General features: G+C 37.1%; 65 protein-coding genes and 2 pseudogenes (2 of these 67 running past the window's edge). 19 read left to right on the plus strand and 48 right to left on the minus strand.

All coding sequences use genetic code 11. The features are described 5' to 3' along the window. The 3 genes and pseudogenes from V7S50_RS08015 to acsA all read right to left on the minus strand — a co-directional run. Window positions 1-239, minus strand: the 5' portion of a protein-coding gene (locus tag V7S50_RS08015; protein WP_000066442.1) for a hypothetical protein. Its footprint begins 217 nt before the window's first position; the window shows 239 of its 456 coding nt (coding positions 1-239); its start codon is at window positions 237-239; its stop codon lies beyond the left edge, outside the window. Between the two features lie 66 nt (window positions 240-305). Further along, window positions 306-581, minus strand: a pseudogene (locus tag V7S50_RS08020) (maltose acetyltransferase domain-containing protein). 85 nt (window positions 582-666) lie between these two features. Beyond that, window positions 667-2,385 carry an acetate--CoA ligase gene (gene acsA, locus V7S50_RS08025; protein WP_063222475.1) on the minus strand — a complete coding sequence of 573 codons (1,719 nt, stop codon included), beginning with the start codon at window positions 2,383-2,385 and terminating at the stop codon, window positions 667-669. A gap of 176 nt (window positions 2,386-2,561) precedes the next feature. On the opposite strand from acsA, the gene acuA reads away from it, so the two are divergent. From acuA to V7S50_RS08045, 4 genes are all read left to right on the plus strand, one after another. Next, window positions 2,562-3,194: an acetoin utilization protein acetyltransferase AcuA gene (gene acuA, locus V7S50_RS08030; protein ID WP_063222474.1), complete on the plus strand. Its 633-nt coding sequence runs from the start codon at window positions 2,562-2,564 to the stop codon at window positions 3,192-3,194. Between the two features lie 18 nt (window positions 3,195-3,212). Further along, on the plus strand, window positions 3,213-3,857 hold the full coding sequence (locus V7S50_RS08035) for an acetoin utilization AcuB family protein (protein WP_000634565.1): 645 nt from the start codon (window positions 3,213-3,215) through the stop codon (window positions 3,855-3,857). Beyond that, a complete protein-coding gene (gene acuC / locus V7S50_RS08040) occupies window positions 3,854-5,020 on the plus strand; it encodes an acetoin utilization protein AcuC (protein ID WP_242252474.1) in 1,167 nt (388 codons plus the stop codon). Before V7S50_RS08035 ends, acuC begins: the two co-directional genes overlap by 4 nt. Before the next feature lie 202 nt (window positions 5,021-5,222). After that, window positions 5,223-6,098, plus strand: a complete 876-nt coding sequence (locus V7S50_RS08045) for an alpha/beta fold hydrolase (RefSeq protein WP_242252472.1) — start codon at window positions 5,223-5,225, stop codon at window positions 6,096-6,098. 57 nt (window positions 6,099-6,155) lie between these two features. On the opposite strand, the gene V7S50_RS08050 is transcribed toward V7S50_RS08045, so the two are convergent. The 3 genes from V7S50_RS08050 to V7S50_RS08060 form a co-directional block, all read right to left on the minus strand. Beyond that, on the minus strand, window positions 6,156-6,443 hold the full coding sequence (locus tag V7S50_RS08050; RefSeq protein WP_242252470.1) for a hypothetical protein: 288 nt from the start codon (window positions 6,441-6,443) through the stop codon (window positions 6,156-6,158). 125 nt (window positions 6,444-6,568) lie between these two features. After that, entirely contained in the window at window positions 6,569-7,258 is a 690-nt protein-coding gene (locus tag V7S50_RS08055) for a response regulator transcription factor (protein ID WP_063222470.1), read from the minus strand. Between the two features lies 1 nt (window position 7,259). After that, window positions 7,260-8,714 (minus strand): sensor histidine kinase, encoded by a 1,455-nt coding sequence (locus V7S50_RS08060; RefSeq protein WP_336375984.1) that lies wholly within the window; start codon window positions 8,712-8,714, stop codon window positions 7,260-7,262. Between the two features lie 149 nt (window positions 8,715-8,863). Between V7S50_RS08060 and V7S50_RS08065 the strand changes: the two genes are divergently transcribed. The 3 genes from V7S50_RS08065 (at window position 8,864) to mscL (ending at window position 11,076) form a co-directional block, all read left to right on the plus strand. After that, entirely contained in the window at window positions 8,864-9,544 is a 681-nt protein-coding gene (locus V7S50_RS08065; protein ID WP_242252468.1) for an ankyrin repeat domain-containing protein, read from the plus strand. 78 nt (window positions 9,545-9,622) lie between these two features. After that, entirely contained in the window at window positions 9,623-10,549 is a 927-nt protein-coding gene (locus V7S50_RS08070) for a Gfo/Idh/MocA family protein (protein WP_242252466.1), read from the plus strand. 128 nt (window positions 10,550-10,677) lie between these two features. Continuing rightward, on the plus strand, window positions 10,678-11,076 hold the full coding sequence (gene mscL / locus V7S50_RS08075) for a large-conductance mechanosensitive channel protein MscL (protein WP_000267001.1): 399 nt from the start codon (window positions 10,678-10,680) through the stop codon (window positions 11,074-11,076). Between the two features lie 49 nt (window positions 11,077-11,125). Here the strand turns inward: mscL and V7S50_RS08080 are convergent, their stop codons facing one another. Next, a complete protein-coding gene (locus V7S50_RS08080) occupies window positions 11,126-11,398 on the minus strand; it encodes a DUF3917 domain-containing protein (protein WP_000636592.1) in 273 nt (90 codons plus the stop codon). A 152-nt stretch (window positions 11,399-11,550) separates the two neighbouring features. On the opposite strand from V7S50_RS08080, the gene dhp61 reads away from it, so the two are divergent. From dhp61 to V7S50_RS08095, 3 genes are all read left to right on the plus strand, one after another. Next, on the plus strand, window positions 11,551-11,847 hold the full coding sequence (dhp61, locus tag V7S50_RS08085) for a protein Dhp61 (RefSeq protein ID WP_242252465.1): 297 nt from the start codon (window positions 11,551-11,553) through the stop codon (window positions 11,845-11,847). 81 nt (window positions 11,848-11,928) lie between these two features. Continuing rightward, entirely contained in the window at window positions 11,929-12,162 is a 234-nt protein-coding gene (locus V7S50_RS08090; RefSeq protein WP_242252464.1) for a DUF3949 domain-containing protein, read from the plus strand. A gap of 13 nt (window positions 12,163-12,175) precedes the next feature. Continuing rightward, window positions 12,176-12,538: a DUF4288 domain-containing protein gene (locus tag V7S50_RS08095; protein ID WP_242252463.1), complete on the plus strand. Its 363-nt coding sequence runs from the start codon at window positions 12,176-12,178 to the stop codon at window positions 12,536-12,538. A 34-nt stretch (window positions 12,539-12,572) separates the two neighbouring features. Here the strand turns inward: V7S50_RS08095 and ccpA are convergent, their stop codons facing one another. From ccpA to V7S50_RS08115, 5 genes and pseudogenes are all read right to left on the minus strand, one after another. Then, window positions 12,573-13,571 (minus strand): catabolite control protein A, encoded by a 999-nt coding sequence (gene ccpA, locus V7S50_RS08100; RefSeq protein WP_242252462.1) that lies wholly within the window; start codon window positions 13,569-13,571, stop codon window positions 12,573-12,575. Between the two features lie 417 nt (window positions 13,572-13,988). Further along, window positions 13,989-14,122: pseudogene (locus V7S50_RS34035) on the minus strand (bifunctional 3-deoxy-7-phosphoheptulonate synthase/chorismate mutase); the annotation flags it as partial. Between the two features lie 112 nt (window positions 14,123-14,234). Further along, on the minus strand, window positions 14,235-15,251 hold the full coding sequence (locus V7S50_RS08105; protein WP_242252461.1) for a CamS family sex pheromone protein: 1,017 nt from the start codon (window positions 15,249-15,251) through the stop codon (window positions 14,235-14,237). Between the two features lie 117 nt (window positions 15,252-15,368). Then, the gene (ytxJ, locus tag V7S50_RS08110; RefSeq protein ID WP_001057490.1) at window positions 15,369-15,695 is read right to left on the minus strand and encodes a bacillithiol system redox-active protein YtxJ; all 327 of its coding nucleotides are present in this window, start codon (window positions 15,693-15,695) and stop codon (window positions 15,369-15,371) included. Further along, the gene (locus tag V7S50_RS08115; RefSeq protein WP_080468442.1) at window positions 15,695-16,207 is read right to left on the minus strand and encodes a DUF948 domain-containing protein; all 513 of its coding nucleotides are present in this window, start codon (window positions 16,205-16,207) and stop codon (window positions 15,695-15,697) included. The genes ytxJ and V7S50_RS08115 overlap by 1 nt, the downstream gene beginning before the upstream one ends. 187 nt (window positions 16,208-16,394) lie before the next feature. Here V7S50_RS08115 and V7S50_RS08120 point away from each other — a divergent pair, with 187 nt between their 5' ends. Further along, entirely contained in the window at window positions 16,395-17,510 is a 1,116-nt protein-coding gene (locus V7S50_RS08120) for an aminopeptidase (protein WP_242252460.1), read from the plus strand. Window positions 17,511-17,547: 37 nt separating this feature from the next. Here V7S50_RS08120 and V7S50_RS08125 read toward each other — a convergent pair whose 3' ends face one another. From V7S50_RS08125 to V7S50_RS08190, 14 genes are all read right to left on the minus strand, one after another. Further along, a complete protein-coding gene (locus V7S50_RS08125) occupies window positions 17,548-17,982 on the minus strand; it encodes a hypothetical protein (RefSeq protein WP_242252459.1) in 435 nt (144 codons plus the stop codon). Window positions 17,983-17,997: 15 nt separating this feature from the next. Further along, a complete protein-coding gene (locus V7S50_RS08130) occupies window positions 17,998-18,180 on the minus strand; it encodes a hypothetical protein (protein ID WP_242252458.1) in 183 nt (60 codons plus the stop codon). Continuing rightward, window positions 18,177-18,581: a PH domain-containing protein gene (locus V7S50_RS08135; RefSeq protein WP_242252457.1), complete on the minus strand. Its 405-nt coding sequence runs from the start codon at window positions 18,579-18,581 to the stop codon at window positions 18,177-18,179. The genes V7S50_RS08130 and V7S50_RS08135 overlap by 4 nt, the downstream gene beginning before the upstream one ends. 102 nt (window positions 18,582-18,683) lie before the next feature. Next, a complete protein-coding gene (locus V7S50_RS08140) occupies window positions 18,684-19,238 on the minus strand; it encodes a GNAT family N-acetyltransferase (protein ID WP_242252456.1) in 555 nt (184 codons plus the stop codon). Window positions 19,239-19,402: 164 nt separating this feature from the next. Beyond that, complete coding sequence (gene murC / locus V7S50_RS08145; protein WP_060632578.1) at window positions 19,403-20,713, minus strand: UDP-N-acetylmuramate--L-alanine ligase; 1,311 nt, start codon at window positions 20,711-20,713, stop codon at window positions 19,403-19,405. A gap of 252 nt (window positions 20,714-20,965) precedes the next feature. Next, on the minus strand, window positions 20,966-22,084 hold the full coding sequence (locus V7S50_RS08150; protein WP_063222453.1) for a nicotinate phosphoribosyltransferase: 1,119 nt from the start codon (window positions 22,082-22,084) through the stop codon (window positions 20,966-20,968). A 61-nt stretch (window positions 22,085-22,145) separates the two neighbouring features. Then, window positions 22,146-26,042, minus strand: a complete 3,897-nt coding sequence (locus V7S50_RS08155; protein WP_242252455.1) for a DNA translocase FtsK — start codon at window positions 26,040-26,042, stop codon at window positions 22,146-22,148. 155 nt (window positions 26,043-26,197) lie between these two features. After that, window positions 26,198-27,154 carry an N-acetylmuramoyl-L-alanine amidase gene (locus V7S50_RS08160; protein ID WP_242252453.1) on the minus strand — a complete coding sequence of 319 codons (957 nt, stop codon included), beginning with the start codon at window positions 27,152-27,154 and terminating at the stop codon, window positions 26,198-26,200. Window positions 27,155-27,194: 40 nt separating this feature from the next. Then, complete coding sequence (locus V7S50_RS08165) at window positions 27,195-27,539, minus strand: thiamine transporter (RefSeq protein ID WP_242252451.1); 345 nt, start codon at window positions 27,537-27,539, stop codon at window positions 27,195-27,197. Window positions 27,540-27,764: 225 nt separating this feature from the next. Continuing rightward, window positions 27,765-28,379, minus strand: a complete 615-nt coding sequence (gene ytpR / locus V7S50_RS08170) for a YtpR family tRNA-binding protein (protein ID WP_242252450.1) — start codon at window positions 28,377-28,379, stop codon at window positions 27,765-27,767. Next, complete coding sequence (locus V7S50_RS08175; protein WP_000784600.1) at window positions 28,376-29,188, minus strand: DUF1444 domain-containing protein; 813 nt, start codon at window positions 29,186-29,188, stop codon at window positions 28,376-28,378. Before V7S50_RS08175 ends, ytpR begins: the two co-directional genes overlap by 4 nt. Before the next feature lie 78 nt (window positions 29,189-29,266). After that, window positions 29,267-29,581 carry a thioredoxin family protein gene (locus tag V7S50_RS08180; RefSeq protein WP_000838193.1) on the minus strand — a complete coding sequence of 105 codons (315 nt, stop codon included), beginning with the start codon at window positions 29,579-29,581 and terminating at the stop codon, window positions 29,267-29,269. 83 nt (window positions 29,582-29,664) lie between these two features. Further along, entirely contained in the window at window positions 29,665-30,174 is a 510-nt protein-coding gene (locus V7S50_RS08185) for a DUF84 family protein (RefSeq protein WP_242252636.1), read from the minus strand. Between the two features lie 286 nt (window positions 30,175-30,460). Next, window positions 30,461-31,534, minus strand: coding sequence for a M42 family metallopeptidase (locus V7S50_RS08190; RefSeq protein ID WP_242252448.1), 1,074 nt, complete (start codon window positions 31,532-31,534; stop codon window positions 30,461-30,463). A gap of 148 nt (window positions 31,535-31,682) precedes the next feature. Here V7S50_RS08190 and V7S50_RS08195 point away from each other — a divergent pair, with 148 nt between their 5' ends. Continuing rightward, window positions 31,683-31,994, plus strand: coding sequence for a PepSY domain-containing protein (locus tag V7S50_RS08195; RefSeq protein WP_000118537.1), 312 nt, complete (start codon window positions 31,683-31,685; stop codon window positions 31,992-31,994). 173 nt (window positions 31,995-32,167) lie between these two features. Here the strand turns inward: V7S50_RS08195 and V7S50_RS08200 are convergent, their stop codons facing one another. Both V7S50_RS08200 and trmB read right to left on the minus strand, forming a co-directional pair. Further along, on the minus strand, window positions 32,168-33,022 hold the full coding sequence (locus V7S50_RS08200) for a YtnP family quorum-quenching lactonase (RefSeq protein WP_242252446.1): 855 nt from the start codon (window positions 33,020-33,022) through the stop codon (window positions 32,168-32,170). A gap of 70 nt (window positions 33,023-33,092) precedes the next feature. Then, window positions 33,093-33,746 carry a tRNA (guanosine(46)-N7)-methyltransferase TrmB gene (gene trmB, locus V7S50_RS08205; RefSeq protein ID WP_060632584.1) on the minus strand — a complete coding sequence of 218 codons (654 nt, stop codon included), beginning with the start codon at window positions 33,744-33,746 and terminating at the stop codon, window positions 33,093-33,095. A 231-nt stretch (window positions 33,747-33,977) separates the two neighbouring features. Here trmB and V7S50_RS08210 point away from each other — a divergent pair, with 231 nt between their 5' ends. Next, complete coding sequence (locus V7S50_RS08210; RefSeq protein WP_001122235.1) at window positions 33,978-34,256, plus strand: YtzH-like family protein; 279 nt, start codon at window positions 33,978-33,980, stop codon at window positions 34,254-34,256. Between the two features lie 3 nt (window positions 34,257-34,259). Here V7S50_RS08210 and V7S50_RS08215 read toward each other — a convergent pair whose 3' ends face one another. From V7S50_RS08215 to pepV, 4 genes are all read right to left on the minus strand, one after another. Next, window positions 34,260-35,057, minus strand: a complete 798-nt coding sequence (locus tag V7S50_RS08215; protein ID WP_242252445.1) for a phosphotransferase family protein — start codon at window positions 35,055-35,057, stop codon at window positions 34,260-34,262. 227 nt (window positions 35,058-35,284) lie between these two features. Further along, complete coding sequence (pulA, locus tag V7S50_RS08220) at window positions 35,285-37,426, minus strand: type I pullulanase (protein WP_242252444.1); 2,142 nt, start codon at window positions 37,424-37,426, stop codon at window positions 35,285-35,287. A gap of 138 nt (window positions 37,427-37,564) precedes the next feature. After that, complete coding sequence (gene thpR / locus V7S50_RS08225) at window positions 37,565-38,110, minus strand: RNA 2',3'-cyclic phosphodiesterase (RefSeq protein WP_242252442.1); 546 nt, start codon at window positions 38,108-38,110, stop codon at window positions 37,565-37,567. 103 nt (window positions 38,111-38,213) lie between these two features. Continuing rightward, entirely contained in the window at window positions 38,214-39,620 is a 1,407-nt protein-coding gene (pepV, locus tag V7S50_RS08230) for a dipeptidase PepV (protein ID WP_242252440.1), read from the minus strand. Between the two features lie 357 nt (window positions 39,621-39,977). On the opposite strand from pepV, the gene V7S50_RS08235 reads away from it, so the two are divergent. Then, window positions 39,978-40,199: a DeoR family transcriptional regulator gene (locus V7S50_RS08235; RefSeq protein ID WP_000805512.1), complete on the plus strand. Its 222-nt coding sequence runs from the start codon at window positions 39,978-39,980 to the stop codon at window positions 40,197-40,199. A gap of 81 nt (window positions 40,200-40,280) precedes the next feature. Here the strand turns inward: V7S50_RS08235 and V7S50_RS08240 are convergent, their stop codons facing one another. Beyond that, complete coding sequence (locus V7S50_RS08240; protein ID WP_060632590.1) at window positions 40,281-41,009, minus strand: pseudouridine synthase; 729 nt, start codon at window positions 41,007-41,009, stop codon at window positions 40,281-40,283. Between the two features lie 41 nt (window positions 41,010-41,050). Then, complete coding sequence (locus V7S50_RS08245; RefSeq protein WP_063222441.1) at window positions 41,051-42,703, minus strand: putative polysaccharide biosynthesis protein; 1,653 nt, start codon at window positions 42,701-42,703, stop codon at window positions 41,051-41,053. Between the two features lie 254 nt (window positions 42,704-42,957). Between V7S50_RS08245 and V7S50_RS08250 the strand changes: the two genes are divergently transcribed. Together V7S50_RS08250 and V7S50_RS08255 are read left to right on the plus strand one after the other, a co-directional pair. Next, entirely contained in the window at window positions 42,958-44,229 is a 1,272-nt protein-coding gene (locus V7S50_RS08250) for an NAD(P)/FAD-dependent oxidoreductase (protein WP_242252438.1), read from the plus strand. Window positions 44,230-44,415: 186 nt separating this feature from the next. Continuing rightward, window positions 44,416-45,852 carry an MDR family MFS transporter gene (locus V7S50_RS08255; protein WP_242252437.1) on the plus strand — a complete coding sequence of 479 codons (1,437 nt, stop codon included), beginning with the start codon at window positions 44,416-44,418 and terminating at the stop codon, window positions 45,850-45,852. 31 nt (window positions 45,853-45,883) lie between these two features. Here the strand turns inward: V7S50_RS08255 and V7S50_RS08260 are convergent, their stop codons facing one another. Together V7S50_RS08260 and V7S50_RS08265 are read right to left on the minus strand one after the other, a co-directional pair. After that, the gene (locus V7S50_RS08260; protein WP_000098837.1) at window positions 45,884-46,207 is read right to left on the minus strand and encodes an ArsR/SmtB family transcription factor; all 324 of its coding nucleotides are present in this window, start codon (window positions 46,205-46,207) and stop codon (window positions 45,884-45,886) included. After that, on the minus strand, window positions 46,208-46,639 hold the full coding sequence (locus V7S50_RS08265; protein WP_242252435.1) for an SRPBCC family protein: 432 nt from the start codon (window positions 46,637-46,639) through the stop codon (window positions 46,208-46,210). 424 nt (window positions 46,640-47,063) lie between these two features. On the opposite strand from V7S50_RS08265, the gene V7S50_RS08270 reads away from it, so the two are divergent. Further along, window positions 47,064-47,291 (plus strand): DUF3973 domain-containing protein, encoded by a 228-nt coding sequence (locus V7S50_RS08270; protein ID WP_063222437.1) that lies wholly within the window; start codon window positions 47,064-47,066, stop codon window positions 47,289-47,291. Between the two features lie 34 nt (window positions 47,292-47,325). On the opposite strand, the gene V7S50_RS08275 is transcribed toward V7S50_RS08270, so the two are convergent. Both V7S50_RS08275 and V7S50_RS08280 read right to left on the minus strand, forming a co-directional pair. Further along, window positions 47,326-47,508, minus strand: a complete 183-nt coding sequence (locus V7S50_RS08275) for a sporulation protein Cse60 (protein WP_000621751.1) — start codon at window positions 47,506-47,508, stop codon at window positions 47,326-47,328. A gap of 1 nt (window position 47,509) precedes the next feature. Continuing rightward, the gene (locus tag V7S50_RS08280) at window positions 47,510-47,746 is read right to left on the minus strand and encodes a DUF2553 family protein (protein WP_098760220.1); all 237 of its coding nucleotides are present in this window, start codon (window positions 47,744-47,746) and stop codon (window positions 47,510-47,512) included. A gap of 253 nt (window positions 47,747-47,999) precedes the next feature. On the opposite strand from V7S50_RS08280, the gene V7S50_RS08285 reads away from it, so the two are divergent. Further along, window positions 48,000-48,494, plus strand: a complete 495-nt coding sequence (locus V7S50_RS08285) for a CarD family transcriptional regulator (RefSeq protein ID WP_080468432.1) — start codon at window positions 48,000-48,002, stop codon at window positions 48,492-48,494. Window positions 48,495-48,568: 74 nt separating this feature from the next. On the opposite strand, the gene V7S50_RS08290 is transcribed toward V7S50_RS08285, so the two are convergent. From V7S50_RS08290 to moeA, 7 genes are all read right to left on the minus strand, one after another. Next, window positions 48,569-49,354 carry a glucose 1-dehydrogenase gene (locus V7S50_RS08290; RefSeq protein ID WP_063222434.1) on the minus strand — a complete coding sequence of 262 codons (786 nt, stop codon included), beginning with the start codon at window positions 49,352-49,354 and terminating at the stop codon, window positions 48,569-48,571. A 13-nt stretch (window positions 49,355-49,367) separates the two neighbouring features. Next, window positions 49,368-50,225, minus strand: a complete 858-nt coding sequence (gene glcU / locus V7S50_RS08295) for a glucose uptake protein GlcU (RefSeq protein WP_242252434.1) — start codon at window positions 50,223-50,225, stop codon at window positions 49,368-49,370. Window positions 50,226-50,258: 33 nt separating this feature from the next. Beyond that, a complete protein-coding gene (locus V7S50_RS08300) occupies window positions 50,259-50,681 on the minus strand; it encodes a DUF3888 domain-containing protein (RefSeq protein WP_242252432.1) in 423 nt (140 codons plus the stop codon). A gap of 93 nt (window positions 50,682-50,774) precedes the next feature. Continuing rightward, window positions 50,775-51,008, minus strand: a complete 234-nt coding sequence (gene moaD, locus V7S50_RS08305; RefSeq protein ID WP_063222431.1) for a molybdopterin converting factor subunit 1 — start codon at window positions 51,006-51,008, stop codon at window positions 50,775-50,777. A gap of 2 nt (window positions 51,009-51,010) precedes the next feature. Then, window positions 51,011-51,475 (minus strand): molybdopterin synthase catalytic subunit MoaE, encoded by a 465-nt coding sequence (gene moaE, locus V7S50_RS08310; protein ID WP_242252431.1) that lies wholly within the window; start codon window positions 51,473-51,475, stop codon window positions 51,011-51,013. Continuing rightward, window positions 51,472-51,987, minus strand: coding sequence for a molybdopterin-guanine dinucleotide biosynthesis protein B (mobB, locus tag V7S50_RS08315; RefSeq protein ID WP_242252430.1), 516 nt, complete (start codon window positions 51,985-51,987; stop codon window positions 51,472-51,474). Before mobB ends, moaE begins: the two co-directional genes overlap by 4 nt. Then, complete coding sequence (gene moeA, locus V7S50_RS08320; protein WP_242252429.1) at window positions 51,957-53,246, minus strand: molybdopterin molybdotransferase MoeA; 1,290 nt, start codon at window positions 53,244-53,246, stop codon at window positions 51,957-51,959. Before moeA ends, mobB begins: the two co-directional genes overlap by 31 nt. Window positions 53,247-53,329: 83 nt before the next feature. Between moeA and moaC the strand changes: the two genes are divergently transcribed. Continuing rightward, a complete protein-coding gene (moaC, locus tag V7S50_RS08325) occupies window positions 53,330-53,815 on the plus strand; it encodes a cyclic pyranopterin monophosphate synthase MoaC (protein WP_063222427.1) in 486 nt (161 codons plus the stop codon). A 38-nt stretch (window positions 53,816-53,853) separates the two neighbouring features. Here the strand turns inward: moaC and V7S50_RS08330 are convergent, their stop codons facing one another. The 3 genes from V7S50_RS08330 to V7S50_RS08340 all read right to left on the minus strand — a co-directional run. After that, the gene (locus V7S50_RS08330) at window positions 53,854-54,867 is read right to left on the minus strand and encodes a molybdopterin-synthase adenylyltransferase MoeB (RefSeq protein WP_199677844.1); all 1,014 of its coding nucleotides are present in this window, start codon (window positions 54,865-54,867) and stop codon (window positions 53,854-53,856) included. A gap of 16 nt (window positions 54,868-54,883) precedes the next feature. Continuing rightward, window positions 54,884-55,897 (minus strand): GTP 3',8-cyclase MoaA, encoded by a 1,014-nt coding sequence (gene moaA / locus V7S50_RS08335; RefSeq protein WP_242252427.1) that lies wholly within the window; start codon window positions 55,895-55,897, stop codon window positions 54,884-54,886. A gap of 173 nt (window positions 55,898-56,070) precedes the next feature. Next, window positions 56,071-56,408: the final stretch of a BclA-related collagen-like exosporium protein gene (locus tag V7S50_RS08340; protein WP_336375985.1), read on the minus strand. It continues 2,500 nt past the right edge of the window; the window shows 338 of its 2,838 coding nt (coding positions 2,501-2,838); its start codon lies beyond the right edge, outside the window; the stop codon is at window positions 56,071-56,073.

The following is a 56,408-nucleotide window of genomic DNA, read 5'->3' on the forward strand; positions in this document are numbered from 1 at the left end:
GTATCAAATACATTCCAACGAAAATACACTTTTGTTTTTGTAAAATCAATTTTATATCCTTTTTTCCGTACTATATATTTTCTATCAAACGGAATAATGATGGAAAACATCACAATCATCATGACTCCAGCTGTGATCATTGAAACTTTAAATCCAATCGGCATCGGTAATAACAGACCACAAGAAAATACGGCTATAATTCCAATTAAAGCAAAAGTAAGAAGTAATTTATTAGACATATAAAAGCCTCCCTCATCTATTCTTTCATAAATGTATACAGACGAGGAAGGTGCTTCGTTCAAATATTATTTTATTTTTTTAATAACCTTTGCAGGATTTCCGCCAACTACTACATGATCTGGCACATCTTTCGTTACAACGGCGCCAGATGCGATAACCGTATTGTCTCCAGTTGTCCCAAATAGTTCTTTTACGATTCCACTACGTTATTCTAATTTTACTTCTAATGTTTCATTTAACTTTCTTGTTAATATACGAGAACGCTCCCTCTCTTGTACTAAAACTGGATCAGTCGGTATATATATTTCTCCTAGTATCATTTTTTCTTTTTCTGTTTTCATTTTATTTCCTCTTTAACTTCTATGTAGGTTAAAGAGGGAATAAAAAAGAAAGGTCTGAACGTTGTTTCGTTCAGACCTTTCTCTCTTAATCTTCCATCGTTGATAAGTCACCTGTTGGTAAGTTTAACTCCCACGCTTTTAATACGCGGCGCATAATTTTACCACTTCTCGTTTTCGGTAATTTATCTCTAAATTCAATTTGTCTTGGTGCCGCATGAGCTGCTAAGCCTTTCTTTACAAATTGACGAATTTCTTCTTTTAACTCTTCAGATGGCTCGTATCCCACGCGAAGCGCGATAAATGCTTTAATGATTTCTCCGCGAACTGGATCAGGAATACCAATTACACCAGCTTCTGCAACAGCAGCATGCTCAATTAATTTGCTTTCTACTTCAAATGGTCCAACACGCTCACCTGACGTCATAATTACATCATCAATACGTCCTTGGAACCAGAAGTATCCATCTTCATCCATGTATGCAGAATCACCTGATACGTACCAGTCTCCTGGCATGAAGTAAGACTCATACTTTTGCTGATTATTCCAGATTCCGCGCATCATAGCTGGCCAACCTTTACCAATTGCTAAGTTACCCATTGTGTATGGAGGCACTTCATTTCCTTCATTATCAACAATCGCTGCTTTCACACCCGGAATTGGTTTACCCATTGAACCTGGACGGATTTCCATACAAGGGTAGTTACAAATAACTTGTCCACCTGTTTCTGTCATCCACCACGTATCATGAATACGAAGTCCAAATGCGCTCATACCCCAGCGAATTACTTCTGGATTTAATGGTTCACCAACACTTAATACGTGTCGCACTTGTGATAAATCATATTTTTTAATTGCATCTTGTCCAGCTCCCATTAACATACGGAAAGCTGTTGGTGCGCTATACCAAACTGTTACACCGTAATCTTGCAGTGCTTCATACCACGCTTCTGGACTAAAGCGTCCGCCTAAAACAACATTTGATGCTCCGACTAACCACGGTGCGAAAATACCATAAGCAGTTCCCGTTACCCAGCCTGGATCAGCTGTGCACCAATATACATCGTCTTCTTTTAAATCTAATACCCATTTCGCCGTTTGGTAATGCTGAACCATTGCGTTTTGTGCATGAAGCACACCTTTTGGCTTACCAGTAGAACCAGACGTGTAATGAAGGATTAAACCGTCTTCACGACCTAACCATTCGATATGTAATTCTTTTGAAGCTTGTTCAAATAAAGGATTAAACGCTACAGTTTTACCGCCTTCTTCTACATTGTCTCCAACAAGGAAGACTGTTTTTAAAGCTGGTAAATCATTTAATGGTACACGCTCTAGCAATTCAGGCGTTGTAATTAACACCTTTGCTTCGCTATCTTCTAAACGGTCGCGAACTGCACCTTCCATAAATGCCTCAAATAGCGGTCCAACGATTGCCCCTAATTTCACTGCACCAAGAAGTGCGAAATATAACTCTGGGGAACGCGGCATAAAAATAAAAACGCGATCGCCTTTTTCTACATCGCCATAATTTTTCAGGACGTTTCCTGCTTTATTAGAAAAATCCTTCATTTCCTTAAATGTATATTTCTCTTTTCGCGATCCATCTTGATAATAAAGAGCTACTTTATTCTTTCGATCGGATTTTGCATGCTTATCAATTGCCTCATACGCCATATTTACTCGGCCTGTCTCATTCCAAGTAAAGTTTTTATTAACCTCTTCCCAGTTAAAATTCGCGTATGCCTCATCATAATTCGGCAAATTATTTTCTCCTTTAATGACAGGAAGCGTTTCTACTTTCATACTTTACATCCCCCTCCTATGTATTCTATTATCTATTATAATGACATTATTTAAAATTTTCAGTATATTTGTTGATTTTTAGACAAATTTTTAATGACAAAATTCGATTCACATCGCATATATTATAAAGTACGATATTAATAGATTCACAAACCCTCAAGGTGGTGAGCAATACATTGATTCATAAAAAAATATATAATGCTAGAAACTTAAAAACAGCGAAAGGCACTTTAATTATTGAAGGTCCTGTCTCTACACATAACTTAGAAATGTATGAATTTCATCCAGATTTAGTTGCGTTTCGTCCTGCCGAGCAGCAGTACAAAGCAATTGTCGAAATTTCTAAATTACCAGAAGCTCGTCTCATTATTGCTAGACATGACCAAACAATCGTTGGATATGTTACATATTTATATCCTGATCCGCTCGAACGATGGTCAGAAGGAAAAATCGAAAACTTAATTGAACTCGGGGCAATTGAAGTAGTCCCAGCCTTCCGCGGATGCGCTGTCGGAAAGAACTTGTTAGAGGTTTCAATGATGGACGATTATATGGAAGATTACATTATATTGACGACTGAATATTATTGGCACTGGGATTTAAAACAAACAGGCTTAAACGTTTGGGAATATCGAAAAGTAATGGAAAAGATGATGAATGCTGGTGGCTTACAATGGATGGCTACAGATGATCCTGAAATTTGCTCGCATCCCGCTAACTGTTTAATGGTCCGCATCGGTAAACGCGTTGATACGGATTCTATTCAAGCATTTGATCGTCTACGTTTTCACAATCGTTTTATGTACTAAATAAAGGGGGCAACTGGAATGATTGTAGAAGAAATTATGAATCAAGATGTGGTGACACTACACCCAAACGATACAATCGAAACAGCAATCCGAACGATACGCACGAAAGGCATTCGGCACATTCCAATTGTCGATCAAAATAATCATGTCGTAGGCATTATTTCTGATCGGGATGTAAGAGATGCAAGTCCATCAATTCTTGATGAACAAGTTCCACTCGCTATGCTGAAACAACCGCTCGACCTTATTATGAAACAACCTGTTATGACTTGCCATCCTCTTGATTTCGTTGAGGAAATTGCTACCTTATTTTTTGAAAATAAAATAGGGTGCCTTCCTGTAACAAAGGCTGGAAAGTTAGTTGGAATCATTTCTGAATCCACTGTACTGCACACGTTAGTGAAATTAACAGGAGCACATCAACCAAGTTCACAAATTGAAATTCAAGTAAAAAATGAACCTGGTATTCTTGGAAAAGTCGTTGCTATTTTTAGTGATTTGCAAATAAATATCGTGAGCGTTCTCGTCTACCCAGCAAAAGATGAGAATGATAAAGTACTCGTTTTCCGCATTCAAACGATGAATCCTCTAAAGGTGATTGATGCACTTGAAGCGGAAGGCTACCGCGTATTATGGCCAAACATCATGGGGATGCAAGCATGAGTAGCGCGTTTATTTATTCGGATGACTTTCGGGGCTATTCGTTTAGCCCTGATCATCCTTTTAACCAACTGCGCGTCACACTTACGTATGATTTATTACAAAAGAGCGGTTTTATCTCACCCTCTCAAGTCATCCCGCCACGGATGGCTACGGATGAAGAGATTGCCTACGTTCATACAGAGGAGTACATAAATGCGGTAAAACGTGCTGGAGAAGGTAAGTTAGAAAAATCGATTGCGATGACATATGGACTCGGAACAGAAGATACACCGATGTTTCCAAATATGCACGAAGCAAGTGCGTTACTTGTTGGCGGTACGTTAACTGCTGTCGATGCTGTTCTTTCAGGGAAAGTAAAACACGCGCTTAATTTAGGCGGTGGCTTACATCACGGTTTCCGCGGCAAGGCATCTGGCTTTTGCATCTATAACGATAGTTCCATCGCAATGAAATATATACAGAAAAAATACGGTTTACGTGTTTTATATATTGATACAGATGCTCATCACGGTGATGGGGTACAATGGTCTTTTTACGACGATCCTAACGTATGTACCATTTCCTTACATGAAACGGGGCGTTATTTATTCCCCGGAACTGGCGCTGTAAATGAGCGCGGACAAGGTAATGGCTATAGTTATTCTTTTAACGTTCCACTCGATGCTTTTACAGAAGACGAATCGTTTCTAGAATCCTATCGAACAGTTGTAAAAGAAGTTGCCGCATACTTTAAACCGGATATTATTTTAACGCAAAATGGAGCCGATGCACATTATTACGATCCACTTACACACCTTTGCGCAACGATGAAAATTTATCGTGAAATACCGAAGCTTGCTCGCGAAATCGCTAACGAATATTGCGAAGGTCGTTGGATCGCTGTCGGCGGTGGTGGTTATGACCACTGGCGCGTCGTCCCAAGAGCTTGGGCACTCATTTGGCTCGAAATGAACAACATCCAAAACATCTCAGGTTATCTCCCTCCAGAATGGATTGACGCTTGGAAAGGACAAGCAGAAACAGAACTTCCCCTCACATGGGAAGATCCAGACAACATGTATAAACCTATCCCCCGTAAACCAGAAATTGAAGAAAAGAATGCATTAACTGTAGCGAAATCCCTTGAAATTATTCGGAATAATATGACAAAATCTTTGTACTAAACGAAAAGGAGGCTCGTTTTTGAATAGCCTCCTTTTATTTATTGTCGGTTTCTATCGGTAAGTCGATATATTTTAATAATCGCTGATATATTTCAGGTTACGCCGATATATTCTGATAATCGCTGATATATTTTGAGTTGCGCCGATATATTCCAATAATCGCTGATATATTTTCATTTAGTCACAGTCTGGCCCAATTTTCATGAGGAAAGGTCGTGATATTATGTGGAAACAACAAATGATCCACACGAAACGTGGCACATTCGAGCTTTTTACTAAAGGCAGTGGCGAACCACTTTGCATTACACATCACTATTCACAATTTAATGAAACTGGTGATTACTTTGCAGATGTTTTCACTTCTACGCATCGTGTATTCCTCATTAATTTACGAGACGCTGGTAACTCAGCAAAAGCCAATTCTGAAAAAGAATTAAGTATGATTGAAACGATTCACGACTTAGAAGCAATTAAAGAAGCTTTGCAATTTTCCACATGGCATTTCGCTGGCCATTCAACTGGCGGTATGCTTGGAATTTTATATGCAATCACATATCCAAAATCCTTACAATCATTAGTCGTGGCCGGAGCCGCAGCAAGTAACTATACCGAAACACCATTTTGTATTTATCATCCGGAACATCCTCAGTTTCATTATATGCAACAACTCATTGAAAACTTAAAAAGCCCTCACCTTACAAATGAAGAACGGAAAGAACTATCTACGAAGAGAACAAAATTATCATTGTATAAACCAGAAAACTACAATTCTTATTTTGATAAACCAATCACAAAAATAATGTCTGCTAGCCGGATGAACGCTTTCAATAAAGAATATCCTTTATTTGATTTAAGAGAGTATTTACCTTCTATCAATACAAAGACCCTTATTATGTGCGGACGACACGATGTGCAATGCCCGATTCAGTACTCTATCGAGTTGCATGAGGGTATACGTAATTCTATATTCGTTCCATTTGAGGACAGCAACCATTATCCTTTTTTGGAAGAAGCTGCTCAGTTTACTTCTACTACTCAAGTATTTTATAAATTATTACGTCAGTACTGTTATTATTAAGGAAGTCTAAACAATGACAAAAAGCTCAAAGTCTCTATATGACTATGAGCTTAATTTTTAGAAGAAATATTTCATACTAAAAACAACTAAAAGAACACAAGAAATAACAACTACACCCACATTGAGTAATACTGCCTTTTTATCTCCTTCTTTTAAACTTACCATAAAACTAGAAATTATTTTAATTCCAAAAAAGACCATCATAAATAACCCACCGAAATGATCATTCGTATAATCTTCATCAAAAAACATTTGTATTGCACCAATAATTAATAAGATAAGTATGATATTAGTTCCAATTTTTAAAACCTTGCTTGATTTATTATCTTTTAATGTCTCCCCCAAAATGTAGCACTCCCTCTCATGCTCTCCTATTTTTTATTCCTCTTTATATTTTAACATGAATTTCCTATTTTTCTTTTTTGTTCGAATAACATACAAAAAAACCTGCCAATTACTCGGCAGGTTCCCTACACATTAAAACGATAACCAGCTCCCCACACTGTTTCAATATATTGTGGGTGAGCGGGATCTCTTTCAATTTTTTCACGTAATTTTCTAATGTGAACGACAACAGTGGCTAAATCACCAGCAGAGTCTAATCCCCAAATGCGTTCAAATAACTGTTCTTTATTTAATACTTGGTTTGGATGCGTTACAAAGAATGTTAATAAATCAAATTCCTTCGTTGTAAACGCAATTTCTTCATTGTTTATAAAAACTTTTCTCGCCCTTTGATCAATAGAAATTCCGTGAATATATAACGTATCGCGTTGCTTACTTACATTTCCTGACAATCTTTCATAACGAGAAATATGGGCTTTTACCCTTGCGACTAATTCACTTGGGCTAAACGGTTTCGTTATATAATCATCCGCTCCTAAACCGAGCCCGCGAATTTTATCTATATCTTCTTTTTTTGCTGAAACAAGTAAAATCGGAATATCTTTTATAGCTCGAATTTGCTTACAAATTTCAAATCCATTCATCTTTGGAAGCATAATATCTAAAATAATTAAATCGTAGTCTTCTTGCAGGGCCATTTGTAAACCTGTTTCTCCAGAGTGTTCTACATCAACTTGAAAATCACTAATTTCTAAATAATCTCGCTGTAATTCTGCAATGCTTACTTCGTCTTCTATTAGTAAAATTCTTTTCAAATTACTCACCACATTTCTCTACTTTTTCCAATGAGAAGAAAATACTTGTGCCTTTCCCAAGCTCGCTTTCCGCCCAAATATTCCCGCCATGTTCTTCAACAATTTGCTTCGCTATCGCTAAGCCAAGTCCACTTCCACCTGTACTAGAATTTCGCGATTGCTCTGCACGATAAAACCGTTCAAAAATATAAGGAAGTGTATCAGATTCGATACCTGATCCATTGTCCATTACTTTCACAATAACTTTATTGTTATCACTCCATACTGTTACAGTAATTTTCTTTTCTTCTTTATCCATGTATTTCACACTATTATGAATTAAATTTGATATCACTCTATTTATCTTTTCGCAATCAGCCGTTACATATAGTGGTGATGCATGTAATTGTAAGTTAACTTCTATACCTTCTTTACTTAAATCCATCTGCATCTCTTCTATTAATTCTTGCATAAACATATTTAATTCAACCGTTTCAAACTGAAATGGAACTCGATTCAAATCGAGCTTTGAAAATAAAAATAATTCATCAATGAGTGTATCCATATGCCTTGCTTTCGTATGGATAGTCGTTAAGTACTTATCCATTTTTTCTGGTGTATTTGCTACCCCGTCTTTTATTCCTTCTACATATCCGATAATTGAGGTAATCGGTGTTTTTAAATCATGAGAGATGTTTGAAATGAGCTCTTTTCGATTTTCTTCATACTGTGTTTGTATCTCTATCGACTCTTTTAATTTCTTTCTCATTTCTTCAAATCCTTGATTCAATTGCCCTATCTCATCGTGGGATGTAACTGGTATTTGAAAATCTAAATTTCCGTCTTTAATTTTCTCAGTCGCATCTTTCAATACAAAGATTGGTTTTATCACACTTCTTGAGACGAGATAACTTAATAATCCAATAAGCAACACGGCTAACAGTAAAAGTGATACAAACAAAATCGGAAATAATTTTTGTGTAAGATCTACAAATGAACTTTGCTTTTTTAATACAAATATACTCCCCTCTTCTTCCTGAGGAAAATAAAAATCAAACTTTACATATCGATAAAATGTATCACCTAGTTCCGTTGTACCACGACTATTAATATTTGCTGATTCAAATTTTGGAAGAGCTTCTTTTAAAGATACACTTTCAAATACTTTTGTAGTATAAGAAATGGTCTCTCCCTTTCTTACAACTATTTTCACCCCTTCTTTTTCAAGTGATGAAACGAACGATTCATCTAATAGTTGAGATTGATGTTTCTTTGCTGCCGACTTCAACTCAATATACGCATTCTCTTCTTCTGGTGTAAGTGGCTTTTGAATGTAAGAACTTTTATAGAAATTTTTCACTGACTCCAAATCACCTGTTATCGAAAAAACGATTAAAAATCCTGCAACTAATATGAGCGTAATAGAAACGAAAATGACAGCGATATAAGAAAATAAAAACCTTGTTTTAATAGACATATGTTACATCCTCACTTTATCAAACCTTATTACTAATAAGCATAAAAATATATGTTCAAATACTCAAGCGATTTTATAGTAATTTTAGCGTCAGTTTATAAAAATTTAATGTTCTTATTTTACAGTTGAAATTAGGAGGTTGAGATTCCATGTTCAAAAAAACATTAAGCATGATATGTTGTGTAATTTTTTTGCAAGGATGCTCGCAAGAACAAGAAGTTAAAAAGGAGATGACAAACATGGAGACCGCGCTACTAACAGCTACTGAGAAACAAGAAACGAATACTGTTATATCGTTACTCAAAAAAGGGGCTGACATAAATATAACAGACAATAAAGGACGTACTCCTCTTATGATTGCTACATACAAAAATGATGTAAAAACCGCCAAAGCGCTTATCGATGCGGGGGCCGACGTAAATATCCAAGATGATATGCAAAACAATCCCTTTCTTTACGCTGGTGCTGAGGGTTACTTGGATATTTTAAAACTAACGATTGATGCTGGGGCTGATCCAACGCTTACGAATCGATACGGCGGTACAGCTCTTATTCCAGCCTCAGAACATGGCTATATTAATATTATAAAAGAACTCCTCACACGAACAAATATCGATGTAAACCATGTAAATAACCTCGGATGGACAGCTTTAATGGAAGCCATCGTACTAAGTAACGGAAATGAAACACAACAACAAGTCATTCGCCTTCTTATTGAACACGGTGCAGATGTAAATATTCCAGACAACGATGGGGTTACCCCGCTAGAGCACGCTCGCGCTCATAACTTTAAAGAGATAGAGAAGATTTTGTTAGAAGGACATAAGTAAAAGCTAATTTTTGCCTTCCTCCCCCGCCCTATGCTACATTTAAGCCGTTACATCAATATTAATAGGGTGGGAATAAGAATGAACAAACCTAAAATTGGGATGATTGGACTTGGAAGTATTGCACAAAAAGCCTATCTTCCAACACTTACAAAAGAAACAGATTGGAATTTTGTAGGGGCGTTTACACCTAACGCGGAGAAAAGGAAACAAGTTTGCCAGCAATACCGTATTCAAGACTTTCATTCTATTGAAACGTTAGCTTCAGAATGTGATGCAATCTTCGTTCATAGTTCAACTGCTACGCATTATGAGATTGTTTCTGAACTTCTGAAAAAAGGAATCGATGTTTATGTAGATAAGCCGTTAGCTGCTACAGTGGAACAAGCTGAGAAACTAGTCGAATTGAGCGAACAGTACAATCGAAAGTTAATGGTCGGATTTAACCGCCGCTTCGTTCCTATGTACGTTGCGGCAAAAGAGCAAGCTCATGATATTTCGTGGATTCGAATTGAAAAACACCGTTCAAATAAAGTCGGGCCATATACGTACGACTTTACGATGTTAGATGATTACTTACATATTGTAGATACTGCTCGCTGGTTAGCTAATGATGACCTTAACGTCGTTCACAATATGATGCAAATCAATGAAAAGAATGAACTTCTTTACGGACATCATACATATACAACTCCAAGTGGACTGTTACTTTCTACAGCGATGCACCGCCATGCCGGTACAAATTTAGAACAAATTGAACTTGTAACGACAGGGAAAATCATTCGTGTAAAAAATATGAATACATTTGAAGTTGAAGAGGAAAACTCTGTTTCACAAAGCGGTTCACCATCATGGGATACGACGTTAAAACAGCGCGGTTTTGAAGATGCTGTTCATCATTTTATTGACTGTGTACACGGAGATACAAAGCCATTAGTAGATGGTTTGGAAGGATTAAAAACGCAGCAACTGTTGCAATCTTTACTAGATGATGTAAATAAAAATTAAAACGGATACATTTTTCAGAATTTACTTTCATTCCCATTTCCCCTTTATTTCTCTCGCAAATTTCTATAGAATATGTTGATAGGAATTATAAATTTCATAATGAATCGTGGAGAGGATGGGATTAACACATGTGGAACGAGTTTAAAAAATTCGCATTCAAAGGGAATGTAATCGATTTAGCTGTCGGGGTTGTAATCGGTGCTGCATTCGGTAAAATCGTTAGTTCTTTAGTAAAAGATATCATCACACCATTACTTGGTATGGTATTAGGTGGCGTTGACTTTACAGATTTAAAAATTACATTTGGTAAGTCATCTATTATGTATGGTAACTTCATCCAAACTATTTTTGATTTCTTAATTATTGCAGCGGCTATCTTTATGTTTGTTAAAGTATTCAACAAACTAACATCTAAAAGAGAAGAAGAAAAAGAGGAAGAAATTCCAGAACCAACAAAAGAAGAAGAACTTCTTGGCGAAATTCGCGACTTATTAAAACAACAAAATTCTTCTAAAGATAGAGCATAATTGAACGGATAAAAAGGCATGTCCCGAGGGGACATGCCTTTTCTATATACTATAACGTTTCCGAATTCATATGAATAAATAAAATAATACCAGCAACCATAAGTACCATAATACTACCTGCAAATAGTGTAATACCCATAAACATTAAACTTGTGCTCATATCCACTGATACACTTTCAATAAAAATAGAAATTACATACGTGATAAGGGCAATTCCTGCAAGAATACTTCCTGGAACAAATCGCTTTAAGCCATTTTGTTTTAACGTCATATATGCAAAAATAGCAGTCATACAAAGCGTAATTATCCAAAGAACGATCATCTTTTCTCCCCCCTCACAAACCTTTTCTTTCTATTATACATGACATTGCCCTATAATAGTTGAATTTGCACTTATGTGACATATAACAAGGAATACCCCCAACTGTAGCGAAAGCATTACAACATACACTTACACAATGAGGAGTGGTTCATTTGGAATATACTACTGTAGGGGATTTAGAGTTAGTCGAACGATTCGATTATGTTACGATTGACTTAAACAAACAGTTTTTTTATATCGAAGTTGTAAATCTACAAAGCAATAAAGCTGTACTAAAAATATCAATGAACTTAGAAAAAGACGAAACGATGATAGAGGGAAATACAATTCAGTACGATACTTTGCACATAGAGGCATTATTACAAGGGTTAAAATGTATTGCACAAACATGTATTGATTGCAATTTAAGCAACCAAGAGGAACTGTTCGCATTTCTAGAAGAAAATTAGCCCCCAATTAAAAATGGTTATTTTTTCCATTAATTGATATAATTATCATATACAAATATTCTTTATAAGGGAGTGTTCATAATGATTTGGATTTCACTAATCGTATTAGCCTATTTCATCATTCTCGTCCCAATACAGTATAACTATATGAAGATGCTCAAAGAAAAACAGAAGAAAATGAATGCCTCACAAAACGAACTATATGACAACATGTCTTATGAAGAATCCCAAATACTCTATCATCAAAGTAACGTCTTTACAATACCAGCTTCACTTGTAGCAAGTATTGTTTATAAAATGAAACATTCGGCATAAGGAGATTTCCCAAATGTACGCTGTAAAATTATTGTTTGAATCTGTTCATTCTGGTGAGCCTGATCCTACGAAAATTGATGAGCATTATGAAGAGAGTCACGATACACTTTTTGAAGAAAGTATTATTCTTGTTAAAGCAAACAGTATAGAGGAAGCTCACGAATTAGGTGAAAAGATAGCTATACACCCTGAAGAATCGTACGATAATATGTACGGTGAGCAAGTAACGTGGACGTTTCGAAAAGTATTGCATGTGTTTGAATTAGACGATACACCATTTGAAACGGGAAAAGAATTGTACGCAAGATTTTTACACGTTAAGAAAAATGAAACGGTAGATACCGTAGTAAAAGCATACTACCCTGAATATGAATAAAAGCTCACAGCAAATGCTGTGAGCTTTTTTATACTTACTTCGTTGAATCTCTAAATTGGATACGATGAGGTAAGATAACAGTGTGATCTTCCACTTTTTCTTTGTTCATATACTTTGTTAATAGACGCATTGCTACTGCACCGATATCATACATTGGTTGTACAACTGTTGAAAGCTGTGGACGTACCATTAATGCAAGGCGTGTATTATCGAAACCAAGTACTTCTACATCAGTTGGTACGTTTAATCCAGCGTCTTGTGCTGCATGAATTACACCTAGTGCCATTTCGTCAGAAGATACGAAGATCGCTGTTGGCTTCTCATCACTGCTCCAAAGCTTTTCGAAAGCTTCGATACCTGAATCATATGTGTAATCTCCATCGATTACAAGATTTTCATCATATGAAATACCTACTTCTTCTAGAGCTTGTTTATAACCTTGTAACTTCTTCGCGCTTCCCGCTTTATCAATGAAAGGACCAGAGACGAAACCGATACGCTTATGTCCTTGCTCAATAAAGTGCTTCATTGCGTCGTAAGCTGCTTGTGTATAATCGATATTTACTGATGGCGTTTCATTTTGCTCATCAAATGACGCTGCTAATACGATTGGTACTGGAGACTTTTTGAATTCTTCAATGTGAATATCTGTAATATCTTCACCCATGAAAACAATTCCGTCTACTTGTTTTCCAAGCATCGTATTTAATAAATGGAACTCTTTCTCTTTGTTTTGGTCAGAGTTACTTAAAATGATGTTATATTTGTACATCGTTGCGATATCTTCAATTCCACGAGCAAGTTCTGCATAAAATGTATTTGAGATATCAGGAATAATAACACCTACTGTAGTTGTCTTCTTACTTGCTAGTCCACGTGCTACCGCATTTGGGCGGTATCCTAAACGATCAATTGCTTCTAATACTTTCTTTCTTGTTGTAGGCTTTACATTTGGGTTACCGTTCACAACGCGTGATACGGTAGCCATTGAAACGTTCGCTTCGCGCGCTACATCATAGATTGTTACGTTCATCTCATCGCACACTCCTTCTATTTTTGTTATCTATTTTTATGTATCGGTTACTTGAATGAAAAAAAGACATCAACTCTATTTGCAGATGCCACCAATCGTCCCGAGTTCTTCCTTTTACTAATGATACGATAAAAACGCAGGCTCATACAATATTTTCCCGCAAAAGTTTCGAAAAAATTCGCTTCTTTTCTCGTATTTTCGTATTTTTTATAAAAAAAAGGGCATTTTTTGTAAAAATATAGATGTTTCATAAGTAGAAACCTTATTTTAAGCAGTAAGATAGTAAATGAAATTTATATCGGCGATTTTTTTAATATATCGATCGCAGCTCGAAATATACCAGCGATTTTCCAAATATATCGACTTACCAACAAGAATCGACAATGATAGTCATTTGATGCGCTGGATCTGGAAGTACTTCACAACTGACAATAGAAGATCACGGCGTCCTGTAGAATGCGTTATATCGACAACGCCAGGGGTAAATAGGTTTCTTTCTTTAAAATCGGCACAGCGGAAATATGACGCGTATAACGCGGCGCTCTTTCAAATTCTTATATGTTACTTTATAGCTGATATATATACGATTTTCAAATCCCCTCTCAACAAACAACGTACACTTTCATTTAAAATAAAAAAAGACAGTTTAAACACTGTCTTTTTTTACAAGAAGGAAACAAACGGTTTATCGCTGTTTTTCTCTTTTATAACAATTGCCTCGATTTTATTCTCGGACTTTATCTGTAATTGCACTTTTGCACCTTTCGGTAATTGTTCTAACATACTTTGAGCAGCCAGTTGGGTAAGGGCCATTAATTCTGTTTTACCGTTATATTTAATAACAATATTCATATTTAATGTATCCATTTGATCTTTCTTATAAGAAACCTTAGCATTTACTGGGATAAAGTCTCCAGGAGAAAAACCTTTCATTGCCTCAGCAAATTTATTTATTTTTGTATTATCTTCTCCATGTGCTTGTGTAAATTCATCAGAAGGATATGAATACGCTTTTTCTTCAATCGTATTCCAATTTCCAAGATTCGTATCATTTTTTTGAACGGTAGCACTAGCAATATACGTACCATTTTTTAAAGAACTTGTACTTTCTTGCTTAAAGATAGCAAACGTAATTGGGGATTTATTATACTTGTCATTTTTATGAATAGCTTCAATAAGTTGCTTGGCAACTTCGGTCCCCTTAGACATTGCTTCTTCATTCGATACGCTTGAAGACATAGCTAAACCAATCATAACACCAGATAAACTTAGTTCGTTTGAATTCTGCTTCCCGAAATAGTCTTGTTCTATAATATTTGTCAAAACGGGTGCTTCTACTTTGGCGACTAGTTCATCAACTAACTTCTCAGGAATATACTGATTTAATTGAAGCACATGATTTTCTGTATCAAATTGCTCTTTTGCAATATTCATTAAACCATTTTCATACTCTGCTAAATCTAATTTAGAATTTGTTTTTATATTAGCTGTATTTATAACCTTTTGTTCTTTTAAAGGGATTACAGTTCTATAATAATCTTTAGAAACAGCAGTTCTCGGGATCATGCTTTTTTCTTTCGTATCTTTCTGTATAACTTCATCCTTCTTACTAATCGTATCATTACTACAAGCTCCTAGTAATAGACTTACGACCGCGAAAGATAATGCCATTTTCTTCATTACTTAAAACCTACTTTCAACAATCTAGTTATTTAGTTTGAACTATTAACAGTTTACCATTAAATATATTTCAACAAAAACAAAAAAAAGAAGCAAGCACCTTTCGCTTGCTTCTTTTTATTTAATATTCTCTTCTAAAGCATCTTTTTTAATATTCCAATGAGATGTATTCCATACTACCATCCCATCTTTTATGTATAAAACTTGCGGAGATTCATGTTTAATGCTGTACTGTTCTGCAACACGATTCGAAACATCTCTCGCATCTTGTACGTATAAGTAATACGCTGGTACCGCTCTTTCTTCACTACAATAAGCTTGGAATTCTGTATAGGCACCATGACTAATCGGGCATGTCGTACTATGTTTAAAAAGAACATAAGGTTCGTTTTTTTCTACTAGTACTTCAAGCTCTTCAATTGTTTCAACTTTTGTCATATTCATCACGATTCACCTCTCATACGAAGTCTAGAACGCTTCTCTTTCTTTTCAGCTTTCTTCTCAAGTCTTTCTAGTTTACGCTCTTCTTTTTCAACCTTTTTCTCTTGTCTTGTCGAACGATAATGATTGTATACTTCAATTGCTGCGCTACTCCACTGTACAACTTGCGCTACTTTATCTGCATTATTTTCAATTTCGTCCGTAACAGACTCTGATACATTACGAAGTTTCGTATTTAAAGAATGGATTGTCGTTCCAATTCCATCTACACCCGATACCACTTTATTTAATGATTGTGATTTCTGTTGGATGTCATCAGCTAACGCATTTGTTTTATGTAATAATTGCTCCGTCTCTACGCTAATCCCTTGCATTTGCTTTTCTAAACCTTCTAACGTGCTTGCAACGTTTTCTAACGTCTTCTGAACCGATAACAACGTTCTGCATACATACACTACTAATACAGCGAAAGCAACCGCGATAATAGCTGCACTTACATATAAAAGAACTTGCATTTCATCACTTCCTTTATCTTTTTCATACTTTCCCCTATTATACAATCATTTTCCGTTTCGTTCTAATCCCTATCTTTTCATTAGAATTTTCATACTTATTCGTCAACTTTAACATAAATGATTCAACAAATTCCACTAAGTAGGTTACAATAGGGGAGGATACATAATTAGTAGGGAGGCTTTACATATGAAAGATCCACGCATTGAAAAGTTAGCATACAATTTAATTAACTACTCTATCCGCTTACAAAAAGGTGAAAAAGTATTAATTGAAAACTTTGGCTTACAAAAAGAACTTGTAACTGCACTTGTAAAAGAAGCATATGCAGCTGGTGGTTTCCCATTCGTTTCTTTAAAAGATCATCAAGTAGATCGCTCTTTATTAATGGGTGCTACTGAAGAACATTTCGAACAAATCGCTGCGTATGAAGCAAGCGTAATGAAAGATATGGACGCTTATATCGGTCTTCGCTCTGGCGATAACATTAACGAACAAGCTGACGTGCCAAGTGAAAGAATGCAAATTCACGCTCAAACAGTTGGTAAGAAAGTTCATAGAGACATCCGCGTTCCAAAAACACGCTGGGTTGTTCTTCGCTACCCAAATGCTTCTATGGCGCAGCTTGCTAAAATGAGCACAGAAGCTTTCGAAGATTTCTACTTCGAAGTTTGTAACTTAGATTACGGTAAAATGGATAAGGCGATGGATAGCCTTGTTACATTAATGAATAAAACAGATAAAGTTCGCTTAACTGGTCCTGGAACTGACTTAACATTCTCTATTAAAGACATTCCAGCTATTAAATGCTCAGGTCATTTAAACATTCCAGACGGTGAAGTATACTCTGCACCAGTTCGTGATTCTGTTAACGGTACGGTTTCTTACAACACACCATCTCCTTACAACGGTTATACATTTGAAAATGTACAACTTAAGTTTGAGAACGGCCAAATTGTTGAAGCAACTGCAAACGATACAGAACGCATTAACAAAATCTTCGATACAGATGAAGGCGCACGCTACGTTGGTGAGTTCGCAATCGGCGTAAACCCATACATCTTACATCCAATGGGAGATATCCTATTCGATGAAAAAATCGATGGCAGCTTCCACTTCACTCCTGGACAAGCTTACGACGATGCATGGAACGGCAACAACTCGAACATTCACTGGGATTTAGTATGCATTCAACGTCCTGAATACGGCGGCGGCGAAATTTACTTCGACGACGTACTAATCCGTAAAGACGGACGCTTCGTTGTACCTGAACTAGAAGCTTTAAACCCAGAGAACTTAAAATAAAAAAAAAACGCTCGGGATTTTCTCCGAGCGTTTTTTTTTAATACTCTAATAACTCTTTTGCCACATCTTCTGGCACTTTAAAACTCATTTTCTTATTTTTCATTTCAACTTCCACATACGGGACATCTTTATATACTGTCATCACACCAATTTCATGTAACTCTTTTTTATCTTTACTCGACTCCGATAATTTTGGTGTATCTTCTTGATACATTGTAAATGTTTTCCCTTGCGGAGTATCTAAAGGAGCCGATTGCATTTCCCACTTATCCATTTTCATGACTTCAAACAGCTTTTCAATTTCTTTCTTATCGGTAATTACTTTTTTCTCACTTGAATCAGTAAGTGATTCAATTTCAACTTTTTGTGCCTTTTCTAAGTTCATATCTGCCTTTTCCTTCTTCGTACTACATCCTATTAAAAGAACGGATGCGGTTAGCAAAAGTAAAAATAACATAAGGACTTTTTTCATTTCTAATCCTCCTAACTACATAGAGCTACTTTTCTCGCTTTTTGTTTGCTGAAAATGAAAATAATATAAAAGCGCCACTGCAATAGTACCAATTAATATCGGAACATATAAAGGCAGATGCCATTTCGTATATACTTTAGTGCAGCCAACAAGCACAAACAAAATTTCCAAACAAAACAATGGTTTTACATATTTCATATCTTGCCTACCATTTCTATTTTTACATTTGGATTCTCTTTCTCGATAAGCGCCAAAAATTCATTCCTATCTTGCGGCATTGCAACCATATGTACTTTGTATGCATTCGTCGTAATTTCAAGGTATTTTCCAACTTGACGAACAACTCTTATATCTTTTAATACAACATCATCATTTAAAATGCCGTACTTTAATACACCATTTTCTACTTTATGCTTTTTAATAAATACCTCCCAAACGAGTGGCACATTTACAATAAGGCATAAACCCATCCCAATTAAAGCTGACATCCACTGGGATTTATTTGTGACAATCATGACAAGTGGATATACAAACATAAAGGCTAACGTGAGACAAACAAAAATTACTACTGACTTACTTCTGTGGATTGGAAAATTCATACACGCACCTCCTATCCTAAATTATACCATTAATTCCATTTTAGTTCATAAAAAAAGGCCATTTCTGAATGACCTTCTTAAAGAATATACCTATAACATTTCTTACTTATCTTGAATCTCTATCCACTCTGAAGCTAGTAAACTATATACAGCGATATCGTGAAAATGATCATATAACCATTCTTCATCTCTTAAAATACCATCTAACTTAAACGCTAAACGCTCTGGAATAGCGCGGCTTTTCACATTTTCAACACCGCATCTAATTTCCATTTTATTTAATTTTAAATTCTCAAATGCATAGTGAAGTACAGCCTTCACGCTACGCGTCATAATACCTTTCCCGCCAGCATCTTCTGCAAGGTAATACCCAAGACTCGCTGCTTTCTTCCCCCAACTTACTGGATGAATACCTACCATCCCAACGAGCTTTCCTTTATAACGTATACCACTTTCAAAACCGTCTCCCTCTGCAAACTTCTTTAACCACATCGGACAAATCTCATCATAAGCATCAGCAGATTTCATGCCATCTACCCAAGGAAGCCATCTTCTTAAATGGTTACGGTTTTGATTTATTAATTGATATAGTTCCTCTTTATGATGTTTTTCTAATAGTTGTAGTTCGATTTCTTCGTCTACTCGGAGTGTAAACATGGTTTTTAGCTCCTTTTAATTTTCTTATTATTCTAACACTTATAATTAGAAAATACCCCTCAATATATCAACGATTTTTAAAATATATCGACTTACCGACCAAATTCGACAACAATACTACACAACAAAAAAAGACGCACAGCCACAGCTATGCGTCTTTTCTATTACTTCTCTGCAACTTGAACTTCTTTTACGTAAGCTGCTTCGAATTTTTGGATGTCTCCTGCGCCCATGAAAATTAGAACGCCGTTTTTATGTTTCTTTAATACATCCGTTGTTGTATCTGTAATTAGTTCTGCACCGTCAATACGCTTCTGCAGATCTTCGATTGTTAATTCACCTTTGTTTTCGCGCGCTGATCCGAAAATATCACATAAGTATACTTGGTCAGCTTTGCTTAGGCTTTCAGCGAACTCATCTAAGAACTTTTCTGTACGTGAGAATGTGTGCGGCTGGAATACAGCGACAACTTCACGCTCTGGATGTTTTTGACGAGCTGCTTCAATCGTTGCATTAATTTCTGTCGGATGGTGTGCGTAGTCATCGATAATAACTTGCTCTCCCATCGGCTTTTCATTAAAGCGACGTTTTACGCCTTCAAAAGTTGTTAGCTGATGCTTAACTGCTTCTACATCAACGTTTTCATAATGGCAAAGCGCGATTACTGCTAATGCATTTAATACGCTGTGGTTGCCGTATCCTGTAATTTTGAACGTGTCATAGTACGTATTACGAACGAATACATCGAAAATAGTACCATCTGTTCTCTTTTGAATGTTACGTGCTTGGAAATCATTATCTTCTCCAAATCCATAGAAAATAACAGGTACTTTCGCTTGAATTTTTTGAAGTTCTTCATCATCTCCACATGCAATAATGCCTTTTTTCACTTGCAATGCCATCTCTTGGAATGCACTGAATACATCATTGATATCTGTAAAGTAATCCGGATGATCAAAATCAATATTTGTCATAATCGCATAGTCTGGATTGTAAGACAAGAAATGACGACGATACTCACAAGCTTCAAATACAAAATACTTACTATTTTCTACCCCATGCCCTGTTCCATCTCCAATAAGGTAAGATGTAGGGTGTGCACCTTGCATTACATGGGCTAACAAACCAGTTGTTGATGTTTTTCCATGTGCACCAGTTACAGCAACACTTGTGTATTGGTTCATAAGATCACCTAAGAAGTGATGGTAACGATGTACTGGGATGTTTAATTCTTTTGCTGCTACGATTTCTTCATGCGTATCAGGAAATGCATTTCCTGCAATAATCACTTGTCCTTCTTTTACATTACTTTTATCAAAAGGAAGGATTGAGATACTACGCTTTTCCAACGCTGTTTGTGTAAAGAAACGCTTTTCATAATCAGACCCTTGAACAGTATGCTTCATGTCATGAAGAATTTGCGCTAATGAACTCATTCCTGTTCCTTTAATTCCTACAAAATGGTAAACTGTCATCTTAAAGAACCTCCAACATTTCGAACTAATACAACGGCCTATCTATAAGACAGTATATGAATCTTTTCTTATTTTGGTAATCATCATACATTTTTGATGTAGTGAAGTTATTCTTCCCTTCACTTATCAGGATAAACTCGTACGTACTTCTTTTTTATGTCCATAACAAATCCATTATAGCAAAAAAGAAGCCGCTATACTATGATAACAGAAAAACTGATAGGGTCAATCACCTATCAGTTTTTCTCTCTTTTACATATCTTCTCTTTTTTCTAATTGAACACGCTCTAGACGTGGATTCGGACGATATTTACGGCCAGCTTTCGCTTCTGGTTTTCCATTTAATTCTACGTTATCACCAGTAAAGCCAATATTCATTTTTAATAAGCTACTTCCTACCCCGTATATATCAACCGGCACGTTTTGAGCTTCAAATTCACGAATACGCTTCTCATCAAATCCACCAGTTACAACGATGTCTACATGCTGGAATCCTTCATCATCAAGTGCTTTACGAAGTGCAAATACAAGCGATGGGTTTACACCACGTGGATCGAATGTTCCAAGTACTTCTGGGTGGCGAATGAAGTATTGATCTATCATTGTGCGAGATGTATCTACACGTACACCTTTTAATGTTGATCCAAATTCACGCGCTACGCGAAGTGCATCTGTAATGACATCATTATTGTAATCAATTAATACAACTAATTCATCTTCTGGGAATTTCTTATGATATGCTTTTGCCGCTTCAACAACATCACCATTAAACATTTGAATTAATGCGTGAGGCATTGTCCCCATACCACTTCTGCCCCACCATTCATTCATCGCATGCGTCGCTTGTGCGCTCATACCTCCGATGTATGCTGCATAACCGTCACCAGCTTGTTGTGTATAATGATCGTCACGGTCTCCCATGAAAATAACTGGTTTTTCTTTATCTACACTACGTGCAGCTTGGACAACGTTATATACGTTTGTCGCAACCGATGTACGACGAGCTAAAATCCCATCAATGACACCTTCTAAAAATCCGAAATTTTCATAAGGACCATGAATTGTTAACACTGTTTCAAATGGACTAATATTATCGCCATCTTTTAAAGAGTTAATTTCAAGTTCCTCAGGATTTTTAGCGAATGTTTGTAGCAATGCAATTACTTCATCTGTTCCGCATAGAACTGCATTTTCCTTTTGGAAAAATTGCATCGTTACAACACTTTTCGGGCGAAATTCTTCAATGATTTCTCTAGTTTTTAAAAAGTAAACGGCAGAGAACCAACCTTCTCCAACACGTTCGTCAAATTTAAATGTTCTATTTGTTAGTCTATTTATTTCACCTTTTAATTTTAATTCAATTTCTTTCATGTCGCTTTACTCCCTACTTTACTATCCAACATTTTCTATTAGTATACAGCAAAACCATTTACTATACATTTGTTTCCTGCATAGCAGCGAATTCATCCTCAGAAATAAGGACATCTCTCGGTTTCGTTCCTCTTCCTTCAGAAATAATCCCTTGCGATTCCATCTCTTCAATGAGACGTGCCGCGCGATTATAACCGATGCGGAATTTTCGCTGTACAGAAGATGTGGACGCTCCCCCTTGTTCTACAACAAATTGACATGCATCAAAGAACAATTCGTCTTCCGACTCAGCTTGTTCTGTTTTCGCTAATAAATCCTCTTGCTTAAATAAGTAGTTCGGCTTCATTTGCTTTCTCACATGATCAACTGTTTTCTCAATCTCATCATCCGATACATATACACCTTGTACACGAACTGGTTTAGACGTACCGTTTCCTAAGAATAACATATCACCACGGCCAAGTAATTTTTCCGCGCCCCCAATATCGATAATCGTACGCGAATCAACTTGAGATGATACTGTAAACGCAATACGCGTTGGAATGTTTGACTTAATTAAACCTGTAATAACATCTACAGATGGACGCTGCGTCGCAACTAATAAATGAATACCACACGCACGTGCTTTTTGCGCAATACGACAAATCGCTTCCTCAACATCACCAGGTGCTACCATCATTAAGTCGGCTAACTCGTCAATGACAATAACGATATAAGGTAATGTCTCTCCTGGAATTTCTCGCCCACTTACAATCGTATTGTAACGAGTTAAATCACGAGCACCAGCGTGCGCAAACAATTCATAACGACGCTCCATTTCTTCAACTGCCCACTTTAAAGCCGCTGTCGCTGCTTTTACATCCGTAATAACAGGTGCTACAAGATGTGGGACAGAATTGTATGGTGCAAGCTCAACCATTTTTGGATCGATTAACATTAACTTCACTTCATGCGGTTTCGCTTTATATAAAATGCTCGTTAAAATTGCGTTAATACACACACTTTTACCAGAACCTGTTGCACCCGCAATAAGTCCGTGTGGCATTTTTCGAATATCCGTTACAATCGGATCGCCTGAAATATCAAGTCCAAGCGCAACTGTAAGCGGTGATTCACTCTTTGTAAACACAGGACTTCTTAAAATTTCACGAAGAAATACTGGCTTACTCTCTTTATTTGGAACTTCGATTCCGATCGCACTCTTCCCTGGAATTGGCGCTTCAATACGAATATCTTTCGCAGCTAAACTTAACTTAATATCATCACTTAAGTTTGTAATTTTATTTACTTTCACACCTGGATCTGGCTGTACTTCAAAACGAGTTACTGCCGGACCTTGCGACACATTAATAACATGTGCGCCAACATGGAAATTATTAAACGTCGTATCTAATAATTCTTTCTGTTCATCCAACCATTCCGTATTATCTAACGCTGCTTGCTGTGGAATTGACAACAACGTTAATGGCGGAACAGCATATGTCGGTGGTGTTTGCAATACATTTCGCATATCGTTCTCTCTTTGATTTACAACATATGCTTTCTCTTGTACTTCCGTACTCGAAATTGGCTTTTGTACTTGCTCTACCACTACTTGTTGTACTGGACGTTCTTCCACTTGTGAGTCTACTACCACTTGCTGCACTGGCTTTTCTTCCACTTGTGGTTCCACCACTACTTGCTGCATTGGTTGTTCTTCCACTCGTGATTCCACCACTACTTGCTGCATTGGTTGTTCTTCTACTTGTGGTTCCACTACCATTTGCTGCATCGGTTGTTCTTCCACTTGTGGTTCCACCACTACTTGCTGCACTGGGCGTTCTTCTACTTGTGGTTCTACTACCCCTTGTTGCATTGGTTTCTCTTCCACTTGTGAGTCTACCACTACTTGTTGCATTGGTTTCTCTTCCACTTGTGAGCCTACCACTACTTGTTGCATTGGTTTCTCTTCCACTTGTGAGTCTACCACTACTTGTTGCATTGGTTTCTCTTCCACTTGTAGGTCCACTGCCACTTGTTGCACTGGTTTCTCTTCCACTTGTGGGTCTACTGCCACTTGTTGTACGGGCTTCTTCTCTACTCGTTCACTCATAGAAGCTTGCATTGCATTCGTTCTAGCCGCATGTCTTTCCATTAATCTCGTTCTGTCTTGTTTCAACATAACAACATTAAATGGTACATGACGCTTTTTCTCACGTTTTGGTTCTTCTTTTTGTACAACTGGTTGTTTTTCCGCAATCGGCGCTTCTTCTACAACTCGTTGTTCTTCTGCAATCAACGCTTCTTCTACAACTGATTGTTCTTCCGCAATCGGCGCTTCTTCTACAACTCGTTGTTCTTCCACAATCGGCGCTTCTTCTACAACTGATTGTTCTTCCACAATCGGTGCTTCTTCTACAACTGATTGTTCTTCCGCAATCGGTGCTTCTTCTACAACTCGTTGTTCTTCCACAATCGGCGCTTCTTCTACAACTCGTTGTTCTTCTGCAATCAACGCTTCTTCTACAACTGATTTTTCTTCTGCAATCGGTGCTTCTTCTACAACTCGTTGTTCTTCCGCAATTAAAGTATTCGCAAAGCTTTGAACATCTTTCTTCGTTTGTTCATCAGCTTCAGCAACATGTATGAACTCATTCTTTTGTTCAATTTCTTCATTTAACAACATTTCTTGCTGCATTTTCTCAAGTGCTACAGGTTCCGCTTCTTCTACTTCTTCTGTTTCCGCAATTACTTCCACTTCTTCTGGCGCTTCTGCTTCCGCAATTACTTCCACTTCTTCTGACTCTTCTGCTTCCGCAATTACTTCCACTTCTTCTTGTGCTCCTGCTTCCACAATTACTTCCACTTCTTCTGGCGCTTCTGCTTCTGCAATTACTTCTACTTCTTCTGACTCTTCTGTTTCCGCAATTACTTCCGGTATTTCCACAATGATTGTTTCTTCAAGTTTTTCTTCTGCTTTGACAATCACTGATTCTTCTGGATCTTGCTTTTCTACTTCAATAGTAGGTTGTTCTATTTCTGTATTACGTTTAATTTCTTCTGATAATATTGTATCCTCGTGCTCTACTTTAGAAGCTACTAATTCTTCTTGTAGATTGTTTTCGTTTAACACCACTACATCTTTTTCTAGCTTAGCACTTTCCATCTGCTCAGCTACTGTTTTATGAAGTAATTCATCCGCTGAAACTTCCTGCGGTGTACTCATTTCTTGAACCACTTCATTTTCTTCTACTATAGGCTCTTGGCGTTCAATTTCATAACCGTTTTTCTCTAGCCATTGATCAACAACTGATTTTTCTTCCTTTTTATCCTGTTGACCAACTGATTCATGACTAGGCGAAGAAGACGTTGCTTGTCCTTCTGAGAAATCTGATAATGTATACCCTTTTTTCTCTAACCATGCATCAACAACTGCTTTGCCCTCTACAGATATTTCAAGATCTTCTCTTTCCTTTACTTCCTCCTGCTTTTCTTCCTTTTTCTCTACAGAAGGACGATTATATCCGTAAATTGGTGAAATCATTTCTGTTGGACGAAATGGTCTACGGTTACTTTCTTGCGACGATACAGGTGCCTTTTTAACGACAGACTCTCGCTCCGGTTCATATTGCACTTCCGGTTCTTCATATGTAGAAACTACCTTTTCCACATACTGTCGTCTACTTCTTTCCACTTTCATTCCTCTTTGAATAGGCTGATTTTCATATGTTACAGCTTGAACAGGTTGTTCTTCAAAATGCCCTGTTTCTATAACATCCTCTTCATCGAACCCATTATCCGGTACTAATGGAAAACGGCATTTACCTGCATTCCTACTTGCCATTTGTGCTTCTCTTGCTTCAGTGTAGTGGTTTACACGAGGAATTTTCGGCTGACTTTCAATTCGTTCTGGTACTTCTTTATTCATCGCTGTTTGTTCTTCCTCTTTGTTAAACAGCTTTTTCATCCAATCTAACATGCTTACCACTCTTTCTACTAAATAGTAACATCCTTTATTGTATCAGCATTCGGCAAAAAGTGCAGGTAAAATTAAGCATGTCATATTTATCCATAATATTCTAATTTACGAGTGTTTTCATATGGAAAAACGCACCCTTACATGTAAGACTGCGTTTAAGCTTTACTCTTCCGATATTCATCTACACTATCCGTTACACTTTGCAATAAAGAATTTATATACTGCGGGTCAGATAATTTCTTATCTTCTTCAGGATTTGACATAAACCCAAGTTCTAATAGTACACCAGGTACTTTGGACCAATTAAATCCAGAAAGATCATCCCTGAATTTAATTCCATTTACTTTCACTTGATGATTTTCTCTCATTTTATTTACTATCGTTTGAGAGATTTGAAGACTTTCCTTATAAATCTCTTTCGTATACGGACTTCCTTCTGACGGTGTTAATACAGCAAACCCACTTTGATTCGGATTTTCAGAACCATCTGCATGAAGACGTAAAAATAAATTCGCCTTATGATCATTCGCAAATGTTGCCCGTTCTTTATTACTCATATCAACATCTTGTGACGTTCTCGTCATTAATACTTGTATTCCCTTTGTTTCTAACTTTTCCTTTAATATCAAAGCCATTTCTAATACAAGGACAGCCTCTCTTTTTTTCGTCACAACACCAGTTGTACCATCTGTCACTTTATATTTTTGCGTTGTTGCTCCTGGCCCAATCGGCTCTAAATTTAAATTTGCTTTTTGTTGATGCCCTGGATCAATAACAACGAGAAACTTTCCTTGCTTTTCATTACTCTCTATTTTTTGTTCATTATTTTGTACTGGTTGCTCAGTTGGCTGCACTGGCGTAGCTTCCTCTTTCTTTTCCTCGGCCGGCACTTCCTCCTGCTTTTGCTCCACTTGCTCATTCGTTTGAACTGCTTGCGGTTCTTCTTTTTTTTCTTGTTCTTCTTGCTGTTTTTCTACCGGTGCGTCTTTCTTTTTATCTTCGCTTGTTTCTTTTATAGAAGATGTTGTCTCTTTTTTCGGTTGTTCTTGTGAGCAACCTCCCATATATATGCCAATGAATGCAATCATGCTCATTATTTTTATATACTTCATGTTTTTCTCCCATCACTTTGCACCGGTCTCAAAGTTTTTCTTATAATTGTTTTATAATCTCATCCATATTTCCAATATGAACGGGTTGCCACGTTTCTGTACCACGCTCTGCAGTATAAACTAGATAAGCATCATCAGCCGCATTTACAAAAACTGGATCCCCCATATCTGTTTCATATCCGATAACAATCCATTTCTCTTTCCATTTTCCGTGTTCTTCACTTATTAATGAATTTTTATGTTTATCATATCGATAACCGATTTGTCCTTTTTCTAATTCATTTTCACTAAACAAATAGATTTCATAAGAACCTAACTCGATATCTTGCTGTTTTGAAGTTTCAATTCGTTTCAGAAGTTCTGCGATTTTTAGTTGTTGTTTCATACGTCTATCCCCTTCTATTTTTCTAAATTTTAACTAGATTGTTTATAAAATACAATATAGATTTTGTGGAAAAAGGTGACATCCTCATAATATTAACGATTTTTCAAATTTATCTATCGTAACTCTAAATATATTAACGATTCGACATAGAATATCGATTTACAAAAAATAAAAAACAAAAAGAGAGGCCACCCAAAAGGACAGCCTCTCTTTTCTTAACATCAATTAAAATTTAAACTCTTGTCCAACTTCAAAGCTATCTTCTAATACAAGAATACCTTTTTCTTGTGGAGCATCTGGAAGCTCTAATTCACGTGCAGAGCAGATCATTCCAGAAGAAGGAACACCGCGAAGCTCAGCTGGCTTGATTAACATACCGCTTGGCATTACAGCGCCGATTTTTGCAACGACAACTTTTTGTCCTGCATCAACGTTCGGTGCGCCACATACGATTTGTAATGTTTCTGTACCGATTTCTACTTTACAAATGTTTAGCTTATCAGCATTTGGATGTTTCTCTTTTTCCGCTACATAACCTACAACAAATTTTGGAGAAAGATCTGCTTCTACTGTTTCTCCAAAGCCGTTCTTCGCTAAAATTTCGTTGATTTTTTCTACAAGTTCTTTCGTTAATGTAAGGTTACCTGTTTCTGTTACTTCTAAGTAAGAAGATGCATTAAAGATGTTGAATCCTGCTGTTTCGTTGCTTTCACGATCGTATACGCGAGCAACATCTCCTTTGCGATCAAAAGTACGGTTCTCTAAAGTAATATCTTGTAAGGCAACAATTAAAGTGTCACCAATTCCTTCAAGGTTGTAAAAAACGTTCACTTCGTTCATCCTTTCTCTTTTCCATCTGTCTTCTTCCGATTCTTCGCTAAAATAAAGATTGGTTCAAAGTCCCCATCTTCATATACGAATGAAAGTGATGTAATCGGAACATGCCCTTCGGCAAAAAATTTCATTGTCATTTGTGCAATAATATCATAACCGATTTCGTTGACGATATCAGCAATAATTAATACATCTTGGTGAGGAACAGCAACAACCATGTCACCAGAAATCTTTTCACGCATCGATTGTAGTAACGATTCGTTTAAAATACGAGTCGCATCATACCCATCATTTGTGTTTAAAAAGTAGAATGTATTACCTGCTACTGTGTCCTGCTTAAATTCATAACCTAATGAGCGAGCATTGAATAATGCCATTTCACGTACTTGTTGTTCTGTAAGCTCTAACTTTTGTAATAAACGCTCATCAATTAGTCGATACGTTTTATTAGAATCTAGCGCGTAGTAAATACGTGTTTCCGCCGTATGATCCGTCATAATAAACGGATTTCCTTCTTCTGCTTGTTTCGGGAAAGAAGTAGAGCGAATAACAGGTAAAATTTTTGCTGCGCTATTTTCTTCTTTATGCATCGCAATTAACGCTTCTTGTACGTAATAGGCAACCTCTTCAATTGCTTTTTCTTTATTCACTTCCCATTTTGCCACAACGCCTGGAAGCGACACGTTAATACCTTTTTTCGAGTCTTTCTGTTCTATACGTAGAACCTCTTTCTCGCTATCATACTGAAAGTCCCATTCCGGGCGAGATAATTTCTTCATTAACTCGTCTTTCATCTTTTTACTTGTCATCTTCATCTCTTTTTCCTCCCTTCCAAAAAAATAACCTCCCCCGCGAAGGTAGAGGTTGTTTTACAATTCAATTGGCAAATTGCCTTATTTTAAACCTTCAATGAACTCTTCGATTTGTTCTTGTGTTTTACGATCTTTGTTTACATAGCGACCTGTTTCTTCACCTTTATTGTACGCTACAAAGCTCGGAATGCCAAATACGTCTAATTTGACGCATAGATCAATAAACTCATCACGATCTACATAGTAAAATGAGAAATCACTATATTTCTCTTCTACTTCTGGCATAAACGGGTCTACAAAACGGCAGTCTGGGCACCATTCTGCTGAGAACATAAAGACTACATTCTCTTCATTTTTTAATTGTTGGAATTGCTCCATGCTTTCTAATGATTTCATCTATATTTCCTCCTCTAACGAGTGCATTTTTTCATGTTATAATCTTTCCTTTATACTACCATACATCGCGCACGGTGCAAGGTTTATGCTTGCTTTTCGTCATACTTATATTGCCCAACAAGTAACTTAACAACGTGTACAAATAATTCCGTGCGATCAACATAATCATCTGTAAAAATACCGATTGCACCTTCGTGACTACGAATATCTTTTCTCTGTACAAACTCTTCCATCACTTCACTTAACTCCTTGCCCTCTTCAAGAGGTGCTAAAAAATCATCCGGTAACGTAATACGTGCCCCGCCGGCAACAAATATTTTACCATCACTTGTTGCTAGCGCGCCCCAATTACACATAAATAAACCGTACTCCGTTTTCATCACGCCGCCTTCTAGCCCAATACCAATTTGAGCTTCTCCTTCTTGAAGCGCTCGCTTCGCTCTATTAACAGCTCCTTGCATCGTCTCTTCATCTGAAAACGGCTGGTTTGCTACCCCTGAAGGAACAGAAAGAGACGTAATTTCGGCATCACTCCAAACCTTCTCCACAGCTCCAACTTTCGTTTTATTCTTCGATCCAACTACTACCTTCATTTCGTTCACCTCTATAAAAATTTATCATTTTGTTCTAACATCCGCTTCGGGTACGAATTAGGCACCAACCACTATCACACACCACCGGGGAATCCCTTCTACCTATAAAAGAAGGTGGATTTCCACAATATTACTGGTCCTAAACACAAAAACAGGCTTCTTCTTTCTTCCTACCCGCGGTCTTAACACATCATTCGAGCACATGTTAGGCACTGACCACCACCACCACACACCGATGGGTCATCTCTTCAATCCAAAAAAAGAAAGGCTCTTCAGCCCTTCTTCCTTACGCGTTATTCTTAATTGTCTCTAACGTCGTTTTATCCGTTGCTCTTACAAGCTTCGTAATTAGTTCTTTTGCTGCTGCATAATCATCAACATGTAAAATAGAAGCATGTGTATGAATGTAACGTGCGCAAACACCAATTACTGCTGATGGGATACCTGAGTTACTTGTATGTACACGTCCCGCATCTGTACCGCCTTGTGAAATAAAGTATTGGTACGGAATGTTGTGTGTTTCTGCTGTATCTAAAATGAATTCACGCATTCCTCTATGTGTTACCATCGTACGATCGTAAATACGAAGAAGAGCACCTTTTCCTAATTGACCGAACTGCGTTTTATCACCAGATGCATCGTTTGCTGGACTTGCATCAAGCGCATAGAAAATATCTGGTTGAATCATATTTGCAGCAGTTTGTGCCCCGCGAAGACCAACTTCTTCTTGTACAGTCGCTCCAGAGTATAATGTGTTTGGTAATGTTTCGTCTTTTAATTCTTTTAGTAATTCGATTGCAAGGCCACATCCGTAACGGTTGTCCCAAGCTTTCGCCATAATTTTCTTTTCGTTTGCCATCGGCGTAAACGGGCAGATTGGCACGATTTGTTGTCCTGGTTTTACACCAATTTCAATCGCATCTTCATAGCTATCTGCACCTATATCAATTAACATGTTTTTTATATCCATCGGTTTTGCACGTTGCGCGTCACTTAATAAATGAGGAGGGATAGACCCAACAATCCCAATAACAGGACCATTCTTCGTCATCACTTGTACGCGCTGCGCTAATAGAACTTGGCTCCACCAGCCGCCTAACGGTTGAAAACGAAGCATTCCGTTTTTCGTAATTTGCGTAATCATGAAACCTACTTCATCCATATGACCTGCTACAAGAACACGTGGGCCAGTTTCGTCCCCTTTTTTCAGACCAAATACGCTACCTAAACCGTCTTGTACAATTTCATCAGCATATTTGCTTAATTCTTGCTTCATAAAACGGCGTACGTCATGTTCAAAACCTGACGCACCTTGTAATTCTGTTAACGTACGAAATAATTGTAATGTCTCTTTATTCACGAAGTCCCCTTCTTTCAAACCTTAGTAGAATACCTCTTTTATTGTAACGAAATTTTCGAAATGTTTCTAGTTTCTTCTTTTTTAACTGTATTTGCTTTATAATTATTATCGGTACACTATTTTTATTTTATAGAATTGAGGTGAATATATGAGCTGGAAAGGTTTAGTAGCAGGTCTTGGCGTTGGGTTCGCAGCTGGTTATTTCGTTGCAAACAAAGTACAAGAACAATCCCATATTTCTTCAGAAAAAGCATTGAAAATGGTGAAACAAGCATTAAGTCATAAAGGTGAAATTACTGGCTCTTGGGTACATATGGTTCCAGAGACATTTGAAAAATATGATGTCGCATACGAAGTTTATCGCGGCGGTCTTACAACAATGTTAGATGATATACAAGAACGATTTGAATTTTTAGTTGATGCTAAAACAGGTACTGTTTTAGAGGTTATAGCAGCATAAAAAGGAGGGTTCCCATTAGGTGAACCTCTTATTTTTTAATTGTAGATAGTGATTGAAATTTATCGGCGCAACTCGATTTATATCAGCGATTACCCCATTTTATCGAATTACCGGCAAAAGCCGACGCTAAAAAGAGGCTGCTCCAACAAATATTCTGGAACAACCTCCTATTTTTATGCTTCTATACTCGTTTTTCTCTCTATCTTTTCTACAATATGCCCTTCCTCATTCCACTTTACTGCACGGTAATATGCGTCATGGTAAAACGTAAACCATGCATCTTTTTCAGCGCCGTACTTCATCCACTTTTGCTTATTCTCAATCGATGTCATCGGATAATCATCATAAGCCATTACCCATAATACATTTTGATGTGCGTGCGTCGGCAATAGGTCTGCTAAATGCAGCATCGTTTCCCCTTTACTTTCTAAAGCAATAACTGCATGTCCATCACTATGACCACCTGTATGCGCCATTTTTATTTCATTCGTAATTTTTATTTCTTGCTGAAACGTAACAACTTGATCTACAATTGGCTCCCAATTTTCCTTCCAATACGTATTACGGGATCTAATATTTGGGTTCCTCATTTCATTCCACTCTGTTTCACTTACATAAACTTTCGCATTCGGAAACGTTGGTACAAGTTGATCACCTTCCCATTTCGTTAAACCAGATGCATGATCAAAATGAAGATGCGTCATTAAAACGTAGCGAATATCTTCAGGCTTTAATCCTAGTTTTTCTAATGATTCATAAACCGTTGATTCTTCCGTTACACCTTGATTTCGCTTCATCTTCTCATTCAATTTACCGTTTCCTATTCCAGAATCAATGAGCATATTACCGTCTTTCGTTTGCAAAAGTAACGGATCTGTTCGTAAATAAATATGATTTGTATCATTATGTTTATATTTACGTGACCAAAGTACTTTCGGTACAACGCCAAACATTGCTCCTCCATCTAAATGTGTGTTCCCGCCCTTTAGCCACGTCACTTTTATATCTCCAATTTGTAACTGTTCCATTTTTCATCCCCCTTTTCTTTCAATACTAACATAAAATTCTGATTATTTTAGATACAAAAAAACCTACGCATTACTGCATAGGCTCTGTGCGATATTTTGCTTCTACTCGGTAAATACGATGACCTTTACTAGAGAATTTCTCTTCGTATTCAGTCATGATGTTACCTTCAAAGTCGCTGTTATGAAGATCTAAGCTTAAGTAAGTTAGTAACATACCGTACTCAGCCATACTCATAATAGAATATTCAAATAAACCTTGGTTATCTGTTTTGAAATGAATTTCTCCGCCTTCTACTAACACTTCTTCATAATTGCGTAAAAACGTTTTATACGTTAAACGACGCTTCGTATGACGTTTCTTTGGCCATGGATCTGAGAAGTTTAAATAAACGCGATCAATCTCACCTTTTGCAAAGAAAACTGTTAAATCTTCAGCATCTTTATTAATTAACTTTAAGTTCGGTACTTCTTCTTCAATTAATTTATCAAGTGCATCTACAACAACACTTGTGAATTTTTCAATTCCAATATAATTAATATGTGGATTCGCTTTTGCCATATCATACATAAAGCGGCCACGACCTGTACCTACTTCAATATGAATTGGTTGTTCATTTCCAAATACTTCTTTCCAGTTACCAGCGCGCTCCTCTGGGTTTCCAATTACGATGTGAGAATACTCATTAATTCGATCCATTGCATACGGTTTATGTCTTAAACGCATAGATGTCTCCCTCTCTTTACAAAACTATTTTAAAGGAATAATTCCTTCTTTCTGTTTTAATCAATCTATCAAACAAAAAACCAAGTACGTACGAGCACTCGGTCCGTTTCTTTCAAGTATAAGATGTACCATTTTGATAAAAACTACATACAGCATTAAACATTCCATGACGAAGCAGCTTTTTCTCTTACATTCCGAGAAGAGAAAAACAATCGAAAGGATGATCCGTTCATGCCAATTAATCAACAACATCAATTAGAAGTGCTGAAAGATATTTTAGTCAATCACCAAAGTGATTGTTGCGGGACAGTTTCTGAATGCGAGCAATTAGAGCGTCTCATTCAATCGTTACTCGCAAACGATAATATAAGTAGTGACGCTAAAACAATGCTAAACGATGTATATTCTTATAGTCAATCGGGTAAATCTTCCTCTAATTTGGACAACCACATTTCCAATAATCAAGAACAACTTACTCAGTGGATTGCTGGAATGGACAATTTTTCTTAAGTATTACTCTGAAGCAAGTAGTTGCTGTAAATATTGATGCCAATATTCAGCTTCTGCTTGCTGCTTTTTTGTTGTATGCCATTGAATCGACAAAATCGTTTGTGCTATCACATACCATCTCATACGCCTAAACAGCGATTCATCCATTTCAATATCATAATAACCGAGCCACTCACTCCATTCATGGCGCGGAATGTACCAATATAATAACATACCAAGGTCTAAAGCTGGGTCAGCAATTACAGCTCCATCCCAATCAATTAAAAACAACTCATCTTCATTCGACAATAGCCAGTTGTTATGGTTTACATCACAATGGCATACAACGAATTCATTGTATTCAATATCTTTTAATGAATCCATTAAATATTGAAGCCCTTGCTGAATTGTTTCATCATCCCTTATATCTCCTCTTAAAACGAGTTGCAGTTGTTGTAATAACTCTTGTGCGTGAAGCGGCTGCTTCCCAAGTCTTTGAATCATCTGTACAAGTGCTTTAGAGGAGTGTATTTTCTTCAAAAGTTTTGCAACACGTTCTAGTTTCATATCCTCTGGCTCTAGCTTCTGTCCCGGAAGCCATTTTTGAGCAGAAATTACATCACCGTTTGTTACCCTTCTTGTCCAAAGTAATTTTGGAACAATTCCTTCTGCTGACAATACCGCTAAAAAGGGCGATGTATTCCGCTTTAAAAATAACTTCTGTTGTCCGTTTTGCGCAATATATGCATCGCCCGTTACTCCACCAGCCGGTACAAGACTCCACTCTTTTCCTAATAATTGTTCCAACCATTCCATATTCATTACCCGTTAACAAATCCTTATCTTTTATAGTTATGAAAAGAAAAACCGCAACATTTCTACACATGTTGTGGATTCATATATATTTTACTGTAAATGAAAAGAAAATTTGGCATAAGCCAAAAACTCTCTATTATTTTACAAAACCAGTCCTAGAATGACAACTTATCAAAATCGTCACCTTTGTCAATTCTACATTTATTACATTCTCATCGTCAAGTAGCGATTTGTCACATTATCGTCAATATATACGTGCTAATTGGAGCCAGCCTAAGTTCCTTTCCTCTAAATGAAGAAATTGGCTCTATTTTCGCTTGCTTTTCGTTTACTAACACATGCCATGTTTCTTCTTTCGGAAGTTGCACCGTTTTAGCTTCTAAACCGCTATTAAATAAAACTACAATCTCTTTCCACGGTCCAAACGTTTCTGCATGCTCTAGATGGTATGCCAGTACTTCTGGAGATGTTTGCAAAAAAGTCATGTACTTTTTTATAAGGTCTGCGTTTTGTAATCGGAATGCTCCATGCTCTTTACGAATCGCAATTAAACCTTTTATATAGTTAACGGTCTCTTTCTCTTTCTCTTTTCGATCCCAATCTAATTGATTAATTTCATCATTTGCATTATAACTATTTTCATTTCCTTGCTTCGTACGATAAAACTCTTGCCCAGCATGTAAGAAAGGGATACCTTGCGACAGAATCACCATTGCAGTTGCTAGCAGGTGACGTTTTTTCAAAATCTCTTCTGACTCTTCATTACTGCGCATTAATTTATCCCACATCGTCATATTGTCATGACATTCTACATAGTTAATGCTTTGCACAGGCTCTAGAAACAAACCTGTTTCTTTCATACTCAAAAGGCTTCCTGATGCTATATACTGCAAATGATTACAGTCTACATGCCCACCAAATGCAAAACCACGTTTATTTATATGAAAGGTACTCCCTTTTATCCCATCACGAAATTGATCATTAAATTGCGCAATATACGGCATTTTCTTTGCATTATTTAACGTTGCTTTTTCTTCGCCAGGAAGTGGTGTTTGTAAATCCCATCCTTCTCCTAATAACAATGCATCTTTCTTTATGTTTCGCACTTCTTTTTCTATTATATTTATTGTATCAACATCTAAAATACCCATTAAATCGAACCGGAATCCATCAACATTGTATTCCGTAAGCCAATATAAAATAGACTCTACAATGAATTTCCTCATCATTTTCCGTTCAGATGCTACATCATTTCCGACTCCCGTCCCATTAGAAGGCATACCATTTTCACCATGACGAAAATAATATCCTGGGACAAGCTTTTCAAATGATGATAACTCTCTTTCATACACATGATTATATACAACATCTATAATCACCCTAATGCCGTGCTCATGAAATGTTTCAATCAACTGTTTACACTCTATGATCCTGTTATACGGGTCGGAAGGGTTTGTAGCATAAAATCCCGTAGGCGCATTGTAATATAATGGATTGTAACCCCAATTATATGCAGAGGAAGGATTCGCCTCATCTACACCACCGAAACAAAATAAAGGCAATAGTTCAACATGTGTAACACCCAAATCTTTTATATGAGACAAACCTGTTAACGTCCCATTTCGCCCTGTTGTTCCTTCTTCCATTAGCCCTTTATATGTTCCTTTTTTACTCACTCCACTGCCCTGATGAATAGTAGCATCACGAATATGCAGTTCATACAATATGACATCTGTCATTGCTTGTAATGGTGGTAATTGCTCTCTTTTTGTTACATTTGTCTTTTCCAAATCGATAACAACGCCGTACTTCCCATTTACAGTCACTGATTTTGTGTAAGGGTCCACTGCTTCATTCCATATTAAATTAATACAAACAAGAAATGTATACTTTGCTCCGGCTAAATCGCCTTGTAACGTATGAGCCCATACCCCATTTTCCCCTCTGTACATTTCATAATCGTTATATTCTTTATCACTTTTATAAATCCTTACTTTCGCAAGCCTCGCAGTTGGAGCCCATACTTTAAATGTAGTTGCTTCTTTTTGATACACGGCCCCTAAATCTCTACCTTCGTAATAATACTTTTCATCAAAAATCGCTGTTCTTATGACAGCACCTATTTGTAAATCTGTTTCTTCATTCCGTTCATCTCGTACTGTATAATACTTCCCCACATCTAGCGGCTCTTCTATAAAGCACTCATACTTCGTTGCATCCGGAAGCGCAATCGTATGAGCAATCGGTAAATCTTTCACGTTACTTCCTTCTTGTAAACGAAATGTCCGACTTGTTCCATACGCATGTGGGAGCAAAATTGTAATTTTATTCATTTCATCTAAATAGGCCTCAAATGGACGTTTTACTTTCAACATAAAAAAATCACCATCATTCTTAAAGTTAAAATGAAACGAGCTGCAAATGATAAGGCTTTTCTTACCAGCGAAGCCCTATACAGTAACACATTATTCTCTATAGTATATTCACCTGTATAAAAAACGTTTTCATACATTCTATTTTTGTAATTTTATTTCAGCAATCGCTTTATACTTCGGTGCCTCCTTCACGTGAGATTCGTATAAAGTAATCGTATCCGCTTGAAATGATATTTCAGGCATTTCCTTTATATGTTCTAAATCATACTTTTCTTCTCCTACCCATTTACGAGCAACAGTAATATGCGGATGATACGGGCGCTTTTCTAAAGAAAATCCATTCCCTTCACAAATAGCGTGCACTTGCTTTTGTAATAGAAACAAATTTTGATTCTCGCTTACCTTTGCCCAAAAAATACGCGGCCTATCTTCCATACCGAACGTTGAAAATCCTTGTAACGTGAACGATAGTTCCTCTGTTTCTGCAAGTGTTTGTAATCCATTCTTTATTCCTTCTAATTGTTCCTCTGTCGCACTACCTAAAAATGAAAGGGTAATATGATAGTCTTCTTTATGTACCCACGAACGAAATGGTAATTCCTCCTGCATTTCCTCTCTATAGTTAGACAGCACTTCTTTTATATGATTTGGTAACGTAATCGCGACAAAATAATGTGGCTCCATGTACATCTTCTCCTTCTTTCTATTGTTGCTTTTCTTTCTTATCTCATTCAGGTAAAAAGAAGCCGCCCTCCAAAATAGAGAGCGGTCATTATTTATATATCCATTATTTCGCTAATTCATGAATTGCTTGCGCGTAAATTGCTGTTGCTTTTAATAAGTCTTCAATTTCAATATACTCATCTTTTTGATGAGCAAGTTCTTCTTTTCCAGGGAATAGCGGGCCAAATGCAACACCAGCTTTTAATGAACGAGCGTAAGTACCACCGCCGATTGCTAATAGTTCCGCTTTCTCGCCTGTTTGTTCTTCGTATACACGTTGCAGCGTACGAATTAACACGTGATCTTTATCGACGTGATGCGGGCGAGAGTTTGAATAATCCGCCACTTCAAATCCATGAGTACCAACATATTCTTTTAAATTCGTAATCATTTCTTCAAAGTTAGTTGTAACCGGGTAACGTACATTTAATCCTAAATTACCACCGTTCTCTTTCGTATAAGAAAGGCGACCGACATTCACTGTTAACGGACCGCTAATATCATCTTTATAAGAAATACCAGCTTTCTCTCCTAAAATATCTCCTGTAAATGTTTCTGTTACAAACGATGCAAACGAAGCACCTTTTCCATCAAGAGCAACTTTCGTTAAGAAGTTTGCCAGTAATAAACCTGCATTCTCACCCTTCTCCGGAGTAGATCCGTGAGCAGAAATCCCTTTAATTTGCAATGTTACTGTATTACCTTCTACAATTGCTTCACCTATTTTTTTAGCAGTTTGCAAATACTCTTCATATGCTACTGTAAGTGCATTTACATCTTCTCCTGTAATAATCGCTTCTGCAAAATCAGGAACCATATTTAAACGGCGACCTGATTCAAATGAAACAAGTTCATATGTACCTTTCTTCTCTTCACTATCATTTTGCACAACTTGTATATCAGAAATTCCTTTTTCTGCATTAATAATTGGAAAGTCCGCGTCTGGCGCAAAACCGATTGTTGGCATTTCTTCGTTTTTAAAGTAATGATCTACACATTTCCAATTGCTTTCCTCATCTGTTCCTAAAATCATACGAACACGTTTCGAAAGAGGTAAGCCTAATTCTTTCACAATTTTCATCGCATAATAGGCTGCCATTGTTGGGCCTTTATCGTCAATTGCACCACGTGCAAAAATCTTTCCGTCGCGAATATCTGCACTATATGCAGGAGTTGTCCAGCCATCTCCTTCTGGTACAACGTCAACGTGACAAAGAATACCTACTAACTCTTCTCCTTGTCCCATTTCAAGATGACCTGCATACCCTTCTAAATTTTTAGAAGCAAAACCTTCAGCTTCTCCTTTATGTAACATGAAAGATAACGCTTTTTCTACACCTTCACCGAATGGTGCGCCCTCTTTCGCCGATTCTTCTTCCCATACACTTTTAATTTGTAAAAATTGTTGTGTATCACGAATTAAATCATCTTTTCGTTTTGCAACTTCTTCTGTCCAATTAATTGCTGACATCACGCATCCATCCTTCACTATATCGTTTCTTTCATCATAACAAACCGAAATCTCTTATGCCATACACGAAAATCAAATACCGAACAATTGTAATATTTCAGATATTTCCCATTAGTTTTTCTTTTATTTTCCCAAAAAAATTTGCAGGAATTTGGCGTTTTGCGTAGAATTTTATGTGTTAGTTGACTGACCATATATACAATGTCAACTACCAATATTTTTCTATATGAATATTTGTTAAACTTTTGTAAAATTTAAGTAGATTAAAGCATGAATTTTATCATGTAGAGTACAATGGTAGTAACGACCTTCTTTCCTGAATGGGGTCAAAAAAACTAGTAGAGGAGTGGTTTTCTCTTGAAACCTACAACTACTCGTATGCTAACACGCATTAAATCAATTTATATGTACATCAATGAAAACGGAACGGTAACGACGAAAGACCTTGTAGATGAGTTCGGGATCACACCGCGAACGATACAACGTGATCTAAATGTGTTGCAGTTTAATGAACTCGTGTATAGCCCTTGCCGCGGTAAGTGGACAACAACAGGAAAGAAAGTGAGAATGACCTCATAACGAAAAATAATTGTATGTAAATAAATACATACCCCTTTCTAACTCATTAGAAAGGGGTCTTTTCTGCGCCTAAAAACAGCACTATTTCTCAGTATCTACTTGATATGTTTTTAACATCTCTACTTCTTCATCTGATAGCTCTCGATATTCGCCAAGTTCTAGCTCTTCATCTAACACTAACGGTCCCATCTCTGTTCTCTTTAGATAGACTACTTTTTTTCCTACAGCTTCAAACATACGCTTCACTTGATGGAACTTTCCTTCTGTAATAACAAGCTCGATTTCAGAAACATCATCGCTTTTTAATATAGTAAGTGCACCGGGCTTTGTTTCATAACCATCATCTAAAATAACACCTTTAGCAAACTCTTTTACATCCTCTTCTGTTACTACTCCTGCAACGTGTGCATAATATTTTTTCGGCACATGCTTTTTCGGAGATAACAATTGATGCGATAACTTCCCGTCATTTGTTATCAATAAGAAACCTTCCGTATCAATATCAAGTCGTCCAACTGGGAACGGATCAAAGATTGCATCTTCTAACTCTAATAAATCTATTACCGTTTCATGATTATCATCTTCAGTCGCTGAAATAACGCCCTGTGGTTTATGCATCATTAAGTAAACAAACTCTTTATATTCCACAACTTCACCGTGAATCATAACCTCTTGTTCTTCTACATTTACATGAACCTTTGCATCTTTCACTGGCGTTCCATCAATTTTCACAACGCCGTCTTTCAATAATTTCTTTACTTCTTTTCTACTTCCATATCCCATATTCGCTAATAATTTATCTAATCTCACGTTTTTCACCTTCTTTATTTATCATAGAAAAGGGGACGTAATTACGCCCCTTTTGATTTCAACTTTATTTTGAATCTATTGCCAAGTTTACGTTGAATTTTTTCTAACGCTTCTCCGCCAAATACTCTTTCAAGTACTCCTGTGCGAATTGCTAACACTCCGTAAACAAGACCACCAATACCGGCACAAATCGCAACTGTTATAAGAGCACCCATACGGCCATCAGGCGAAATCATGAAGGATAGAATCCATTGTGATAGTTTTACCGCCACGACCATTACAAGTGTTAATATTGCAATTTGAAATGTTCTTTTATATACAACACCGAATGAATAGTGTGCATGTTTTTTAATTTGTCGATTTGTGTACCAAACAGAAGCTAAGAAACCAACTGCGGTCGCTAAAATCGCTCCTACTGTACCGAAATAACGAATAAAGATTACGTTACATACAAATTTCAAAATAACACCCATAACAAGCGCGACAATCGCATGTTTTTGCTGATTAATCCCTTGTAGAATTGCCGCTGTTACTGTAAATAAAGCGAATAACAACGCAACCGGTGCATACCACATTAATACTTGTCCACCTAATGGATCTGAGTCGTAAAACGCAGTATAAATCGGATATGCAAGTGTTGAAATACCGACAACTGCTGGCAATGTTAAGAACATATTTGCCTGGAATGTTTGTGTAATTTGTAACTTTAAATAACGATATTGTTTTTCAGTAAATGATTTTGTAATTGCTGGTACAAGCGTTAAACTAAACGCAGTCGCAAGTGATACAGGAATCATAATTAATTTATGCGTCCACATTGTGAAAATACCAAGTGCTCGCTCTGCGATATCACCTTGACCAATCGCTTGCATAATTGAGTTAAATGTCAATGTATCAATTTGTTGATATAAAGGAATTGTTAACCCAATTACAACGTAAGGAATCGCATATGCAAATAATTCTTTAAACAATTGAACGGTACTCACTGTCGACTCTGGTACAGTTTGTTCAATTAAATATTGATCCAAATGTTTTTTACGTTTTAACCAGTACCAAATTAATACGCCGAGTGCTCCAACCGCTGAAACGAACGCAGCAAATGTCGCTACTCCAACTGCTGTTGCAACTGTACCGCCAAGTACTTTAATAACGATAAAACTACCGGCTAATAAAAAGACGATACGAATAATTTGTTCAATAATTTGCGAAACAGTAGTCGGTCCCATCGATTGATGACCTTGGAAATAACCACGAATTAAACTCGCTGCCGGTACAACAATAAGCGCAAAACTTACAAGGCGAATAATCGTCGTAACTTCTCCTATATTACTGTGTACACTTTGTTTACCAAGCATTGCTTCTGCAAACAACGGCGCCGTCATATACAGTACTAGGAATGAAAGAACTCCTGTTACTATCATCATAACCATTCCCGAGCGGAACATTCTCCGGCTCGTTTTATAATCGCCAAGCGCATTATATTTGGAAACGAATTTTGAAACAGCAAGCGGCACCCCTGCCGTTGCAATACTTAAAAAGATCGTATATGGAATGTATCCATATGTATAGAGCGTTCCGCCTTCTGTCCCTACTAATGCATGAAACGGAAAGACGTAAATCATGCCTAAGAACTTCACTAAAAATGTCCCTAGCGTAACGATGAGCGTTCCGCGCAGAAATTTCGAATCGGACATACAAAAATCCTCCTACATCTACATAAAGTGAAACTATAATTAATTGAACTATTCGAGCATTCGAGAACTATTAGACTTCCCCTAACTCTTAAGGTTTTAGTCTTACAGCCCACAAATCGCAGGATAGTGCTGAACTCTAACTTTTGTATTGTACCACAATTCTCTCCTTAAACAGTACTTCACTCTATTTTTCTTTTAAGGGAAAACATGCTATTCTTTTAGGCAGGAAATGTAGAAAATGAGGTCGATATATTATGCATTATGATGTTATTGTCATCGGCGGCGGGCCTTCTGGGCTAATGGCTGCAATCGGTGCTGCAGAAGAAGGCGCAAGCGTCTTACTTCTTGATAAAGGAAATAAACTAGGGCGTAAACTTGCGATTTCTGGTGGTGGCCGTTGTAACGTAACGAACCGTCTACCACTTGATGAGATTGTTAAACATATACCAGGAAACGGTCGCTTCTTATACAGCGCTTTTTCTATTTTTAATAATGAAGATATTATTACATTCTTCGAAAAGCTCGGTGTAAAACTGAAAGAAGAGGATCATGGCCGCATGTTCCCTGTTTCAAATAAAGCGCAATCGGTAGTAGACGCACTTTTAACACGATTAAAAGACTTAGGTGTAAAAATCCGTACGAATACACCTGTTGAAACAATTGAATATGAGAACGGTCAAACGAAAGCAGTTTTACTAAAGACTGGCGAAGTGTTAGAAACAAATCACGTCGTTATCGCTGTTGGCGGAAAATCAGTTCCTCAAACTGGTTCTACTGGAGACGGATATGCTTGGGCTGAAAAAGGTGGTCATACGATTACAGAATTATTCCCAACAGAAGTACCAATCCTTTCAAACGAACCATTTATTCGAGACCGTTCATTGCAAGGACTCGCTTTACGAGACGTAAACTTAAGTGTATTAAACCCGAAAGGAAAAGCTATCATTTCTCACAAAATGGACATGCTCTTCACTCATTTCGGCTTATCTGGTCCTGCTGCCCTTCGCTGTAGTCAATTCGTTGTGAAAGCACTGAAAAAGTTCAAAACGAATACAGTGCAAATGAGCATTGATGCATTGCCAGAAGAAAATAGCGAACAACTATTCCAGCGCATGCTGAAACAAATGAAGGAAGATCCGAAAAAGGGAATTAAAAACGTGTTAAAAGGTTATGTTCCTGAGCGTTACTTCCTATTCTTATTAGAAAAAAATGAAATTGACGGTAGCGAACAAGCTGGACAAGTTTCCCACGAAAAGATTCGTGCACTTGTGAAAGACTTTAAAGAATTTACTGTGAATGTAAATGGTACGCAGTCAATTGAAAAAGCATTCGTTACTGGCGGTGGTGTGTCCGTTAAAGAAATTAACCCGAAAGAAATGTCTTCTAAATTTACGAATGGCCTATACTTCTGCGGGGAAGTTCTTGATATTCACGGTTATACTGGTGGCTATAATATTACATCTGCTCTCGTTACTGGTAGAATTGCCGGAACAACAGCTGGAGAAAACGCGAAAATGCAGTATTAAAAAAAGAAACAGGGATTCCTGTTTCTTTTTTTATAGGTATATCAGCGATTCCACAACAACATATATCGACTTACTGACAAATGCTCATTCTCCTTAAATTCCTAGTGCTTTTTTATTGCTTTATATACCTTAGTACCTTTATATTTTATATTGTTGAATATTTGAAAAAGGGTAAGGGGAAAACATATGAGAAAAAAAGTCATGATGTCTTTAATGCTAATGACGTTTCTTTCTGCGGTAGAAGGAACGATTGTTAGTACAGCAATCCCTCGTATAACGAGTGATTTGTCAGGCGTCGAACTTGTTAGTTGGGTATATGCAATTTATATGCTTGCAACAGCTGTTTCGACTCCGATATACGGAAAGCTCGCTGATTTATTCGGTCGTAAAAAAGTTTTACTAATCGGGGCTACAATCTTTTTAGTCGGTTCTGCACTTTGCGGAGTCGTTACATCGATGGAACAATTAATTTTCTTCCGTGCTCTTCAAGGTATAGGTGCTGGTGCTGTTATGCCGATCACAATGACAATCATTGGAGACTTATATAGCGAAGCGAAAGACCGCGCGAAAGCACAAGGCTGGATGAGTGCCGTTTGGGGTGTATCTGGTGTTATCGGACCGTTAGTAGGCGGATTTTTAGTGGATTCTCTTTCTTGGCGTTATATTTTCTTCTTAAACGTTCCATTCGGAATTATCGCTTGCTTAATGATTGCCATTTACTACAAAGAATCTATTAAGCCCGCTAAACACCATATCGATTATCTTGGTGCAACAGTCTTCTCACTGAGTACAATCGCTCTACTATATGCATTATTAACAGGTAGCAGCAAGCAAAACTGGGGAGACATAACAATTATCGGCCTATTAATCTTTGCCGTCGTTTCATTCATTATTTTCTTATTCATCGAGAAAAAATCTCCGGAACCATTAATTCCGTTATCACTTTTCTCTAACCGTACATTATCTACGATAAACATATTAACGCTTATTGCTGGTGCAATGATTATTAGTATTACAATGTACCTTCCAATTTGGAGCCAAGGTGTATTAGGAAAAAATGCGACAGAAGCCGGACTTATTTTAATGCCAATCCCGGTTATGTGGACATTTGGCGCTATTTTCTCTGGTAACTTAGTAGGCAAATTAAAAACGAAACAAATTATTTTACTTGGAGCTAGCATTTTATCAGTCGCTACGTTCTTATTATTTACACTATCAACAAATTCACCATCGTTCCTTATTTATGTAGCAGTCGGATTATTCGGATTAGGAATGGGGCTTGTGACACCGATTTACATGGTAACAATTCAAGCAGCCGTACCAGCTCATACACGCGGAACAGCCGTTGGTTTAAACACATTTATTAATACATTTAGTCAAACGTTAGGTGCTGCAATATTCGGTACAATTTTCAATACGATGATTCATGCACGTGGTATTAAAAATCTTGATCTTGTATCTGGCGGACACGGCGGAACTACGGCAAACGTAGTAACCGAATCGCAATCCGCATTAGCATCAAGTGTACACGTCATTTATATGAGCACTTTCGTATTAGCAGTATTTACATTAATTATCGCTTGGCTTTTATTAAAGCCAGCTACACAAACAAGTGATCAATAATAAAGAGGATGACCATTTTGGTCATCCTCTTTTATTCTTCATTCTCCACAATATGTTTCAGCATAGACAATTTATTATCCCAAAAACGTTCATAATATGAGAGCCACTGTTGTAATTCCTCTAATGGTTCTGGATGCAAACGATATATCTTCTCTCTTCCGCTTTTTCTTCCGCTTACTAAATTCGCTTCTGAAAGAATATGAAGGTGCTTTACAACTGCAGTACGACTCATCGGAAAATGATCCGTTATTTTGGAAATCGGTAACTCTTTGTCACTTAATAACCGTATTACTTCTCGGCGGGTTGGATCAGCAATCGCTTGAAATACATCATATTTCGCTGCTGATGATGACATTTAGCCTTCGACAACCTTTTTCAGTTTTTCATTTACAATCGCTACCCAGCCGCCGCTCATTCTATCGCGAATAATAGAGCTCTTCGCATTCGCTTTCGGAAGAATTTCATCAGGATGTTTCCAGCCGCCGTGAATTAACGTAAATTCTGTTTTGTTATCTCCTAAGTCTTTCAGATTAAATGAAACGACCCAGCCATCTGTATCCCATGAGAAAGATAGGTGGTTTGGCTCATCAATTTCTAACACTTTACATGGTGATGGTCCGAACGGTGATTGCACATGAAATTCATGTCCTACCTCTAATTTAAAATCATTTGGCATAAACCATGATGAAATCCCTTCTGCAGTTGATACTACATTCCATACTTTTTGAATAGACGCGTTAAAAACGATCGTTTGTTTAATATCATTTAATGTATGTTGTTGTTCCATTTTCATTCTCCTTTATTCGGCACTCAAATATAACACCTTTTGGTTGTATTTAGATGATATAACACCTTTTGGTTTCATGTCAATGCTGATTCTTTTTTACTGTTGAGAAATTCTCAACATTTTTTCAACAGGACAAACACCCTCTGAGCATTTCTTCATAATATACTCACAAAGGCAACAAAAAATAAAAAATTCTCTCAACATGAAACTCCATCATTCATCTTGAAAGAAGTGCCTTACGTATATCATGCGTATTTCGTCTCTCCTCCTTCCCTCAGGGACAATACGCGAGATATGAAAAATCAGAAGGAATATGCCCACCGTTTGAGTAGGTAGTTATTTCTCTTCTCCTCAACATTTCCTTAGGAGCGAAATGACTACCGACTCACTTTTTTCAAACAAAAATAAAAAGGGGATGAAAGCTATGTTCTATTGCATTAACTGCTCTGACATTCACCATGAAAAACATCCGAATGATAAAGTATTCAAAAATGGTTTTTATATTGATCCATTTTTAGGTGATCGTTATCACCTTGGTATGTGTAAAGATGCCCAAAATCATGAAACAGGGGAGCCGCTTTTAACGACAAAGAAATTAGGCACAACCCAATCTATTATGAGCGTATTACCGACACATGTTGTCCCAACATAAAACATAAAAAAGAGCTGGCTCACCCAGCTCTTTTTTATGCTTTATAAACGATCATTGCTGAAAAACAATAAATTTGATTTTCGTCATCGTTAATGGAAACACCGACTTGGTACTTAATATCTACAAAGTTACTATCATCAATCTTTTTCAAAAAAACATTTACAGCGTCTTCTAAGTCTTTTTCGTGACTTTCATCAAACACTTTTACACGAATCATGTTAACACCATCCTAGATCGCAGCCCTCCGCCGCTTGATTATTGCCACGGTGCGTATCTATGATGCGATAAAATTTTCCGTTTTCATATATATATCCGTCTTCTAACACATATTGTTTACCTTCAGTATAGACATAAAACTTACCTATCATAAATTTACTGGTATATAATTCCAAATAATCTGATCTAAATTTAGCTACCACTTTATTTGTAATATCAATTTTTATTGTGCGCCCCACCTTCTCTCCCTCCTTTGCAAAGAACGGATTTAGGTATATTGTATTAGCGATTTTACATTTTATGCTTAAAAATAAGTGGATATGCCTTCTTTCTTCACCTGCACTATTTTTCTAAAAAATCATCAATAAGTCAGGACAAAAAATATAAATAAAAAAGACCTTTTACTTATTGACTATAACATTAACATTATGGTATTATATAAAATTTGACATTTTTATTCACTTGTGCTATCATTAAAGATGGTTACCACATATGGAGGTGGATGATTTGTTTCAAATTGGTGATAAAATCGTTTATCCAATGAACGGCGCAGGAGTCATCGAAGCCATTGAAGAGAAAGAAATATTAGGGACTACCCGTCAATATTGTGTGATACGTATCATTAGTAAAGATATGCAAGTAATGCTTCCTATGGATCAATTACAAAAATCAGGTATTCGTTTTATCGTAGATAAATGTACGTTAGATGATATACTTCTTGAATTTCAAAACGGGGAGTCAGATACATCACTTTCCTGGAAACAAAGATATACAATGAATATGGAAAAAATGAAAAACGGCAATCTGCAAGATAGTGCAGAAGTTGTTCGAGACTTACTTCGCCGTAATAAAGAAAGAGCTTTAAATGCGAGCGAAAAACAAATGCTAGATAATGCACGTAAAATGATGATTAGCGAAGTTGCGCTCGTACAAAACGTTTCTGAACATCAAGCGACAGAATTTCTTCAAGAAACAATTAATCATTAAATTTAAAATAGCTAATCGCTATTTTTTTTTGCAAAAAAAAGGACAAAGAGATCAAACTCTCTGTCCTTTTCATATTATCCACGCCCAGCTTGGAACGATGGATATAAAGTCATTCCACCATCTGCAAATAACGTAATTCCAGTCACGTAACTCGCCTCTGATGAAGCGAGCCAAGTTGCTACTGCTGCAATTTCTTCTGGTTTTCCAATGTAACCCATTGGTATCATACTTTCTACGTCAGCACGCTTTTTAGGATCAGCAAACTTTTCGGCATTAATTGGTGTATTTATTGCACCTGGACCAATATTATTTACTCGAATACCTTTCGGTGCATATTCTAACGCTAACGTTTCTGTCATCAGTTTAATACCGCCCTTACTCGCTGCATAGTGCACAAATAATGGCCATGGAATTTTCTCATGAACACTAGACATATTAATGACAGATCCTTTAATATCGTGTTCCACAAAATATTTAATCGCTTCACGACTTCCTAAAAAAGCTCCTGTTAAATTCGTATTGATTACTTTATTCCAATCTTCAAGCGGCATTTCATGCGATGGTACCGCGTTTTCTATCCCTGCATTATTAATCATAACGTCGAGCGTACCAAACTCTTTTACAGCAGATTGAATGAGATTCGCAACATCCGATTCACTCGTGACATCACCTTTTACAGCAATCGCTTCTCCGCCTACTTTTTTAATTTCTTCTAGTACATCATGCGCTTCTGACTCTCGTGAGCGATAGTTAATCACTACTTTCGCCTTCTCCTCAGCAAACCTTACTCCCATCGCTCTCCCAAGACCAGTTGCTGATCCTGTAATAACGACAACCTTCCCTGCTAAATCACTATACATTCCAATACCTCCTTTAACTTTTTGCAATACCTAACATAATTCCGGCTGCAATAATAAAAACGATACCGACAACAATCCCCGTTAATTGACGTTTCGTTTTTCTTTCACCTAATATAAGAATCCCACCAAGCGTTGAAATAATAATTCCCATTTGTGATAGAGAAAAACTTGTTGCCACTCCGACACGCGGCTGAGAAATAAATAAAAACATATTTCCAGCTGCCCAAATTAATCCCGGAATAATATTTCGTAGCGCATATTTATTAAATGGATGATGTTTAAAAGTAAGCAAAATCCCTCCTAACACCATACCAACTGCTTGTGGCAATAAAGCTGACCAACCATCTACATGAAATAGTCTAATCACTACTACATAAACTAAGTAACCAACTGTTGAAATCAATAAAATGATAATGCCCTTTTTAAAATTCCCCGCTTGCTCTGCGCTCTTTTCTTCTTCACTTTGAAGTGATGTTAAAATAACACCGATAATAATACAAACGAGAGCCAAAACACCAAGGACAACTGATATTGTCGTAGACCACTCATGAAATACGATAACTCCAAATAAAGTCGTCGCAACTAATTGAAGTCCTGTTGAAATAGGCATGGTCCTCGAAACGCCCATTAAATCAATACTTTTTAATTGATTCGCCTGACCAAGTGCCCAAAATAAACCTGACACAATCCCAACTCCAATAACAGTAGGAGTTAATACTGGCTTCATAAAAATATAAACAACAATCGAGAAAATAAGTGCGCCAAGTGTTGTACCAAGCGTTTGACTATACGGTCCCCCGCCCAGTTTCACGTTAAATAGCACAATACTTCCCCAAAATATAGCTGGTAAAATCGCTAAAAGTATGTCCATCGCTCATTACCTTTCTTTACGAAATGTCTTCAGTTACCGTTCTACACCATTAGAATGTGCTTTCATTTTTGCCTTCGCCCGTGCACAAACCTTTTCTGCGATCGCACTAGACACATTTTTTTGTCGCTCAACTTTCTTTATCTTTATGTGATCTAAATTGTCTTCCAAGGTAAGTGTAACTTTGTCATTAGGCGGGTTATGTGCACCTTGAAATGTGAGAAATTGTAAGGTCACTTCAAATCTAGGAACGAACTCATCTTTCTTACCGAGACGCTTTATATTTATAACGGAATCACATTCATATTGATCTTCTGTCGCTTGCCTTATCACAGAGTAATATCTATTTAATAGCGCACTTTCTAAAAGTTGTTCATCCGATTCTTTTGCCAAAGAATAGCTTGGCAAAAAGGAAAAGATAGAACATATCATTGTTAGCATTACACATAGTTTTTTCATAACGCCCTCCTTGTTCTATACATTAGTGTTCTCAAAACTGCCATAAAAAAACGACTTTCCCCATTCAGGAAAGTCGTTTTAATGAATCCAATATTAACCACCGCTCACTGGTGGGATTAGTGCAACAACATCACCAGATTGGATCTTATCATCTTCATTTGCATATTCTTCATTAATCGCAACCATAATTGGCGCTGTTACTGGTACATTATATTCTTTCGCAACAATATCTTTTAACTCTGCAACCGTAATATTTTCTTTCTCTATTTGTAATTCACTTCTTCCTGCTTCCTCTTGCAAGTTCGCAAATAACAATACTCGAATCATACTTATAGCTCCTTCCCAGGCTCTCCCGCCGGATATGGCGTTTTTTCTAATTGATCACCAATCCAAGAGTCACCATCTTCCCAAAATTCCTTTTTCCAAATTGGAACAATTTGTTTTATACGTTCCATAATATATTCATTCGCTTCATAGGCCGCTTTACGATGCGGTGTTGAAACAACAACAACAACCGCGATATCAGAAATTTGCAGTGTACCGATGCGATGTGTAATTGCAACGTATGTACCGGGCCATTTTTCTTTCACTTCTGAGCCAATTTTCTCTAGCATCTTTTCTGCCATCGTTTTATAAGCGACATATTCTAAGTATAATGTACGACGCCCTTTCGTAAACTCTCTAACCGTTCCAATAAATGTTGTAACAGCACCACATTCGCGGCGAATAACCTTATTCGCTACCTCTTCAATTGAAATTTCTGTATCAATTACTTCATAATACGTATGTGTCATTTCGAACTCCTTACCGTTTGTAAAAACCAGTCTATATACAACTCTTCTTCTGTTATATGAAATACTTTATATTCTTCTCGTAAGTTTGCCGGAGCATCATGCCACGTAATAACCGCTACTATATTTTCTACTTTATGTAAAAGTTCAACGTCTTCTTCAGAACGAAGTAACACCACTTTCGAATAGCTCTCTTTTTTATAGCCCTCAATTAAAATTGTATCCACTTCAAAAAACTCGTATAAGCGAATAATTTCTTGCAAGGACCATTCCTCTCTTAATGACGACAGTGAAAGTAATCCAGCGCCTTCTACACTACTTACGACAGCACCGGCCTTTCGATGCCTTTCACTATCTTTTTGCGCTACTTCTGGAAACCCTCCATGCCCGTGATGTTTAATTGTAGCAACTTTCATTTTCCGTTCAGCTAATCCATGCACAATTTTCTCTACAAGTGTTGTTTTCCCGCTATTTTGATACCCTACTATTTGTAAGATTGAAGGGGCTTTGCCCATGGCCAATCACTTCCCTCAGCGTGCTCTAGCAATAATACAGACACTTTCATCCCTGCCTCAAATCCTCTCGTTCCTCCAGGCAACACAATAAAAGCATTTGCATCCGCAAGTGAAGATACAGCACTCGATTTATCTAAACCGACCGGCATCGCTTGTAATACCCCGTCCACGATTGCCACCTTTGCTCTTACAAAACGAGTAAACGGATTTGGCTTTGGAAAATCTTTTTGTAAAATAGCATCAGCTCTATATACGTGAGGCTCCTTCTCATACAAATATGTTTTTATAACCGGATGTACAAATAGCTCAAAGCCTACGTAGCAAGCTGATGGATTTCCTGATAAACCGAAAAGTAACTTTCCATCAACTTCAGCTACTGTCGTAACACTTCCTGGTCTCATTGCTATTTTATTAAAAAGTACATTCGCCTGTAATCTTTCATAAATAGCTGGCAAGTAGTCATAGTCTCCTACCGACACCCCGCCTGTCGTAATTAAAATATCAACCTCATTCATCGCCGATTGAACAGCTGTAAAACACGCCTCTAACTCGTCGGCAAGTTGGCCATAATAACGAACTTTCCCTCCAGCTTTCCTAATTTGAGCTGCAATCATATAAGAGTTACTATTCCTAATTTTCCCCGGCTGTAACGACTCATGTACTTCTAGTAATTCACTTCCTGTCGTGACAATCCCAACAACAGGCTGTTTTACAACCTTCACAGTACTATATCCAAACGTCGCTAATAAGGCGGCAACACCTGGATTGATTACAGCACCTTTCTTAACAAGAACTTGATTTTGTTTTATATCTTCTCCTTTAAATGACACATTGTCACCACTATTAAAAGGACGCTTTAACTTCATATATGTTTTTCCGTTCTGCTCAAAACCTTCCGTTAGTTCTAGCATTACGACTGCATTACAATCCGCTGGAATAGCTGCCCCAGTCATAATACGAACCGCTTTAAAAGGCCCTACTTCATCTAAAAAAACAGATCCCGCTCCGATTTCTCCTATTACTTCAAATTCAACTGGATTTTCTTGCTTTGCTTCTTTCGTATCTTCTGCTCGAATTGCAAAACCATCGTAAGGAGAACGATTAAAATGAGGGACATCATGATCAGAGACAACATCCTCCCCAAGAATCCTCCCGTAACTTTCCGTAATAGAAACCTCTTCTACTTCACCATTCTTCGCATATTCCATTACCCTCTCTACTGCCTCAGCAACTTGAATTGGAATTCGTTTTTCTACCATCGTTTCTCACCTCATATTTGCAATTTTTTTTATCTCGATTAAACTTTATATATTAAATAGAAATTACTTCAAGGAGGAATTCCATGTCTTCATTTACACACTTTAATGACCAAGGACGCGCGAAGATGGTTGATATAAGCGACAAAAAAACAACCGTTCGAACAGCAATCGCATGCTCTAGCATTATCGTTACAAAAGAAATTTACGATAAAATCTCTCACAATGAAATTGGGAAAGGTGATGTATTAGCAGTTGCACAAATCGCAGGTATTATGGCTGCGAAACGCACTTCTGATATTATTCCAATGTGCCATCCTTTATTATTAAAAGGGGTTGACGTTTCTTTCGATTGGAAACAATCTGAAGAACAATATCGATTACTTATTGAAGTAAAAGTTAAAACAGAAGGTAGCACCGGTGTTGAAATGGAAGCTTTAACAGCTGCTTCCGCTACCGCTCTTACCGTGTACGATATGTGTAAAGCTGTTGATAAAGGTATGATTATTGGCGAAACGTACTTACTTGAAAAAACAGGTGGAAAAAGTGGAGATTATACGAGAAAGCCTTAATCTTCTCTCTGTTGAATCTAAAGGGTTTCCCTTTAGGTTCAACCTATATATCTTGCATATAAACGTTTTGCTACATTTATATCATTCGTCCCATGAATAAACGCCCTGCCATCTGTAAATAAAACAAAACGAAATTCCTCTACCGGAAATGATAATAAATACGGAGTAGCTTTTACATCCACACTTCTTTGTAAGCGCTTTTTAATTTCTTCTAAATTAAATTCATTCCGTACACCTGGACGGATTTGTACTGTATTTCGGCCACATAACACTTCTGTTTTCGTTTGTGCTTCAAATGTTAAACTCGGATATGTACGTAATCTTCCGCAAGATAAACACGTTTCTTTTTTCTGCCTATTCACTTTAAATGCCATCTGTTGATTATTCCAAAGATCAAACGATAGCATGGTTTCACGAAGTGCCCCGAAGTCTTCTACTAATATTTTCAGCGCTTCCGTTATTTGGTGCGCAACTACTAATTGCACTGCCGGCTGTATAATACCAGCCGTATCACATGTTGCCCCACTCGCCGGATGCTCCATTAAACAGCGAAAACACGGTGTTTTTCCTGGTAAAATTGTATACGTTACTCCGTAACTTCCGACACAACCACCATATATCCACGGAATATTATACTTTTGTGAAATATCATTAATAAGAAGACGCGTTTCAAAATTATCTGTCGCATCTAATATTAAATCTACATCATTCACTAACTCTTCCATTTCTTGCACCGTTACATCCGTTACAACCGGATTTATTTCCACCTCAGAATTAATTGCTTTTAAATGTTCTGCCGCTGCTACCGCCTTCGGTTTATACTGCTTTGCGTCTTCTTCTGTATATAATTGTTGTCTTTGTAAATTGCTCCATTCTACATAATCACGATCCGCAATTGTTATTTTTCCAACCCCTGCTCTAACAATCGCTTCTGCATTCGCTGCACCGAGAGCACCAGCACCAATAATAAGCACATGCTTCTCTCTAATTTTTCTCTGTCCTTCTTCTCCAACACCAGAAAATAATATTTGTCTTGAATATCGCTCCTGCATACGATATCCCCCTTTCTTATCCTCCTATATAAGACATTTCAATTTTCGGACGATTCTTCGCACTTTCTTCTGTCCGTTCATCCGAATACCTATCTTTTCTATTCATCCATACATCTTGTATAACGCTTATTAACTCATCATCCGAAAGATTCCCTCTAAGAAGTTCCCTTATATCGAGTCCTTCTGTCGCAAATAAGCAAGTATAAAACTTTCCATCTGCCGAAATTCTCGCTCTCGTACAAGAGGAACAAAATGACTCAGAAACAGAAGTAATAAAACCGACTTCGACGTTTGTTCCAACGTAACGATATCGCTTCGCAACTTCACCGAAATAATGTGCTTCAGCTGGCTCAAGCGGATACACGCTATGAATCATCTCAATTAACTCTCGCTTCGTAACGACTTGATCAAAATTCCATCCATTTGTACTACCAACATCCATGAACTCAATAAACCTAAGCGTGATTCCTTGCTCTTTAAAATATGCAGCCATTGGAAGCACTTGATGATCGTTCATCCCTTTTTTCACAACCATGTTTACCTTTACATCAAGACCGGCCTCTTTTGCAGCCATTATTCCCTTTATAACAGGTTTCGTATTGATATTCCGGCCATTAATATCCTTAAATATATCGTCATCTATTGCATCCAAACTAACATTTACTCTATGTAATCCAGCTTCTTTTAATGCTTTTGCTTGTTTCGTTAAATGAATCGCATTTGTCGTTAACCCTATATCTACTAATCCATCAATTTTCACGAGACGCGCAATAAGCTTTGTTAAATCTTTACGAAGTAGTGGCTCGCCACCAGTAAGTCTAATTTTTCGTACACCGATACTAACAAATAGTTTTGCTAAACGTTCAATTTCATCAAACGTCAGTAAAAACTCATCTTTCAAAAAAGCATAATCTGGCCCAAAAACTTCCGCTGGCATACAATATGTACATCTAAAATTGCAACGATCAATGACAGATATGCGCAAATCTTGAAGTGAGCGTCCAAAAAAATCTGTAACCATCTCCTGCATCGCCACCCTCCCTTTCTGCCAAATTTCTCTCTTTTCATTCTATTATAATATATTTTCGAACTGCGATGTTTTTGCTCAAGTGAATAAAGTGAAACTTTCCTAATCAATGAGACTACATACAAATAATGAGATAAAAAACCTTGAAGCATAAAAGCCCCAAGGTTTTCTTCTTATTAACTTAATCTAATAATCGTTAGAGTAGCTCCTGGCGTTGCCGTAGATAATGTAGCTATTGCAATTAATCCAAACAATTGCAGACTAATGGCAGCTCCAGCAGGCAAGCTAGTAATTATTGTTGCACTAAATGAACCAGTAGCCAAAGTCGGAGCGTTTATCGTTCCAGCAAGCGGACTACCATTTACAGTTATACGTGAACTTACGAGTAAAGAGGCTGTTAAATTTATTGTATAAGCTATATAGTAATTTCCTGCATTCGCAACTGTGAATACAGTATTCGTACCATTCACAGTGATTCCTGGACCAATATTTTGATTGTTCGGCAACGGTACAT

Origin of the sequence: Bacillus sp. CCNWLW194 (genome assembly GCF_037120585.1) — a bacterium.
In the GTDB taxonomy this organism is placed as follows: Bacteria; Bacillota; Bacilli; order Bacillales; family Bacillaceae_G; genus Bacillus_A; species Bacillus_A basilensis.

What these genes read in the sequence shown, in the direction of transcription:
- acsA (WP_063222475.1), bottom strand. Translation starts at nt 2,385, where the DNA reads ATGAAAGTAGAAACGCTTCCTGTCATTAAAGGAGAAAATAATTTGCCG.
- V7S50_RS08035 (WP_000634565.1), top strand. Translation starts at nt 3,213, where the DNA reads ATGATTGTAGAAGAAATTATGAATCAAGATGTGGTGACACTACACCCA.
- acuC (WP_242252474.1), top strand. Translation starts at nt 3,854, where the DNA reads ATGAGTAGCGCGTTTATTTATTCGGATGACTTTCGGGGCTATTCGTTT.
- V7S50_RS08045 (WP_242252472.1), top strand. Translation starts at nt 5,223, where the DNA reads ATGAGGAAAGGTCGTGATATTATGTGGAAACAACAAATGATCCACACG.
- V7S50_RS08060 (WP_336375984.1), bottom strand. Translation starts at nt 8,714, where the DNA reads ATGTCTATTAAAACAAGGTTTTTATTTTCTTATATCGCTGTCATTTTC.
- V7S50_RS08065 (WP_242252468.1), top strand. Translation starts at nt 8,864, where the DNA reads ATGTTCAAAAAAACATTAAGCATGATATGTTGTGTAATTTTTTTGCAA.
- V7S50_RS08070 (WP_242252466.1), top strand. Translation starts at nt 9,623, where the DNA reads ATGAACAAACCTAAAATTGGGATGATTGGACTTGGAAGTATTGCACAA.
- mscL (WP_000267001.1), top strand. Translation starts at nt 10,678, where the DNA reads ATGTGGAACGAGTTTAAAAAATTCGCATTCAAAGGGAATGTAATCGAT.
- V7S50_RS08080 (WP_000636592.1), bottom strand. Translation starts at nt 11,398, where the DNA reads ATGATCGTTCTTTGGATAATTACGCTTTGTATGACTGCTATTTTTGCA.
- V7S50_RS08090 (WP_242252464.1), top strand. Translation starts at nt 11,929, where the DNA reads ATGATTTGGATTTCACTAATCGTATTAGCCTATTTCATCATTCTCGTC.
- V7S50_RS08095 (WP_242252463.1), top strand. Translation starts at nt 12,176, where the DNA reads ATGTACGCTGTAAAATTATTGTTTGAATCTGTTCATTCTGGTGAGCCT.
- ccpA (WP_242252462.1), bottom strand. Translation starts at nt 13,571, where the DNA reads ATGAACGTAACAATCTATGATGTAGCGCGCGAAGCGAACGTTTCAATG.
- V7S50_RS08105 (WP_242252461.1), bottom strand. Translation starts at nt 15,251, where the DNA reads ATGAAGAAAATGGCATTATCTTTCGCGGTCGTAAGTCTATTACTAGGA.
- ytxJ (WP_001057490.1), bottom strand. Translation starts at nt 15,695, where the DNA reads ATGAATATGACAAAAGTTGAAACAATTGAAGAGCTTGAAGTACTAGTA.
- V7S50_RS08115 (WP_080468442.1), bottom strand. Translation starts at nt 16,207, where the DNA reads ATGCAAGTTCTTTTATATGTAAGTGCAGCTATTATCGCGGTTGCTTTC.
- V7S50_RS08120 (WP_242252460.1), top strand. Translation starts at nt 16,395, where the DNA reads ATGAAAGATCCACGCATTGAAAAGTTAGCATACAATTTAATTAACTAC.
- V7S50_RS08125 (WP_242252459.1), bottom strand. Translation starts at nt 17,982, where the DNA reads ATGAAAAAAGTCCTTATGTTATTTTTACTTTTGCTAACCGCATCCGTT.
- V7S50_RS08130 (WP_242252458.1), bottom strand. Translation starts at nt 18,180, where the DNA reads ATGAAATATGTAAAACCATTGTTTTGTTTGGAAATTTTGTTTGTGCTT.
- V7S50_RS08135 (WP_242252457.1), bottom strand. Translation starts at nt 18,581, where the DNA reads ATGAATTTTCCAATCCACAGAAGTAAGTCAGTAGTAATTTTTGTTTGT.
- V7S50_RS08140 (WP_242252456.1), bottom strand. Translation starts at nt 19,238, where the DNA reads ATGTTTACACTCCGAGTAGACGAAGAAATCGAACTACAACTATTAGAA.
- murC (WP_060632578.1), bottom strand. Translation starts at nt 20,713, where the DNA reads ATGACAGTTTACCATTTTGTAGGAATTAAAGGAACAGGAATGAGTTCA.
- V7S50_RS08150 (WP_063222453.1), bottom strand. Translation starts at nt 22,084, where the DNA reads ATGAAAGAAATTGAATTAAAATTAAAAGGTGAAATAAATAGACTAACA.
- V7S50_RS08155 (WP_242252455.1), bottom strand. Translation starts at nt 26,042, where the DNA reads ATGTTAGATTGGATGAAAAAGCTGTTTAACAAAGAGGAAGAACAAACA.
- V7S50_RS08160 (WP_242252453.1), bottom strand. Translation starts at nt 27,154, where the DNA reads ATGAAGTATATAAAAATAATGAGCATGATTGCATTCATTGGCATATAT.
- V7S50_RS08165 (WP_242252451.1), bottom strand. Translation starts at nt 27,539, where the DNA reads ATGAAACAACAACTAAAAATCGCAGAACTTCTGAAACGAATTGAAACT.
- ytpR (WP_242252450.1), bottom strand. Translation starts at nt 28,379, where the DNA reads ATGAACGAAGTGAACGTTTTTTACAACCTTGAAGGAATTGGTGACACT.
- V7S50_RS08175 (WP_000784600.1), bottom strand. Translation starts at nt 29,188, where the DNA reads ATGAAGATGACAAGTAAAAAGATGAAAGACGAGTTAATGAAGAAATTA.
- V7S50_RS08180 (WP_000838193.1), bottom strand. Translation starts at nt 29,581, where the DNA reads ATGAAATCATTAGAAAGCATGGAGCAATTCCAACAATTAAAAAATGAA.
- V7S50_RS08185 (WP_242252636.1), bottom strand. Translation starts at nt 30,174, where the DNA reads ATGAAGGTAGTAGTTGGATCGAAGAATAAAACGAAAGTTGGAGCTGTG.
- V7S50_RS08195 (WP_000118537.1), top strand. Translation starts at nt 31,683, where the DNA reads ATGAGCTGGAAAGGTTTAGTAGCAGGTCTTGGCGTTGGGTTCGCAGCT.
- V7S50_RS08200 (WP_242252446.1), bottom strand. Translation starts at nt 33,022, where the DNA reads ATGGAACAGTTACAAATTGGAGATATAAAAGTGACGTGGCTAAAGGGC.
- trmB (WP_060632584.1), bottom strand. Translation starts at nt 33,746, where the DNA reads ATGCGTTTAAGACATAAACCGTATGCAATGGATCGAATTAATGAGTAT.
- V7S50_RS08210 (WP_001122235.1), top strand. Translation starts at nt 33,978, where the DNA reads ATGCCAATTAATCAACAACATCAATTAGAAGTGCTGAAAGATATTTTA.
- V7S50_RS08215 (WP_242252445.1), bottom strand. Translation starts at nt 35,057, where the DNA reads ATGAATATGGAATGGTTGGAACAATTATTAGGAAAAGAGTGGAGTCTT.
- pulA (WP_242252444.1), bottom strand. Translation starts at nt 37,426, where the DNA reads ATGTTGAAAGTAAAACGTCCATTTGAGGCCTATTTAGATGAAATGAAT.
- thpR (WP_242252442.1), bottom strand. Translation starts at nt 38,110, where the DNA reads ATGGAGCCACATTATTTTGTCGCGATTACGTTACCAAATCATATAAAA.
- pepV (WP_242252440.1), bottom strand. Translation starts at nt 39,620, where the DNA reads ATGTCAGCAATTAATTGGACAGAAGAAGTTGCAAAACGAAAAGATGAT.
- V7S50_RS08245 (WP_063222441.1), bottom strand. Translation starts at nt 42,703, where the DNA reads ATGTCCGATTCGAAATTTCTGCGCGGAACGCTCATCGTTACGCTAGGG.
- V7S50_RS08250 (WP_242252438.1), top strand. Translation starts at nt 42,958, where the DNA reads ATGCATTATGATGTTATTGTCATCGGCGGCGGGCCTTCTGGGCTAATG.
- V7S50_RS08255 (WP_242252437.1), top strand. Translation starts at nt 44,416, where the DNA reads ATGAGAAAAAAAGTCATGATGTCTTTAATGCTAATGACGTTTCTTTCT.
- V7S50_RS08260 (WP_000098837.1), bottom strand. Translation starts at nt 46,207, where the DNA reads ATGTCATCATCAGCAGCGAAATATGATGTATTTCAAGCGATTGCTGAT.
- V7S50_RS08265 (WP_242252435.1), bottom strand. Translation starts at nt 46,639, where the DNA reads ATGGAACAACAACATACATTAAATGATATTAAACAAACGATCGTTTTT.
- V7S50_RS08270 (WP_063222437.1), top strand. Translation starts at nt 47,064, where the DNA reads ATGTTCTATTGCATTAACTGCTCTGACATTCACCATGAAAAACATCCG.
- V7S50_RS08275 (WP_000621751.1), bottom strand. Translation starts at nt 47,508, where the DNA reads ATGATTCGTGTAAAAGTGTTTGATGAAAGTCACGAAAAAGACTTAGAA.
- V7S50_RS08285 (WP_080468432.1), top strand. Translation starts at nt 48,000, where the DNA reads ATGGAGGTGGATGATTTGTTTCAAATTGGTGATAAAATCGTTTATCCA.
- V7S50_RS08290 (WP_063222434.1), bottom strand. Translation starts at nt 49,354, where the DNA reads ATGTATAGTGATTTAGCAGGGAAGGTTGTCGTTATTACAGGATCAGCA.
- glcU (WP_242252434.1), bottom strand. Translation starts at nt 50,225, where the DNA reads ATGGACATACTTTTAGCGATTTTACCAGCTATATTTTGGGGAAGTATT.
- V7S50_RS08300 (WP_242252432.1), bottom strand. Translation starts at nt 50,681, where the DNA reads ATGAAAAAACTATGTGTAATGCTAACAATGATATGTTCTATCTTTTCC.
- moaD (WP_063222431.1), bottom strand. Translation starts at nt 51,008, where the DNA reads ATGATTCGAGTATTGTTATTTGCGAACTTGCAAGAGGAAGCAGGAAGA.
- moaE (WP_242252431.1), bottom strand. Translation starts at nt 51,475, where the DNA reads ATGACACATACGTATTATGAAGTAATTGATACAGAAATTTCAATTGAA.
- mobB (WP_242252430.1), bottom strand. Translation starts at nt 51,987, where the DNA reads ATGGGCAAAGCCCCTTCAATCTTACAAATAGTAGGGTATCAAAATAGC.
- moeA (WP_242252429.1), bottom strand. Translation starts at nt 53,246, where the DNA reads ATGGTAGAAAAACGAATTCCAATTCAAGTTGCTGAGGCAGTAGAGAGG.
- moaC (WP_063222427.1), top strand. Translation starts at nt 53,330, where the DNA reads ATGTCTTCATTTACACACTTTAATGACCAAGGACGCGCGAAGATGGTT.
- V7S50_RS08330 (WP_199677844.1), bottom strand. Translation starts at nt 54,867, where the DNA reads ATGCAGGAGCGATATTCAAGACAAATATTATTTTCTGGTGTTGGAGAA.
- moaA (WP_242252427.1), bottom strand. Translation starts at nt 55,897, where the DNA reads ATGCAGGAGATGGTTACAGATTTTTTTGGACGCTCACTTCAAGATTTG.